Annotated in this window: 52 protein-coding genes, 1 tRNA gene and 1 pseudogene; 14 read left to right on the forward strand and 40 right to left on the reverse strand. The window is 67.3% G+C overall.

Translation table 11 applies throughout. The features are described 5' to 3' along the window. Positions 1-278: 278 nt before the first annotated feature. On the forward strand, positions 279-1,655 hold the full coding sequence (gene tgt, locus KOE53_RS09245) for a tRNA guanosine(34) transglycosylase Tgt (RefSeq protein ID WP_188058261.1): 1,377 nt from the start codon (positions 279-281) through the stop codon (positions 1,653-1,655). On the opposite strand, the gene KOE53_RS09250 is transcribed toward tgt, so the two are convergent. From KOE53_RS09250 to KOE53_RS09270, 5 genes are read right to left on the reverse strand one after another with little or no spacing between them, the layout of a single operon-like run. Then, complete coding sequence (locus KOE53_RS09250) at positions 1,586-2,305, reverse strand: queuosine precursor transporter (RefSeq protein ID WP_188044432.1); 720 nt, start codon at positions 2,303-2,305, stop codon at positions 1,586-1,588. The genes tgt and KOE53_RS09250 overlap by 70 nt on opposite strands. Further along, a complete protein-coding gene (locus tag KOE53_RS09255; protein ID WP_251364281.1) occupies positions 2,286-3,350 on the reverse strand; it encodes an NAD(P)/FAD-dependent oxidoreductase in 1,065 nt (354 codons plus the stop codon). Before KOE53_RS09255 ends, KOE53_RS09250 begins: the two co-directional genes overlap by 20 nt. Before the next feature lie 11 nt (positions 3,351-3,361). Continuing rightward, positions 3,362-4,882, reverse strand: coding sequence for a glutamate--tRNA ligase (gltX, locus tag KOE53_RS09260; protein WP_188044433.1), 1,521 nt, complete (start codon positions 4,880-4,882; stop codon positions 3,362-3,364). An 11-nt stretch (positions 4,883-4,893) separates the two neighbouring features. Further along, positions 4,894-6,204, reverse strand: a complete 1,311-nt coding sequence (locus KOE53_RS09265) for an MFS transporter (protein ID WP_188044718.1) — start codon at positions 6,202-6,204, stop codon at positions 4,894-4,896. Then, positions 6,201-7,163, reverse strand: coding sequence for a LysR family transcriptional regulator (locus KOE53_RS09270; RefSeq protein WP_188044434.1), 963 nt, complete (start codon positions 7,161-7,163; stop codon positions 6,201-6,203). The genes KOE53_RS09265 and KOE53_RS09270 overlap by 4 nt, the downstream gene beginning before the upstream one ends. A gap of 82 nt (positions 7,164-7,245) precedes the next feature. On the opposite strand from KOE53_RS09270, the gene KOE53_RS09275 reads away from it, so the two are divergent. Continuing rightward, positions 7,246-8,298: an aminotransferase class V-fold PLP-dependent enzyme gene (locus KOE53_RS09275; protein ID WP_188058262.1), complete on the forward strand. Its 1,053-nt coding sequence runs from the start codon at positions 7,246-7,248 to the stop codon at positions 8,296-8,298. Positions 8,299-8,368: 70 nt separating this feature from the next. On the opposite strand, the gene rlmN is transcribed toward KOE53_RS09275, so the two are convergent. The 8 genes from rlmN to KOE53_RS09315 form a co-directional block, all read right to left on the reverse strand. Then, complete coding sequence (gene rlmN, locus KOE53_RS09280) at positions 8,369-9,628, reverse strand: dual-specificity RNA methyltransferase RlmN (RefSeq protein WP_188044436.1); 1,260 nt, start codon at positions 9,626-9,628, stop codon at positions 8,369-8,371. Positions 9,629-9,668: 40 nt separating this feature from the next. After that, positions 9,669-10,109, reverse strand: a complete 441-nt coding sequence (locus tag KOE53_RS09285; protein ID WP_370566964.1) for a DUF779 domain-containing protein — start codon at positions 10,107-10,109, stop codon at positions 9,669-9,671. Positions 10,110-10,278: 169 nt separating this feature from the next. Next, positions 10,279-11,298 carry an alcohol dehydrogenase AdhP gene (gene adhP, locus KOE53_RS09290; RefSeq protein WP_370566968.1) on the reverse strand — a complete coding sequence of 340 codons (1,020 nt, stop codon included), beginning with the start codon at positions 11,296-11,298 and terminating at the stop codon, positions 10,279-10,281. A 54-nt stretch (positions 11,299-11,352) separates the two neighbouring features. After that, on the reverse strand, positions 11,353-12,876 hold the full coding sequence (exaC, locus tag KOE53_RS09295; RefSeq protein ID WP_188044439.1) for an acetaldehyde dehydrogenase ExaC: 1,524 nt from the start codon (positions 12,874-12,876) through the stop codon (positions 11,353-11,355). Between the two features lie 113 nt (positions 12,877-12,989). Further along, the gene (locus KOE53_RS09300) at positions 12,990-14,327 is read right to left on the reverse strand and encodes a sigma-54-dependent transcriptional regulator family protein (protein WP_188058265.1); all 1,338 of its coding nucleotides are present in this window, start codon (positions 14,325-14,327) and stop codon (positions 12,990-12,992) included. 300 nt (positions 14,328-14,627) lie between these two features. Next, on the reverse strand, positions 14,628-15,419 hold the full coding sequence (locus KOE53_RS09305; protein WP_188058266.1) for a fumarylacetoacetate hydrolase family protein: 792 nt from the start codon (positions 15,417-15,419) through the stop codon (positions 14,628-14,630). Further along, the gene (locus KOE53_RS09310) at positions 15,416-16,528 is read right to left on the reverse strand and encodes a branched-chain amino acid aminotransferase (RefSeq protein WP_188058267.1); all 1,113 of its coding nucleotides are present in this window, start codon (positions 16,526-16,528) and stop codon (positions 15,416-15,418) included. Before KOE53_RS09310 ends, KOE53_RS09305 begins: the two co-directional genes overlap by 4 nt. 42 nt (positions 16,529-16,570) lie before the next feature. Then, complete coding sequence (locus tag KOE53_RS09315) at positions 16,571-17,620, reverse strand: 3-isopropylmalate dehydrogenase (protein ID WP_188058268.1); 1,050 nt, start codon at positions 17,618-17,620, stop codon at positions 16,571-16,573. Between the two features lie 146 nt (positions 17,621-17,766). Between KOE53_RS09315 and KOE53_RS09320 the strand changes: the two genes are divergently transcribed. The 5 genes from KOE53_RS09320 to KOE53_RS09340 all read left to right on the forward strand — a co-directional run bounded on the left by KOE53_RS09320 (position 17,767) and on the right by KOE53_RS09340 (position 20,514). Then, positions 17,767-18,309, forward strand: a complete 543-nt coding sequence (locus tag KOE53_RS09320; RefSeq protein WP_188058269.1) for a TetR/AcrR family transcriptional regulator — start codon at positions 17,767-17,769, stop codon at positions 18,307-18,309. Between the two features lie 13 nt (positions 18,310-18,322). Then, positions 18,323-18,407: transfer RNA gene (locus KOE53_RS09325), tRNA-Leu, on the forward strand. 100 nt (positions 18,408-18,507) lie between these two features. Continuing rightward, positions 18,508-18,996, forward strand: a complete 489-nt coding sequence (locus tag KOE53_RS09330) for a MarR family winged helix-turn-helix transcriptional regulator (RefSeq protein WP_188058270.1) — start codon at positions 18,508-18,510, stop codon at positions 18,994-18,996. Continuing rightward, positions 18,989-19,753, forward strand: a complete 765-nt coding sequence (locus tag KOE53_RS09335; protein WP_188058271.1) for a HEAT repeat domain-containing protein — start codon at positions 18,989-18,991, stop codon at positions 19,751-19,753. The genes KOE53_RS09330 and KOE53_RS09335 overlap by 8 nt, the downstream gene beginning before the upstream one ends. Positions 19,754-19,884: 131 nt before the next feature. Next, entirely contained in the window at positions 19,885-20,514 is a 630-nt protein-coding gene (locus KOE53_RS09340) for a LysE family translocator (protein WP_188044447.1), read from the forward strand. A gap of 81 nt (positions 20,515-20,595) precedes the next feature. Here the strand turns inward: KOE53_RS09340 and KOE53_RS09345 are convergent, their stop codons facing one another. From KOE53_RS09345 to KOE53_RS09425, 17 genes are all read right to left on the reverse strand, one after another. Further along, positions 20,596-23,595 carry an aminotransferase gene (locus KOE53_RS09345; protein WP_188058272.1) on the reverse strand — a complete coding sequence of 1,000 codons (3,000 nt, stop codon included), beginning with the start codon at positions 23,593-23,595 and terminating at the stop codon, positions 20,596-20,598. Positions 23,596-23,650: 55 nt separating this feature from the next. After that, positions 23,651-24,238, reverse strand: coding sequence for an RdgB/HAM1 family non-canonical purine NTP pyrophosphatase (rdgB, locus tag KOE53_RS09350; protein WP_188058273.1), 588 nt, complete (start codon positions 24,236-24,238; stop codon positions 23,651-23,653). Beyond that, complete coding sequence (gene rph / locus KOE53_RS09355; protein ID WP_188058274.1) at positions 24,238-24,972, reverse strand: ribonuclease PH; 735 nt, start codon at positions 24,970-24,972, stop codon at positions 24,238-24,240. The genes rdgB and rph overlap by 1 nt, the downstream gene beginning before the upstream one ends. 2 nt (positions 24,973-24,974) lie before the next feature. Continuing rightward, positions 24,975-25,820 carry a glutamate racemase gene (gene murI, locus KOE53_RS09360; RefSeq protein ID WP_188044451.1) on the reverse strand — a complete coding sequence of 282 codons (846 nt, stop codon included), beginning with the start codon at positions 25,818-25,820 and terminating at the stop codon, positions 24,975-24,977. Positions 25,821-25,848: 28 nt separating this feature from the next. Continuing rightward, a complete protein-coding gene (gene rnhB / locus KOE53_RS09365) occupies positions 25,849-26,511 on the reverse strand; it encodes a ribonuclease HII (protein WP_188044452.1) in 663 nt (220 codons plus the stop codon). Between the two features lie 9 nt (positions 26,512-26,520). Next, positions 26,521-27,270, reverse strand: a complete 750-nt coding sequence (gene lepB / locus KOE53_RS09370; RefSeq protein ID WP_188058275.1) for a signal peptidase I — start codon at positions 27,268-27,270, stop codon at positions 26,521-26,523. 105 nt (positions 27,271-27,375) lie between these two features. Next, complete coding sequence (gene rplS / locus KOE53_RS09375) at positions 27,376-27,723, reverse strand: 50S ribosomal protein L19 (protein WP_188044454.1); 348 nt, start codon at positions 27,721-27,723, stop codon at positions 27,376-27,378. Between the two features lie 147 nt (positions 27,724-27,870). Beyond that, positions 27,871-28,575 carry a tRNA (guanosine(37)-N1)-methyltransferase TrmD gene (gene trmD / locus KOE53_RS09380; RefSeq protein ID WP_188044455.1) on the reverse strand — a complete coding sequence of 235 codons (705 nt, stop codon included), beginning with the start codon at positions 28,573-28,575 and terminating at the stop codon, positions 27,871-27,873. Beyond that, positions 28,575-29,177, reverse strand: a complete 603-nt coding sequence (rimM, locus tag KOE53_RS09385; protein WP_255499040.1) for a ribosome maturation factor RimM — start codon at positions 29,175-29,177, stop codon at positions 28,575-28,577. Before rimM ends, trmD begins: the two co-directional genes overlap by 1 nt. A gap of 49 nt (positions 29,178-29,226) precedes the next feature. After that, positions 29,227-29,508 carry an RNA-binding protein gene (locus KOE53_RS09390; protein ID WP_188058276.1) on the reverse strand — a complete coding sequence of 94 codons (282 nt, stop codon included), beginning with the start codon at positions 29,506-29,508 and terminating at the stop codon, positions 29,227-29,229. A 4-nt stretch (positions 29,509-29,512) separates the two neighbouring features. Continuing rightward, entirely contained in the window at positions 29,513-29,938 is a 426-nt protein-coding gene (gene rpsP, locus KOE53_RS09395; protein WP_188058277.1) for a 30S ribosomal protein S16, read from the reverse strand. A 144-nt stretch (positions 29,939-30,082) separates the two neighbouring features. Further along, entirely contained in the window at positions 30,083-31,591 is a 1,509-nt protein-coding gene (locus KOE53_RS09400; RefSeq protein ID WP_251364282.1) for an aminopeptidase P family protein, read from the reverse strand. A 45-nt stretch (positions 31,592-31,636) separates the two neighbouring features. Next, complete coding sequence (locus KOE53_RS09405; RefSeq protein WP_188058278.1) at positions 31,637-32,932, reverse strand: alpha/beta fold hydrolase; 1,296 nt, start codon at positions 32,930-32,932, stop codon at positions 31,637-31,639. Then, on the reverse strand, positions 32,929-33,894 hold the full coding sequence (locus KOE53_RS09410; RefSeq protein ID WP_188044460.1) for an ABC transporter permease: 966 nt from the start codon (positions 33,892-33,894) through the stop codon (positions 32,929-32,931). The genes KOE53_RS09405 and KOE53_RS09410 overlap by 4 nt, the downstream gene beginning before the upstream one ends. Continuing rightward, positions 33,891-34,856 (reverse strand): ABC transporter permease, encoded by a 966-nt coding sequence (locus KOE53_RS09415; RefSeq protein ID WP_241095560.1) that lies wholly within the window; start codon positions 34,854-34,856, stop codon positions 33,891-33,893. The genes KOE53_RS09410 and KOE53_RS09415 overlap by 4 nt, the downstream gene beginning before the upstream one ends. Next, complete coding sequence (locus tag KOE53_RS09420; RefSeq protein WP_188058279.1) at positions 34,853-36,679, reverse strand: ABC transporter ATP-binding protein; 1,827 nt, start codon at positions 36,677-36,679, stop codon at positions 34,853-34,855. The genes KOE53_RS09415 and KOE53_RS09420 overlap by 4 nt, the downstream gene beginning before the upstream one ends. A 72-nt stretch (positions 36,680-36,751) precedes the next feature. Continuing rightward, the gene (locus KOE53_RS09425; RefSeq protein WP_188058280.1) at positions 36,752-38,518 is read right to left on the reverse strand and encodes an ABC transporter substrate-binding protein; all 1,767 of its coding nucleotides are present in this window, start codon (positions 38,516-38,518) and stop codon (positions 36,752-36,754) included. Between the two features lie 174 nt (positions 38,519-38,692). Here KOE53_RS09425 and KOE53_RS09430 point away from each other — a divergent pair, with 174 nt between their 5' ends. Next, a complete protein-coding gene (locus KOE53_RS09430) occupies positions 38,693-39,847 on the forward strand; it encodes a glutamate--cysteine ligase (protein WP_188044463.1) in 1,155 nt (384 codons plus the stop codon). Positions 39,848-39,877: 30 nt separating this feature from the next. On the opposite strand, the gene ffh is transcribed toward KOE53_RS09430, so the two are convergent. From ffh to ftsY, 3 genes are read right to left on the reverse strand one after another with little or no spacing between them, the layout of a single operon-like run. After that, entirely contained in the window at positions 39,878-41,431 is a 1,554-nt protein-coding gene (gene ffh / locus KOE53_RS09435; RefSeq protein WP_188058281.1) for a signal recognition particle protein, read from the reverse strand. Between the two features lie 49 nt (positions 41,432-41,480). Continuing rightward, positions 41,481-43,259, reverse strand: a complete 1,779-nt coding sequence (locus KOE53_RS09440; RefSeq protein ID WP_188058282.1) for an alkaline phosphatase family protein — start codon at positions 43,257-43,259, stop codon at positions 41,481-41,483. Then, positions 43,256-44,143 carry a signal recognition particle-docking protein FtsY gene (gene ftsY, locus KOE53_RS09445; protein WP_188058283.1) on the reverse strand — a complete coding sequence of 296 codons (888 nt, stop codon included), beginning with the start codon at positions 44,141-44,143 and terminating at the stop codon, positions 43,256-43,258. The genes KOE53_RS09440 and ftsY overlap by 4 nt, the downstream gene beginning before the upstream one ends. A 97-nt stretch (positions 44,144-44,240) precedes the next feature. Here ftsY and KOE53_RS09450 point away from each other — a divergent pair, with 97 nt between their 5' ends. Then, on the forward strand, positions 44,241-44,633 hold the full coding sequence (locus KOE53_RS09450) for a DUF4260 family protein (protein WP_188044467.1): 393 nt from the start codon (positions 44,241-44,243) through the stop codon (positions 44,631-44,633). Further along, the gene (locus tag KOE53_RS09455; protein ID WP_188058284.1) at positions 44,630-45,163 is read left to right on the forward strand and encodes a TetR/AcrR family transcriptional regulator; all 534 of its coding nucleotides are present in this window, start codon (positions 44,630-44,632) and stop codon (positions 45,161-45,163) included. Before KOE53_RS09450 ends, KOE53_RS09455 begins: the two co-directional genes overlap by 4 nt. Positions 45,164-45,179: 16 nt before the next feature. Here KOE53_RS09455 and smc read toward each other — a convergent pair whose 3' ends face one another. Beyond that, positions 45,180-48,881 (reverse strand): chromosome segregation protein SMC, encoded by a 3,702-nt coding sequence (gene smc, locus KOE53_RS09460; protein ID WP_188058285.1) that lies wholly within the window; start codon positions 48,879-48,881, stop codon positions 45,180-45,182. Between the two features lie 86 nt (positions 48,882-48,967). After that, entirely contained in the window at positions 48,968-49,669 is a 702-nt protein-coding gene (locus KOE53_RS09465; RefSeq protein ID WP_188058286.1) for a hypothetical protein, read from the reverse strand. A 193-nt stretch (positions 49,670-49,862) separates the two neighbouring features. Between KOE53_RS09465 and KOE53_RS09470 the strand changes: the two genes are divergently transcribed. The 3 genes from KOE53_RS09470 to KOE53_RS09480 are packed head-to-tail and all read left to right on the forward strand — an operon-like array spanning position 49,863 to position 52,075. Continuing rightward, a complete protein-coding gene (locus tag KOE53_RS09470) occupies positions 49,863-50,828 on the forward strand; it encodes a DUF4031 domain-containing protein (RefSeq protein WP_188058287.1) in 966 nt (321 codons plus the stop codon). Positions 50,829-50,837: 9 nt separating this feature from the next. Next, complete coding sequence (locus KOE53_RS09475) at positions 50,838-51,083, forward strand: hypothetical protein (protein WP_188044472.1); 246 nt, start codon at positions 50,838-50,840, stop codon at positions 51,081-51,083. After that, the gene (locus tag KOE53_RS09480) at positions 51,080-52,075 is read left to right on the forward strand and encodes an SRPBCC family protein (protein WP_188058288.1); all 996 of its coding nucleotides are present in this window, start codon (positions 51,080-51,082) and stop codon (positions 52,073-52,075) included. The genes KOE53_RS09475 and KOE53_RS09480 overlap by 4 nt, the downstream gene beginning before the upstream one ends. A 31-nt stretch (positions 52,076-52,106) precedes the next feature. On the opposite strand, the gene KOE53_RS09485 is transcribed toward KOE53_RS09480, so the two are convergent. The 4 genes from KOE53_RS09485 to KOE53_RS09500 form a co-directional block, all read right to left on the reverse strand. Continuing rightward, positions 52,107-53,219 carry a hypothetical protein gene (locus KOE53_RS09485; RefSeq protein WP_188058289.1) on the reverse strand — a complete coding sequence of 371 codons (1,113 nt, stop codon included), beginning with the start codon at positions 53,217-53,219 and terminating at the stop codon, positions 52,107-52,109. Next, a complete protein-coding gene (locus KOE53_RS09490; RefSeq protein WP_188058290.1) occupies positions 53,216-53,692 on the reverse strand; it encodes a hypothetical protein in 477 nt (158 codons plus the stop codon). Before KOE53_RS09490 ends, KOE53_RS09485 begins: the two co-directional genes overlap by 4 nt. Before the next feature lie 28 nt (positions 53,693-53,720). Next, complete coding sequence (locus KOE53_RS09495) at positions 53,721-54,155, reverse strand: VOC family protein (RefSeq protein WP_188058291.1); 435 nt, start codon at positions 54,153-54,155, stop codon at positions 53,721-53,723. Positions 54,156-54,277: 122 nt separating this feature from the next. Continuing rightward, positions 54,278-55,873 (reverse strand): isocitrate lyase, encoded by a 1,596-nt coding sequence (locus KOE53_RS09500; RefSeq protein WP_188058292.1) that lies wholly within the window; start codon positions 55,871-55,873, stop codon positions 54,278-54,280. Between the two features lie 221 nt (positions 55,874-56,094). Between KOE53_RS09500 and KOE53_RS09505 the strand changes: the two genes are divergently transcribed. Continuing rightward, complete coding sequence (locus KOE53_RS09505; protein WP_188058293.1) at positions 56,095-56,460, forward strand: hypothetical protein; 366 nt, start codon at positions 56,095-56,097, stop codon at positions 56,458-56,460. 14 nt (positions 56,461-56,474) lie between these two features. On the opposite strand, the pseudogene KOE53_RS09510 reads toward KOE53_RS09505, so the two are convergent. Further along, positions 56,475-56,609 (reverse strand): annotated as a pseudogene (locus tag KOE53_RS09510) (zinc finger domain-containing protein); the annotation flags it as partial. Positions 56,610-57,377 lie beyond the last annotated feature (768 nt).

The following is a 57,377-nucleotide window of genomic DNA, read 5'->3' on the forward strand; positions in this document are numbered from 1 at the left end:
GACCAGCAATTCATTGTCACGTTCGCAACCGGGCCACATTCCGTGTCCCGCACTGCCGTGCTGACAAGGGATAACATTACGTTCGATCCGGCCCGCGGGCAAATCACGCCCCGCCGCCGGGCGTGTCTCCCCGGAAACACGCGGAAGTTACACACCCGAACCGACCCGAGCGGAGCCCGCCTCCGGCCCGAATCGGCCCGAAAACCGGCGAAACAGGCAAAAGGTGCCCGATTCCCGGGCGCGGCGGGGCTTCAGCGTCTGCCTGATTGAATAGACAGGTGACCCAAACGAACGCGGCAACCCCGCACGCAAGCAACGCTCCCCTCTCCCCCCTCCCATCTCCTGCAGACTTCGGCTTCTCGGTCGAGCACGCACAGGGCGCGGGCAGCGCGGTCGGAAGCGATGGGCGCGCGCTCGGCCGCGTGGGCACGATCCGAACCCCTCACGGGGAGATCCAGACCCCGGCCTTTATCCCCGTCGGGACGAAGGCCACCGTAAAGGGGCTGCTCCCCGAAACGGTGACCGAGCTCGGCGGCCAAGCAGTACTGGCCAATGCGTACCACCTGTTCTTGCAGCCCGGCAGCGACATCGTCGACGAGGCCGGCGGGCTCGGCCAGTTCATGCACTGGGACGGACCAACCTTCACCGACTCCGGCGGGTTCCAGGTGATGTCGCTCGGCGTCGGATTCCGGAAGGTCATTTCGATGACCGAGGCCGAGCACACCTCCGGCGACGTCATCGCCCGCAACAAGGATCGCCTGGCGCACGTGAACGAGGACGGCGTCACGTTCAAGTCCTACCTCAACGGCGATGTCCACCACTTCACTCCCGAGGTGTCGATGCAGGTGCAGCACCAGCTGGGTGCGGACATCATCTTTGCCTTTGACGAGTGCACCACTCTCCTCAACACTCGCGACTACCAGGAAGACTCGGTCGAGCGCACTGCCCGCTGGGCCGTTCGATGCCTCGATGAGCATGCACGCCAGACCGAATCGCGGGGGCATCGTCCCTATCAGGCGCTGTTCGGGGTCGTGCAGGGCGCCCAATATGAGGACCTCCGGCGCCAGGCGGCCCGCGGCCTCGCCGAAATGACCGGCGCCGAGGCGGGAAACCAGAGCTTCGACGGCTTCGGCATCGGCGGGGCACTCGAGAAGGCCGAGCTCGGACGCATCGTGAGCTGGGTCTCGGACGAGCTCCCCGAAAACAAGCCGCGCCACCTCCTCGGCATCTCCGAGCCGGACGATCTCTTCGCGGCAATCGCCGCGGGTGCCGACACCTTCGACTGTGTCGCCCCGTCACGCCAGGCCCGCGGCGGCAGCATGTACAGCGCAAATGGCCGGATCAACGCGAAGTCAGCCGGGCAGCGCCGGAAGTTCGCCCCGATTGAAGAGGGCTGCGACTGCTACACGTGCACCCACGTCACCTCGGCATACCTGCACCACCTGTTCAAGGCGAAGGAGATGGTCTCCTCGACCCTCGCGACCATCCACAACGAGCGCTTCATCGTGCGTTTGGTCGACCAGATCCGGGCCAGCATGATTGACGGAACGTTCCGCGAGCTGCGCGAGGACGTGCTCTCGCGGTACTACTCCCCCGACGCGGCGCGCGACATGATCGCCCGCTCGGACTCGCTCGCGGATCCTGCCTCGGCGTAAGCCGCTTCCTTCCGGACGACCCACGGAATCACGCGGGTCGTCACGGGGAGCAGGACGACTTCGGCGAGGCACTTGATCACGTAGCCCAGTGCCACGTAGCCGAAGAAGTCCCAGCCCGTGATGACCCCGAAGAACGCGATCGTGCAGAACACGATGGTGTCGACGAGTTGGCCAAGCATGGTCGAGCTGATGAGGCGGAACCACAGGCCCCGCCCCTCCATGCGATCGCGCAGGCGCACCAGCACCCAGCTGTTGACGAACTGACCGGCCAGGAACCCGCCGAGACTTGCGAGCACAATACGCGGCACGAATCCGAGCACCGATTCGAAGGCCTCTTGCTGCTCCCAGCCGGGAGCGGCAGGAGAGATCTGGGCGAGCCAAATCGTCAGTGAGGCGAGCGCCGACAGGGCAAATGCCGTCAGGATCGCGCGCCTCGCCCCCTTGATCCCGTATACCTCGCTGAGCACGTCGCCGATCACGTAGACCAGCGGAAACAGGAACACTCCGCCGTCGACAATGAGCGGACCGACCGCGATGAGCTTCACCGCGACGATGTTCGAGATCAGCAGCAGCCCCACAAAGACCGCGACGATAATGCCGTACAGACCGCCGGCCGAGGCGACGCGGGGGTTATATGTTGAGGGCGCCACGAATCAGATCCATATTCAGTCGCATCGCCACCTGGGCGCCGCCGCCCGCCGCGATGATGAGTTGTTGCGGGCCGGGCGGCACGATGTCGCCGACGGCGTACACGCCGCGGATTGAGGTCTCGCCGCGGTCATCCACCACGATGAGGCCCCAGCCGTCGCGCGCAATGTCTTGCTCCCCGAGAAACTCGACCGGTGCCTGCCAGCGCGGACGCACGAAGCCGCCGACACGGGGAATCACCGTGCCATCGGCAAGGCGCACCCCGGTCATCTCGGCCTTCTCGCCGACAATGTCGTCGATGGCACGGCGTTCCACCGTGATCCCGATGCGGGCTAGCTGCGCTTCTTGCTCCGGACGGACGGTGTCGGCGCCGTTGGTAAAGACAATGAGATCGGAGCTGAACCGGCTGATCAGCAGGGCGCGCGAGAACACATCGCTTGTCTCGCCGATCAGCGCCAGCGGCTTGTCCGACTTCTCGAAGCCGTCGCACTCGACGCAGCTGTGCAGTGCCGTGCCGTAGTAGGCACGAATCATGGGAAGCGCGGGGAGCTGCTCGGTGAGCCCGGCGGTAATGAGCACGCGCCGGGCGACGTACTCGACGTCCGCCGCGCCGCGGATCCCGCTGCCGCGCACGCGGAAGCCGATGCCGTCGGGGAACCCGACCGCGTGCGCCTCCGCCTCGGTGAGCGGGGTAACCTCACGCACGATCGCGGGGGCGAAAATCGCCGAGGGGTATGCCTCGAACTCCTCGCGCCCGAGGCGGCGCAGCTCGAGGGGCGGCGCGCCGTCCCGCGTCAGAAAGCCGTGCGACTGCAGGGTCGCGGAGTGCCGCGGCCGGTTGCTGTCAATGATCGCGATGCGGCGATTCGCGCGCACGAGGTTGATGCCCGCGGAGAGCCCGGCCGGGCCGCCGCCAATGATGGCGACGCCGATCGGCGCGACCGCGGAGGTCGACTCGGCGCCCGAGTCGAAATCACTCGGGTCGACGGGAGACTGCGCCGCGCGCGGTGAGGCCTGCGCGGCAGTCGTCGAGTCTGGCATCGTCATGTCACTCATCGCTATTCGGCGAGGCGCCCGTCAAGGCGGCGCAGGCGTGCAAGGGTCTCGCTCTGACCGAGCAGTTCGAACGACTCGAAGAGCGGCGGCGAGACGCGGCGTCCCGAGGCGGCGACGCGCAGCGGCCCAAAGGCGACGCGGGGCTTGAGGCCGAGACCGTCGATGAGGGCAGCCTGCAGCGCCGCCTGAATCTGCTCGGTGTTCCAGTCGGTGTCGGACAGAGCCGAGAGCGCCTCGATTCCTGCGGCCAGGACTGTGCGGGCGTCCGCGGGCAGCGATTTCATCGCGTCCTCGGCATACTCAAGCTCGTCGGTCGGGGTGAAGAGGAACGCGAGCATGCCGACGACGTCGCTCAGCACCGTAACGCGGCTTTGCACGAGCGGCACCGCCTGACGGATGAGCTCGAGCTGCTCGGCGCTCGGCTCGGCAGGGATGACTGACTCTGCAGCGAGGTAGGGCAGGATCCGCTCGCCGAAGTCCGCCTCCGAGAGCAGTCGAATGTGGTCGGCGTTGATCGAGTCGGCCTTCTTCTGGTCGAAACGTGCCGGGTTCGGGTTTACGTCCTTCACATCGAAGGCCGCGATCAGCTCGTCAGTCGAGAAGACGTCGCGGTCGGGCGCGAGCGACCAGCCAAGCAGCGAGAGGTAGTTGATGAGCCCCTCGGGAATGAACCCGCGGTTCTTGTGGTGCAGCAGGTTCGACTCGGGGTCGCGCTTGGAGAGCTTCTTGTTGCCCTCGCCCATGACGTAGGGCAGGTGACCGAACAGCGGAATTTCCTTGGCCACACCAATCGCAACGAGGGCGTGGTACAGCGCCACCTGGCGAGGCGTAGAGGACAGGAGGTCCTCGCCGCGCAGCACGTGGGTAATGCCCATCAGTGCGTCGTCGACCGGGTTTACCAGCGTGTAGAGCGGCGCGCCGTTCGGGCGCACGACGACGAAGTCGATGGTCGATCCTGCGGGGAACGAGATGTCCCCGCGCACGAGGTCAGTAAAGGAGAGATCGACCTCGGGTACCCGGAAGCGGAGCGCGGGCGAGCGGCCCTCGGCGCGGTACGCCGCGCGCTGCTCGTCCGTCAGGTCGCGATCGAGGTTGTCGTAGCCGAGCTGCTTCGCACGGCCGTTCGCCTCGTTGCGCGCGTCGATCTCCTCCGACGTCGAGAAGCTCTCGTACAGGTAGCCGGCCTCGCGCAGTCGCTCGATGACCCCCTGGTAGATCTCACCGCGCTGCGACTGACGGTACGGTCCGTGCTCGCCGCCAGCGTCGATGCCCTCGTCCCAGTTCAGACCAAGCCAGCGCATCGAGTCGATGATCTGGCCGTAGCTCTCCTCGCTATCGCGCGCGGCATCGGTGTCCTCGATGCGGAACACGAAGGTGCCACCCGTGTGCCGGGCATACGCCCAGTTGAACAGCGCGGTGCGCACCATGCCGACGTGCGGCGTGCCCGTCGGTGACGGGCAGAAGCGGACGCGAACATCGGCTCCGGTGGCGGACGAGAACTGGGGCGTGGCTACGTGTGACATTACGAGCAAGTCTACCGGCGGAACGCGAGGCTCACGGAGACCACCAGCAGTGTCGCGATGAACACCCCGGCGAGCGCCGAGAGCAGCGGGAATCCGCCGAACGCGAAGACCAGGCCAGACAGGGCACCGGCCGCGGCACCGGCCGCACTCATGATGCTGTCGGACTGGCCCTGTCGACGCGGGCGATCGCGCGCGGGAGTCACCTCGGTGAGCAGTGCAGAGCCGGCAACCGTGGCCGCGCTCCAACCGATGCCGAGCATGACGAGCGACGCCTGCACCAGCGCGTGCGAGTCCCCGGCGACCGCGGTGCCGACTGCGGACGCGGCGAGCAACACTCCGCCCAGGATCATGACCGGGGCGTTCCCGATCCGACCCGCAAGGATCCCGAAAACGGGCGACAGCGCGTACATGCCGGCGATGTGGAGGCTGATGGTGAAGCCCACGATCGACGGGTCGCCGCCGTGCATCATGAGGTGCAGCGGCGTCATGGCCATGAGCGAGACCATGACCGCGTGCGCCGCCGAGACGCCCACGATGACGAGGCGCTGGCGCCAGCGGGCGGATCCTGCGGCTTCCGACTCGGCCGCGGCCGCTTCCGCCGCCGTTTCACCCTCGAGTGGGACTCGGATCGGCGCGGTGACGACCGTCGGCAGCGCACGCGCGGTGAGCAGCGGGTCGGGTCGAAGCCCGAACCAGACGATCGCGGCGGCCGCGAGCTGGGCGGCGACGGTGAACGCGAAGATACCGGTGAGCGGGGGCAGATGCAGCAGCGTGCCGACCCACTCCCCCGGGCCGATGAGGTTTGGCCCCGCCACGGCACCGATGGTGATCGCCCAGACGACGAGCGAAAGGTCGCGCGCCCGGCGACCAGGCACCGCAAGATCGGTCGCGGCAAACCGGGACTGGAGCTGCGCAGCGCCCGCGACTCCGAGAATCGCGAGGCCCGGAATCAGGAGCCAGCCCGCGCCGATCACGGCCGAAAAGACGACCAGGAGTGCGCCGAGCACGGCGATGAAGTTGCCGAGCGCCAGCGCGAGCCGACGACCCTTGCGGGCGGCGAGGCGAGCAAGTGGAATGCCGGCGAGCGCGACCCCCACGCCATTCATGGTCGAGGCCAGGCCCGAGATCGCGTCGTTCCCGGTCACGGAAGCGATCAGGAGCGCCCCGACCGAGACCGAGGCCCCGATGCCGAGCCCGCCGAGCACGGTCGCGGCGGCAAGGACGAGGACCGTGCGGCGCTGGAGCGCGGGCTGGTCGAACGCCGCGGGCCGCGCCGCGCCAGCGTCGGAAGCTCGTGGCGCGCGTGCGTGCACCGCGGTCATCGCTGCGTCGCTGGGCGCGCGGGGGTCAGACCCCATGAGCTGCCGTCGATCTCGCCGAGCAGGCGCTTCGCGAGGCGCACCGAGGGGCTCTCATTCGCGGTATCGACGGAGACGAGGCCGATGGTGCGGAAGCGGGGCTTCGAAAACGGAAGCGCACGGGTGCCCGGGGGCAGGGTGCGCGCAGCAGCAAGGCCAAGGCCGGGTACGAGGGCGACGGCGCCGCCGGCCCCCACCATCGCCATCATTGCCGGCACGTTGTCGGTTTCCTGGATGATGTCGGGCTCGAAGCCGCTTTCGCGGGCGACCGCCATGAGGTGTCCGCGGCACTTGGCGCAGCCCGCGATCCAGTGGTCTGCGTCGAAGTCCGCGAGGTCGAGGCTCTCGGCCCCGCCGCTGCGCTCGTCGGTCACCACGAGCTTGAGCTCTTCCCGCCACAGCGGGGTAAACACGCACGCAGACGGCAGCGGCTCGCCCGCGAAGTCGAAGACGAGCGCGCAGTCGACCTCGCCGTCCCGCAGCATCGAGATCGCCTCGGGCGGCTCGGCCTCGCGGTACTGGAAGGTCACTTCGGGCGCTTCGGCGGTGAGACGCGCCATCATGGTCGGCACGATCGTGGCCGAAGCGGACGGGAAGCCGACGAGGCGCAGCACGCCGCCGCGGTCACCGCGCAGGTCCTCGATCGCGGCAATCGCGGCGTCGATCTCGGCAACGACGGTGCGGCCGTGCTCGGCCAGGATCCTGCCGGCCGGGGTCAACCGGATGCCGCGGCCCTGCCGCTCGATCAGCGGTACCGCGAGCCGGGACTCGACGCGTTTGAGGCGCTGGCTGACCGCCGGCTGGCTGAGGCCCAGCTGCGCGGCAGCGGCGGTGAGGGATCCGGTCGAGGCGAGCGCGTGCAGGATGCGCAGCTCGGTCGAATCGATCGATCCCAGGGGGTCAGGGGTGCGGGCGGTGCTCATGCATCCCACTATAAGCGAACCGTAGGCAAAAGATAAGAATCATTCTCTTTAGTTATGCGTCGCGGGTTCCTAGCCTGGAGATATGACTCGCGCCTTCGCTCTTCCCGCCGCACACGCCGACGCGTTCCTTGCGGGCCCCGGCTATCTCGCCGCCTGCACGACCGGCCTGCCCATTCGGGCGACGGTCGACGCCGTGACCGCTTCCCTCGCACAGTGGGCCGCCGGCGAGCTCGATCTCAACGCTGCGGCGGCGCAGGTCGAGCGGAGCCGAGCACTCTTCGCCGACCTCGTGGGCGTCACGCCGGAGCAGGTGAGCGTTGGATCGCAGGTCTCATCGCTGGCCGCGATCGTCGCAGCCTCGCTCCCCCCGGGCGCTCGCGTGCTCGCGGCCGCCGACGACTTCGCCTCACTCACCCACCCGTTCGAGCAGCAGGCGCACCGCGGCGTGCGCGTGACCTACGTCCCCGTCGCTCAGCTCGCGGACGCGGTCGAGGCGGACACCGACGTCGTGGTCTTTTCGCTCGTGCAGTCGGCGACCGGTGAGATCGCTGATGGCGCCGCGATCGCCGAGGCCGCCCGCCGGGTCGGCGCGCGCACCGTCGTCGACACCACCCAGGCCGCGGGCTGGCTGCCCCACGATGCGAGCCGGTTCGACGTCACCCTCTGCCACGCGTACAAGTGGCTGCTCAGCCCCCGCGGCACGGCATTCATGACGGTGCTCGACCCGTCCTGGCTCGTGCCCATCGCGGCCGGCTGGTGTTCGGCCGACGACGTGTGGGGTTCGTGCTACGCGGGCCACACGCCGCTGTCCGAAAGCGCGAAGCGCTTCGACGTTTCGCCCGCCTGGCAGGCTTGGGCCGGCACCGTGCCCGCGCTCGAGTTCGTCTCGTCGCTCGACCTCGAGGCCGTGCGCGCGCACAACGTCGGTCTCGCGAACGCCCTCGCCGCGGGCCTCGGCCTACCCGAGACGAACTCCGCGATCGTGGCCTGGGCTGACGCGGACGGAAGCGCCCTCGCGAAACTCCAGGCAGCCGGCATCACGGCGTCGGGACGCGCGGGCCGCGCCCGCGTCGCGTTCCACGTCTGGAACTCGCTCGATGACGTCAAGCTGGCCCTCACGGCGATCCGGGGCTAAACACGCAGGATCCCGCCTACCCGCACCGGCGCGAAGCGGGTGGGGCGGCGGGATCCTGAACGAACGCTCGCTACTCGGCGGCCGCGAGCTGACCGCAGGCGCCGTCGATCTCCTTGCCGCGGGTGTCGCGGAGCGTCGTCGGAATGCCGTTCGCGATCAAGCGATTGATGAAGGTGCGCGTCACGTCGGGCTCGGAGGAGGTCCAGATCGAGCCGGGCGTCGGGTTCAGCGGGATCGGGTTGACGTGGACCCAGCCCGTGCCGCGCGCGTTGAGCTTCTCGGCGAGCAACTCGGCTCGCCACGCGTGATCGTTCATGTCCTTGATCAGCGCGTACTCGATGCTGACGCGGCGACCGGTCTTGTCGAAGTAGGCGCGCGCGGCGTCGAGCACCTCGTCGACCTTCCACTTGCTGTTCACCGGGATGAGCTCGTCACGCAGCTGATCGTCGGGGGCGTGCAGCGAGAGCGCGAATGTCACCGGGATGCTCTCGTCGGCGAGCTTGCGAATGGCCGGGGCGAGCCCGACCGTCGAAACGGTGATACCGCGGGCGCTCATACCGAGACCCTCGGGGGCGGGGGCGACCATGCGGTGCACGGCATTCATGACGCGCTTGTAGTTCGCGAGCGGCTCGCCCATGCCCATGAACACGACGTTGTTGACGCGCTCGGGCTCGGCACCCTTCGGGCGGCTCTTGCCGCCGCGCAGGCCACCCTCGAGAATGACCCGGTTCGCCTGCACGATCTGGTCGAGAATCTCGGCCGACGACATGTTACGGGTCAGCCCCGCCTGGCCGGTGGCGCAGAACGGGCAGTTCATCCCGCAACCGCACTGGCTCGACACGCAGAGCGTGATGCGGCCGGGGTAGCGCATGAGCACCGACTCGACGAGCGCGCCGTCGAAGAGACGCCACAAGAACTTGATCGTGTCGCCCTTGTCGGTCTCGAGCCGCTTCACCTCGGTGAGCAGCGGCGGGAAGAACTCCTCGACGATCTCCGCCGCGCGGTCCTTCGGAAGGTCCGTCATCTTCGCAGCGTCAGTGGTGCCGTGCACGAAGTAGTGGTTCGAGAGCTGCTTGGCGCGGAATCCCGGCAGGCCGAGCGCCTTCATCTTCTCGGTACGCTCGTCCATCGACAGGTCGGCGAGGTGCGTCGCCGGCTGCTTGACGCGCGGGGAGGCGAACTGCAGCGTCGGACGACCGTCAGCGCCGGTCTGCTGCTTCCAGCCTTCGGCGCGCGGGCGCACCTGACGGACCGGCGCGGTGCGGGGCTTGGTCTTCGTGTACTTTGCCTCGCCCGGGGCCTGGTCATGGTTGAGCTTTGTGGGATCCATCGCGTCTATTGTCGCATCTCCTCCCTGAGATTCGAACGGGTCACAACAGACGTGAGCGAATGAGGAACCGCTTGCCCTCCGGAGCCTCGAGCGAGAAACCGCTCCCGCGGCCCGGGACCGTGTCGACGGTGAGGTGGGTGTGGGCCCAGACGCCAAATTGCTCGCGCGACATCCAGAAGGGGATTTCCCGCGCGACGGGGGACGGGGTCCCCGCCCCAGCTTCGGTCGGAAGCGGCGGAAGCGGCGGAAGCGGCGGAAGCGGCGGAAGCTCGAGTGTGCCCAGCAGTACGTCCTGGCCGCCTGTGCGGAACTCCCCTGCCTGGTAGCACATGGGCGCGCTGCCGTCGCAGCAGCCGCCGGACTGGTGAAACATCAGTGGCCCGTGCTGCGCCCACAGTTGCTCGATGAGCGCGAGCGCCGCGGGGGTGAACGAGAGACGACTCACGTTCTCCCCCGCGACCTCGGGCCGCGCCGCCACCACACCGGAAATCTCGAGAGAATCAGCTGGACCGGTTACGGGCGGTGAGTTACTACCGACCGCGCATGCGTCGCCCAACTCTGTTGCTGTCTCGGCGTACCCTTCAGTACCGCCCAGTTCATGCACCATGTCTCGACCCCATTTCTCAGTGTGCTGACGTGTGGCCTACGCGTCACCCTTCGGCGAGGCGCAACACCACCCGTCCGTCGATCTTGCCGGCCCGCATCTCGTCGAGCACCGCGTTGACCTCTTCAAGCGGGCGCTCCGTCACGGTCGGGTGAATGAGCCCGCGAGCGTAGAAGTCGAGAGCCTCGATCATGTCCTGACGAGTACCCACGATCGATCCGCGAATGGTGAGCCCCTTGAGCACAATGTCGAAGATCGGCGCCGGGAAGTCCCCGGGCGGCAGGCCATTGAACACGATCGTTCCACCGCGCCTGGTCATCCCTATTGCCTGCCCGAACGCCGACGGATGCACTGCAGTGACGAGCACGCCGTGTGTGCCACCCGTCTCGCGCTGAATCGCTGCCACCGGGTCTTCGTTCAACGCGTTCACCGTAACCTCGGCCCCGCACTTACGGGCGAGCGCCAACTTGTCATCGGCAATATCGACGGCCGCCACCCGCATGCCCATTGCGACGGCGTACTGCACCGCGATGTGGCCGAGCCCACCAATACCCGAAATCACAACCCACTGGCCGGGCAACACGTTGCTCACTTTGAGCCCCTTGTACACAGTGACACCCGCGCAGAGCACGGGCGCCACCTCGACCGGGTCTGATCCTGCCGGGACGACAGCTGCGTAGGCAGCGTCGATGAGCATGTATTCGGCGAACGAGCCATCGACTGAGTAGCCGCCGTTCTGCTGCTGTTCGCAGAGCGTCTCCCATCCGGTACGGCAGTACTCGCAGTGCCCACACGCCGACCAAAGCCAGGCGTTGCCTACGAGATCTCCGACCGCGAGGTTGGTAACCCCCTCGCCGAGTTCCTCGACGATACCGACGCCCTCATGGCCCGGAATGAAGGGTGGCGACGGCTTCACCGGCCAATCACCCTCGACCGCGTGCAGGTCAGTATGGCAAACGCCGGTGGTAAGGACGCGCACGAGCGCCTGGCCGAGGCCCGGCGTCGGCGTCGGCTGTGCACCCACCTCGAGCGGCTGCCCGAAGGCAGGAACCGATGCAGCGCGCATGGTGTCAAATGTAGTCATGTGTGCTTTCGCTCCTTGAAATTTCAGGTTCACGGCTTAGAAGAAGCCGTCGGCGGTTTCTTTGTAGCTGACGAGCAAGTTCTTCGTCTGCTGGTAGTGGTCGAGCATCATCAGGTGGTTTTCTCGCCCAATACCGCTCGACTTGTACCCACCGAACGCCGCGTGCGCGGGGTACGCGTGGTAGTTATTCACCCAGACGCGGCCCGCTTGGATCGCACGCCCGGCACGATAGGCAGTGTTTCCGTTGCGGCTCCACACGCCGGCGCCCAGACCGTACAGCGTGTCGTTGGCGATCTTGATCCCGTCGTCGAAATCGCGGAACGTCGTCGCCGCGACCACGGGGCCGAAGATCTCCTCCTGGAAGATCCGCATCGAGTTGTCGCCACGGAAGATGGTCGGCTGAATGTAGAAGCCGCCCGAGAACTCGCCGCCGAGGTCGGCGACCTCGCCGCCGGTGAGCACCTGCGCGCCCTCTTGCCGGCCGATGTCGAGGTAGGAACGGATTTTCTCGAACTGGTCGTTCGACGCCTGCGCCCCCATCATCGTGTTCGTGTCGAGCGGGTTGCCGCGCACGATCAGTTCGGTCCGCTCGACGACCGCGTCGAGGAAGTCCCCCGCAATCGACTCTTGGATGAGCGCACGGGACGGGCACGTGCAGACCTCGCCCTGGTTGAGGGCGAACATCGTGAAGCCCTCCTTCGCCTTATCGAAGTAGGCGTCGTCCGCCTGCATGACGTCCTCGAAGAAGAGGTTCGGGCTCTTGCCGCCGAGCTCGAGCGTCACCGGAATGATGTTCTCGGACGCGTACTGCATGATCAGGCGGCCGGTCGTAGTCTCGCCCGTGAACGCGATCTTGCGAATGCGGGGGCTCGAGGCGAGCGGCTTGCCCGCCTCGGCGCCGAAACCGTTGACGATGTTCACGACGCCGGCCGGCAGCAGGTCGCCGATGAGTTCGAACAGCACCAGGATCGAGGTCGGCGTCTGCTCCGCCGGCTTCAGCACGATTGCGTTGCCTGCGGCGAGCGCCGGGGCGAGCTTCCAGACCGCCATCAGAATGGGGAAGTTCCAGGGGATGATCTGCCCGACGACGCCGAGCGGCTCGTGAAAGTGATAGGCGGTGAGGTCCTCACCGATCTGCGAGAGGCCGCCCTCTTGGGCGCGGATGGCGCCGGCGAAGTAGCGGAAGTGGTCGATCGCGAGCGGGATGTCCGCATTCAGCGTCTCGCGTACGGCCTTGCCGTTGTCCCACGTCTCGGCGACGGAGAGCATCTCGAGGTTTGCCTCCATGCGGTCGGCGATCTTGTTGAGCACGACCGCGCGCTCGGCCGGACTCGTCTTGCCCCAGCCTGGGGCTGCGGCGTGCGCGGCGTCGAGGGCCGCGTCAATGTCTTCGGCGGTGCCGCGGGCGACCTCGCAGAACGCCTTTCCCGTCACCGGCGTCGTGTTCTCGAAGTACTGTCCCTTGACGGGGGCGACCCACTGCCCGCCGATGTAGTGCTCGTAGCGGCTCTTGAACTGGACAAGCGAGTCCGGCTGGCCGGGTGCTGCGTATACAACCATGGTCATCTCCTTTGACGACGATTCGTGAACTCCGCCGCCCGCGAGCGGGGCGTTGGTAGTTCCCGACGTTAGCCCTCCCAAGGTTGCGTCGACGTTGCAACCTCGAGAACCGCCTATCCGAGGGCGAGCAGTTGGGTGACCACTCTCGCTCGTTTCGGGGAACGCTGCGGCAGCACCTGCAGCAGCGTCTCCCAGACTTCCGCATCGTCGGTGGCCCAGCGCAGCGCGTACTCGTAGAGTGGATCGGCTGCCGCGGACTGCAGCATCGACTCGCGCAGCGCCGCGTCCACCCGTCCCCGCAGCTCGAGCGCGACCGGGGCGTCCGAGCCGGGAAGCACCGGGCCTTCATAAGCAGCGAGCGCGAGCCGGTGCGCGCCGCGCCCGAGCGCGTCGAGCGTCTGCTGCGCGTCGATGCGCAGTGGCTGGGTCAAGCGGTACGGCCTCGACTCCAGCTCAAGCGGAATGGCCCGGGCGCTCAGCCACTTGCGCAGCCGCGCGATCTCGGCACGCAGCGTTTGCTCGGTCCCGCCCTCGCCATACACCTGCTCGACGAGCACCGCCCCGCTCACTCCGCCGGGCGCCACCGCGAGCGCCAGCAAGATCTCGGCATGCCTGCCGGCGAGCTCGTGCACCGTTCCCGTGCTCTCCAAGATCGCAGGATCCCTCCCGAGTGCCACCAGCCGAGCGCCGGGCCGGCGGGCGGGCGATGCCTGGCGTCTTGCGCCGGCCCCACGCTCACGCGCCATCTGCGAGCGAAACGCCTCAAGTTTGAGCTCAGCCTCGACCGCGGCGATTGTCGCCTCCATCAGGGGAAGCAGATGGGGAGCTGCCACTTCGTCACCCCCGGTGACGTCGATGACACCGATGATGGATCCGCTGATGGGGTCGTGCACCGGGGCTGCGGTGCAGCTCCACTCGTGGACGAAACGGTTGTAGTGCTCGGCGCCGAGCACCTGAATGGCGTGGTCGAGCATGATCGCGCTTCCTGGCGCGCTCGTGCCGACGCTCTCTTCTGACCAGTCCATGCCGGGCAGGAAACCCATGTCTTCGGCCTGAGCACGCATCTGATGGTCTCCGTCCACCCACAGCAGGCGCCCGGCCGCGTCTCCGATTGCGACGAGGAAGCCCGACTCCTTCGCCTCGTCCAGGAGCAGCCGGTGCACCACGGGAAGCGCGAGCCCGATCGGATGGATGCGCTGCAGCTCGCGCAGTTCGTCGCCGCTGAGCACCTGCCGGTCAGGAGCATGATGAGGGTCGATCGTGCGAGTGCGGGAACGTAGCCAGGACGCGAACACCTCCGGGCGCATCGCAGTCTGCGCGGCGAATCGTTTCGCGAGCTCAGGCTCGATCGCGATCTCGCGTTCATCGAGGAAGCGTTCATGTGCGCGTTCGAGCTGCCGCCTACGCTCCCGAACAGACTCGCCGCTGCGCAGCGCCCGCCAACTGCTCACGACTACGCCCTCCTCGCGCGAGGGGGCCCCAACTACTCAAGAGGCTCCACACTGATCCACCGGTGCGTTCACCCTACCCGCGTTCCGTGTGCGAACACGAGGGGCAGATTCCCCCGACCGGGGACTTTCGCAAGGCGTCCGGGTAATCGGGGCCATCGGCCGCGCACCCGCCGTTGCACGTAACGGAGTGATCTCACGTAACGGAGCCCCAGTTGGCGCGTGAGCGCTCCGTTACGTGTGAAAGCGACGCGAAGTAGTCGCGTTGATCGGGTGGCCGCTGGTCGCCAGTCACCGGCCGCCCTAGCGGACGGTGTTGCGCAGCGTGCCGATGCCGTCGATCTCTACCTCGACGACGTCGCCCGAGACGAGGGGTCCGACGCCCGCGGGCGTGCCCGTCAAGATGACGTCCCCAGGCAGCAGCGTGAACGCCTGCGAGGCGTGCGCCACGATCTTCGCGATCGAGTGCATGAGCTGAGCGGTCGAGCCCGATTGGCGCACCTCGCCGTTCACGCGGGTCTGCACCCGGGCATCCGTCAGATCAAGATCGGTCTCGATCCAGGGGCCCAGCGGGCAGAACGTGTCGAAGCCCTTGGCCCTGGCCCACTGGCCGTCGGCGTACTGCAGGTCGCGGGCGGTCACGTCATTCGCGCAGGTGAAGCCGTACACGACCTCGAGCGCACGCCCCTCGGGAACCTCCTTGGCGAGCACGCCGATGACGACGGCGAGTTCCCCCTCGTGCTCGACCTGCTGCGAGATCGACGGGATCACGATCTCGTCGCCGGGCCCGACCACCGAGGTGTTCGGCTTCAGAAAGAGCAGCGGGTCGGCCGGCGCGTCGCCGGCGAGGCCACGATCCTGCATCTCGGCGACGTGATCGGCGTAGTTCTTGCCGACACAGACGACCTTCGAGCGCGGGATCACGGGGGCTAGCAATTGCACCGCGTCGAGCGCGAAGCGGCGCCCCGTGGTGTCATAGCCCGACACCATCGGGTCACCCTTCAGCTCGACGAGCTCGACGCCAGCACCGGATTCGGCCTGGTCGAGCACGCCGAAGGCGATCGCGTCGCCGGCGCGGAACCGTGCAACCTTCACGACACGGCCGCCTTCGCGGGGACAATCTCGCGCACCCAGCTGTGCGGGTCGGCGACGCGGCCGGTCTGAATTCCGGTGAGCTCATCGCGCAGCGACATCGTGAGCGGCCCCGGGGCGTTCTCGCCGAAGTTGACGTCGAGGCCGTCGGCCCCGAGCAGTCGACCGATGGGGGTGATCACCGCGGCGGTGCCGCAGGCGAACGCCTCGGTAATCGTGCCGTCGGCAACGCCGGCCTGCCACTCGCTCACGGTGACCGCGCGCTCCTCCACCGCGAGGCCGCGGTCCTTCGCGAGCTGAATCAGGCTGTCGCGGGTGATGCCGTGCAGGATGTTCCCGTTCAGCGCGGGGGTCACCAGGCTGTCGCCGTTCTTCACGAGGAACAGGTTCATCCCGCCGAGCTCTTCGATCGTGTCCTCGGTCGAAGAATCAAGGAAGAGCACCTGCGCGCAGCCGTTTGCGGCGGCTTCTTCCTGCGGAAGCAAGGAGGACGCGTAGTTTCCGCCACACTTTGCCTCACCGGTGCCGCCGTGGCCCGCGCGAGACGAACCCTTCGCCAGCCAGATAGACACCGGCTTGACGCCCTGCGCGAAGTACGGGCCTGCGGGGCTCGCGATCACCATGAAACGCGCCCGGTGTGCCGCGCGCACCCCCAGGAAGCTCTCGTCGGCAATCATGAATGGGCGCAAGTACAGGCTCGCTTCGGCTCCCTCGGCCACCCAGTCGGCGTCGGTCGACACCAGCTCGTCGATCGCGCTCACGAAGAGTTCGACGGGGAGCTCTGGCAACGCCAGGCGTCGCGCCGAGGCGTTGAGGCGGGCCGCGTTCGCCTCAACGCGGAACGCCGACACCGAGCCGTCCGCGCGGCGGTAGGCCTTCAGTCCTTCGAAGATCTCTTGGCCGTAGTGCAGCACCGACGCCGCGGGGTCCAGCTGGATCGGACCGTACGGCAGCAGCTCGGGCTGCTCCCAGCCGCCCTCCTTCGTCCAGACAATCGACACCATGTGGTCGGTGAAATGGTTGCCGAAGCCGGGGTTCGCGAGAATCGCCTCGCGCTCGGCGGCGGGCAGTGGCGTTGCCGAGGTGCGACGGAATTCGATGGTGTTCGTCATTGACGGTTCCTGTTCAACGTGCGGGAGAAGTGTGAGTGAGCGCTAGATGCGGGCGGCGATGGCCGCGCCGATCTCGCTGGTCGAGCGGGCGGCCGGTCCGCGAGCCGCAAGGTCCGATCGGACCGCGGCACGGATTCGTTCTGCCTGCTCGGGGAGTTCGAGGTGTTCGAGCATGATTGCCGCGGAGAGGATTGCCGCGGTCGGGTCGGCCTTCTGCTGCCCCGCGATGTCGGGAGCAGAACCGTGCACCGGTTCAAACATGCTGGGGAATGCGCCCGACGGGTTGATGTTTCCCGAGGCCGCAAGCCCAATGCCGCCGCCGATAGCGCCGGCCAAATCAGTGAGGATGTCGCCAAACAGATTATCAGTGACGATCACGTCGAAGCGGGCAGGATCCTGCACCATCAGGATCGTCGCCGCGTCAACATGCAGGTAGTCGACCGCGATCTCGGGGTACTCGGACGCGACCTCGCCGACGATTCGCTGCCAGGTGGCGCCCGCGTGCACCAGCACGTTGGTCTTGTGTACCCAGGTGAGCTTGCGGCGCGGGCGGTTCATGGCCGTCTCGAAGGCGAAGCGGACGATGCGCTCGACACCGAACGCAGTGTTGACCGACACCTCGGTCGCCACCTCGTGCGGCGTGCCGGCGCGCAGGCGTCCGCCGTTGCCGACGTACGGGCCCTCGGTGCCTTCGCGCACAACGACAAAGTCAATGTTGCCCGGGTTCGCGAGCGTCGACGTGACGCCCGGGAACAGCGTGCAGGGGCGCACGTTCGCATAGTGATCGAAGTCGAACCGAAGCTTCAGTAGCAGGCCGCGCTCGATGTTCGCCTCGCGCAGGCGCGGGTCGCCCGGGACACCGCCGACCGCGCCGAAGAGGATCGCATCATGTGTGGCGATCGCCGCTTGCTCGTCTTCCGGCAGGGTCTCCCCCGTGGCCAGGAAGCGCTCGGCGCCGAGCTTGAACTCGGTGCGCTCGAGCACGACGTCGCCGCCTGCGAGCACGGCGTCGAGCACCCGGTTCGCCTCAGCGACGACCTCGGGGCCGATCCCATCGCCGGGAAGGACTGCAAGCTTGATGGTTCGCGACACGCGGGCTCCTCGTCAGGATCGGCGAGGGCGCCGATCATTGTCGGTGTGCTGGCCGCAGTGGACGGCCGCACGCTCAGCCTACTCCCGCGACGACTCACCCTTCGCCGTCTGGACGGTGCATCCCTGGGATCGCTACCATGCTGAGTATGGCCCAGCCCTCACCTTCCGCTCGCGAGCGGATCCTTGACTCGTACATCGAGCTCCTCATCTCTGAGGGCGAGCGCGCCGCCACGCTCGATGCGGTTGCGCGCACCGCCGAAGTTTCGAAGGGCGGGCTGCTCTACCACTTCAAGAACAAGGACGCCCTCGTCGAGAGCCTGATCGAGCGCCTGGAAGAAGAAGTCGAGGCGGACATCGCCCGGCTGCACGCCCATCCGGAAGACAGCATCGGGTACTTTCTGCGCACCTCGGTCAACATGGGCACGCCCTACGACCGCGCGATTCTCGCCACACTGCGTATCGCCCAAGAGAACCAGCAGGCCCGGGACGCGTTGAACCGCATGCACGACCACTGGCGCGGGGCGCTCTCGCGCACGATCCCCGACCCGGCCGTCGTCGACGTGGTGATCTTCGTGTCAGACGGGATCTACTCAGCGTCCGCGCTCGATGGCACGGTGGCGCACAGCGTCCAAGAGACCATCGACGTCGTCAAGCGGCTCGTGGCGAGCCCGGCACCGCAAATCCCCTAAACTGGGACTACTCGCGGGAGTGGTGGAATTGGTAGACACGCAGGATTTAGGATCCTGTGCTTTCGAGCGTGAGGGTTCAAGTCCCTTCTCCCGCACCACAGCGAAGGCCCCTGAATTCAGCCGAACACTCGGCTGAGCCGGGGGCCTTTCTGGTTCACCTCCCCTAATTTCACTAGCCGCCTAGTAACATGGGGGCTTATGAAGAACGTAGTAGGAATCAAGCAGGAGTTACTGCTCTCTCGCATCGGCGAGGACGCAACAGCGAGGTGGGTCATGGCGCTGCTCACCACCGCCCGAAGAATCGACGCGGCTTGTGCCGAGCTCCTCACTCAGCACGACCTCTCGGAGGGCCGACTCGCCGCGCTCCTCGCGATCTCGGCGGAACCGGGCCTCACACCGCGGGCGCTATCCGATCGCCTCGAGGTCACCTCGGCAACCGTGACGGGGCTCCTGGACCGGCTCGACCGCGACGCCTTGATCTCACGCCGTCCCCACTCGACCGACCGCCGCACCCACACCCTGGCGACGACTGCCAAGGCCGAAGCTCTCCTGTCGACCCTGGCGCCCATCTACCGCGACTGGCTTCACACCCTCGGCGCCGGGGTCGGCCCGTCCGAGCGAGACTCCGCGGCACGCGTCTTCGCGTCCGTCCAGCACAACCTCCACGCGGGGTCGCGAAATGAGTGAGCGCGGGGCGCGCAGCCGCGCCGACATCAACCCTGCGCACCTGACTGCACTCCACGCGGGCACGGCGGCGTCGCGCACCCTGACCGAGGCGCTCGCGATCGACCACACCGTACTCCTGCGAAACGCGATTCCTCACGCAGACGACGAGCTTCTCCGGGTCGTTGCTGGGGCACAGGCACTCGGCATCCTCAAACGAATGACGACGATCGGGGCGGCACTCGCCGAACGAACCGATGCGATCGACATCGAGCAACTCTCCCACCATCCCTCCGACACCGTGCGCGGCTGGGCATGCTTCCAAATCGCAGCCAGACAGGCGCCCGACCCCGTCTCGCTGCTCGAACAACTTCGCGGGTTCGCCGACGACGAGCATTTTGCCGTCCGCGAATGGGTGTGGATGGCGGCGCGCCCCGCCCTCGTCGCGGATCTCGCCACGAGCATCGACGCGCTCACCGGCTGGACCGCCGACCCCTCGGCGAACATGCGGCGCTTCGCCAGCGAGGCACTGCGGCCGCGGGGCGTCTGGGCGTCCCATATCGCCGCGCTCAAAGAGCACCCGAGCCAGGGAGAGCCGATCCTCGAGCCGCTTCGCTCCGATCCGTCGCGCTACGTCCAGGACTCCGTGGCGAACTGGATCAACGACGCCGCAAAAACGCGCCCGGACTGGGCCCTTGGCCTGTGCGCGCGGTGGCGCGCGGAAAGCAGTACCCCAGAGACGGTGCGCATCACGGGCCGAGCGCTCCGGTCGATCACCTAGCCCTGCGAACCGCTCCACCCAGATTCGCCCTGGTGCGCGGTATGTGCTGGAGGGCAAGCGAGGAAAGGGCGCCGCGAGATACGAGATAATCGAGGTATGAGTGTGATCCACGACCCGGAGGCGCGGGCCACGTGACTTCCGCCGCCTGGGCCGCCCTCGTCCTCACCTGGGTCGCCGCCATCACGATGCCCGGCCCCGACACGTTCCTGTTGTTACGCCTGGGCGTCCGCGACCGCCGGGCCGCGGTGCTCGCCGCACTCGGCATCATGGGCGGCAACTTCGCCTGGATCGCGATCTCAGTGCTCGGGGTCACCGCGCTGATCGGCGCCGTGCCGTGGCTGCTCCCCGCCCTCCAGATCGGTGGCAGCGCCGTGCTCGTATGGCTTGGCGTGCAAAGCATCCGCGCCGGGGTGCGCGGCTTGCGCACCCGCGGCGAGGCCACGCTCGGCGGCGAGATTCGGCGCCCGTTCCTGCTTGGGCTCACGACGAATCTCGCGAACCCCAAGGCGCTCATCTTCTTCGCGGCCCTGTTCACGCAGGTGCTGCCGGCCGACGCGAGCTGGGCCGAGCGCGGGGCGATCGTCGCCGTTCTCGTCGCGATCGGCATCGCGTGGTTCGTCGGGTTCGCCCTCGCGACGTCGTCCAGGGCGTTCCAGCGGTGGTTTCGCCGCGCGTCGGCATGGATCGATATCGCAGCCGGCGTCGTGTTCGTGCTGGTCGCCGTGGCGATCCTGACGGAACTCGCGCTGCAACTGCGCTGACGCGCGCCACAATGCACCCCGCCGGCAGGGTGCAAGACCGATTTACCCTGCCGGCGGGGTGCATTTTCGCAGAAGCGACGCCTACCAGCCCGTCGTGAGCACCTCGTCGAGGGCCGCCACGAAACGATCAGCGCTCTCGGCGCTGAGGCAGAGCGGCGGCTTCACCTTGAGCACGTTCGAGCGCTCCGAGGTCGTCAGCACGATGAGCCCCAGCTCACGCAGCCGCTCGCAGATCGCGGCCGCCTCGGCCGTGGCGGGCTCAAGCGTCTCGCGGTCACGCACCAACTCAACGCCGAGGTACAGCCCCTCGCCGTGGATCGGGCCGACGATGTCGTGGCGGTCAGCGAGCGCCACGAGGGCACTGCGCAGCCGCTCCCCCACGACGCGCGCGTTCTCCTGCAAGCCCTCGTCGCGCATCGCGTCGAGCACCGCGATGCCGACCCGGCAGCTCAGGGGGTTCCCGCCGGCCGACGAGAAGAACGCGCCCTGCGAGGCCAGCGCGTCGGCGACCTTCTTCGACGTGATGACTCCGCCGATCGGGAAGCCGTTGCCCATCGGCTTGGCGATCGTGATGATGTCGGGCACGACGCCCGACTGTTCGAAGCCCCAGAAGCTCGTGCCCATGCGGCCAAAGCCGACCTGCACCTCGTCGGCGATGCACAGGCCGCCCGCGGCACGCACCCGCGCGTAGGCGTCGGCGAGATAGCCCTCGGGCAGCAGCACACCGCCCGCGTTGCCGAGCACCGACTCGCAGATGAACGCGGCGACGTCGCGACCCTCCGCCGACAACGCCGCGAGGTCGACCCCGAGATCGGCAGCGTACTGCGCCCCGGTATCGAGACCTCGGTAGGTCCCGCGGAACCGGTTGGGGACGTCCGCGACGTGCACCCAATCGGGCCGCGTCTCGAGCGCGTAGGGGTTGTCATAGGCCGAGGTCGTCACCGCATCGGAGGCCATGGTCCAGCCGTGGTACGCCTCGCGCAGCGACACGACGGTCTTGCGCCCGGTCGCCGCCTGCGCAAGCCTGAGCGCGAGGTCAACGGCCTCGGAGCCGCTGTTCACGAGCAGCACCGTGTCAAGCCCCGAGCCCTCCGGCAGCATCTCGAGCAGTCGTTCGCTGTACTCGGCGAGCTCGCGATAGAGGAAGCGGGAGTTGGTGTTCAGGATGCGAATCTGCCTGTTTGCCGCGTCCGCGACACCCGGGTGGCCGTGGCCGAGCCCCGTGACGTTGTTCACGAGGTCGATGTACGACCGCCCCGTCGTGTCAACGAGGTGGTGCTTCCAGCCGCGCTCAATCTGCATCGGGTGCTCGTAGTAGCGCTCCTGCGCGGACGCGAAGATTCCCTCGCGCCGCGCCAGCTCGTCCGCGGCTTCGTCGCGCTGAGCGAGCGAGGCAAGGCCCAGGATCGCGGCGGCATCGGGAGCGAACCGGCGCCAGGCCGTGGCGCGCTCGGGAGCGACAAAATGACCCTCGAGCTCGGGGGCGTCAGAGCGGCGCAGTCCGACGAACAGCGTGTGCGCGGCATCTGCCTCGAGCTTGCCAAGCTGATCGCCGGCCGCGAGTTCCTGCCCGGCCCGCGCCGACGGGGTGATCCCCGCGACGACGAGCTGCCAGCCGCCCTCGGTCAGGATTCTGACCTCAGATTCGCTGCCCGGCACCCCGAGCCCTGGCAGGATCCGCCCCGAGACGGGCGCCGTGACCACGAGCTCGGCGTCGGCGAGCAGTCGAATCTCGGTATCGAGCGGGAAGGTCTCAGCCGCATCCGGCGAGTCGAGCTGCGTCCGGGTCAGCCGGTACACGCCGGCCGGGAACACCGCCGCGGCGACGCCCTCGCCCGAGAAACCTTGGCTGACGAGTGCCTCGACGGCGAGCGAGTCCTCGGCCTCGTCTTCAAGCCAGAAACCGCCTTCGAGTAGCTCGGACTCGACGCCCGGGTCGAGCGCCATGACCTCGCCGACCAGTCCGGGCAGCAGGCTCGCGAGCGCGCCCTCCCGGGCCGCCGCTGACGGCGCGGGCAGTGCGACCAGGCGCAGCCCGTCCTCGTGCGGGATGCCCTGCATGCCGACAGCGGCGACGACCTGCTCGGCCATCTCGGCGAGCGGCAGCAGCGTCGCCGCGTCGAAGATGCGCTGCTCCCCCGCGATGCGCTCGCGGGCGTAGTCATTGTCGCCGTCGATCTCAAGCTGGCGCCACCCGCTCGCAACCAACAGTGCGGCGCGGAGCACGACCAGGGGCCAGACCGCGCGCGCCTCTGCGGCAGAGAGCGGCGCGACGCGGTGGAAGGCCCGCACGGTGTCGAGCACTCGGAGCGGGCGATTCGGCTCGTGGTGCAGCATCGAGGCAGCAGTCACCGCAAGCTCAGCAACGCGCCAGCCGAGGGCGAGGTCGCCCAGATCGAGCACGGTGTGGGGGTGCAGGCGGCCATCGTCGCCGGGCAGCGCGGTGACGTTGTCATCGGTGAGGTCACCGTGAATGGCTTGGACCGGAAGTGACGCCGAGACGAGGCCGAGCGCTTCGTCCGCGTCTTCCGCGGCGGAGACCACTCGGGTGCGCAGCGCGACGTCACCGATCGAACGAGCGAGCGCCCGTGCCTCGGTCGACGCGACCCGCATGTCCCACATGTGCGCGCGGTCGAGGCCGGGGTGCGAGAGTGACGCGAGGGCGTTCGCAGACGCCCCAGCCAGCTCGCCGAATTCGGCGAGCACCACGGGCGCGAGATATCCGGCGTCGACGAGCGACGTCCCGGCGGCGAATTCGGAGCGACGAGCGGCGAAGCCATTCCAGCGCTGCGTCAGGTTCCCGTCGAGACCGGGCAGGATCGCGGGCACCACTACGCCCGCTGAACGGTACGCCTCGAGGGCCGCGTGCTGGCCGTCGCGCGCAGCGTCCGCAAACACTGGGTTGTCGATGCGCAGCACACTGCGCGTGCCGTTCTCCTCCAGGAGCACGAAGTTCCGATCCTGATTGCTGCCCAGCTCGCTCGCCGTGACCGTCAGGCCGTAGCACTCGAGCGCGATGCGCTCGGCGTCTTGCACGCTGACCTCGGGGCGGGTCAGGCCACCGTTCTCCTGCGTCGTCATCTTCACTCCTCTTCGTTGCCGTGCTGCATGTGGGCGACGGGGCCGCCCCTCGCGGTTATTCGCCGAGCGCCGCGAGCGACGGGGCGAGCGCGGTGAACGCGCGCGTGCGGTGCGAGACCGCGTCCTTCTCCGCAGCGGTCATTTCCGCCGCCGAACGGGTCTCCCCGTCAGGCCGGAAGATCGGGTCATAGCCAAAACCGCCGCCGCCCGAGGGACTGCCCAGGATCGAGCCTGGCCACTGCTCGACGAAGACCGTCTCGTCGCCCGCCGGGGTCACGAGCGCTGCCGCGCACATGAACGACGCCGCGCGGTGCGGCTCGGCGATATCGCTGAGCTGCCACAGCAGCAGCTCCAGGTTCGCCTGGTCGCTGCGCGCAGGGCCGCCCCAGCGTGCCGAGAAGATTCCGGGGCTGCCACCGAGGATGTCGACGGAGACTCCCGAGTCGTCGGCGATCGCCGGCAGTCCCGTGTGCAGCGCCGCCGCGCGCGCCTTGAGGAGCGCGTTCTCGGCAAAGCTCGTTCCGGTCTCGCGCGGCTCGGGCCCGTCATAGCCGACGAGCTCCAGACCGGGCACGAGCGGTCCCACGATGCGGGTCAGCTCGGTGAGCTTGTGCGCGTTGTGGCTCGCAAGCACGACGCGCATTAGGCGCCCAGCGCCAGGCGCTGAATGTCTCGCAGCTCGTTCGTGCTCACGAGCGCGAGGTCGAGCAGTGAGTCAAGCTCGGCACGTTTGAACGGCTTGCCCTCGGCCGTGCCCTGGACCTCAATGAAGTCGCCCGAACCCGTGACGACGACGTTCATATCGGTGCCGGCGCGGACGTCCTCGACATACGCGAGGTCGCTCAACGGCACGCCGTCGACGATGCCCACCGAGACCGCAGCCACGCTGTCGGTCAACGGGGTCGACTTCTTCGCGACGAAGCCCTGAGCGCGGCCCCACTCGATCGCGTCGACGAGAGCGACGTACGCGCCCGTGATAGACGCCGTCCGGGTGCCGCCATCGGCCTGCAGCACGTCGCAGTCAATGACGATCGTGTTCTCGCCCAGCGCGCGCATGTCGACGACAGCGCGGAGGCTGCGGCCGATCAGGCGCGAGATCTCGTGCGTGCGGCCGCCGATCTTGCCGCGGACCGACTCGCGGTCCATGCGGGAGTTCGTGCTGCGCGGCAGCATCGAGTACTCGGCCGTGACCCATCCCTTGCCCTTGCCCGCGAGCCAACGCGGCACGCCGTTCGTGAACGACGCGGTGCAGAGCACGCGCGTGTTCCCGAAGGAGATGAGGGCGCTGCCCTCGGCCTGGCTGCTCCAGCCGCGCTCGATGGTGACGGGGCGCAGTTGCCCGGCAGTGCGTCCGTCGGCCCGTACGAGATCCGTCATGGTCATTCTCCGTTTCGTTGCACCGGGACGACCCCGGTCTGCAGATGGTCAACCGCGTCGATGCCGATGCCGAGCATGCGGCGGGCAAGTTCGCGGAAAGCTCCAGGGTCGTTCCCGGTGGCCTCGTAGCGCAGCACGGGCTCGTTGCCGGCCTCGCGCAACATATCCCGCTCGGAGAGCAGGGTGTACAGCTCGTTCGCCGTCTCGATGTCGCTCGAAACGAGCGCCACGTCCGGCCCGACCACCTGGCGGATCGCGCCGCGCAGGAACGGGTAGTGGGTACAGCCGAGCACGAGCGTGTCGATCTGTTGGTCGATGAGTGGCTGCAGGTACTCGGCGGCGATCCGGTGCACCTCGGGCCCCGCGGTAATGCCGGCCTCGACGAGCTCGACGAAGCGGGGGCACGCCTGGGTCGAAAGGGTGATCTCGGGGCGGATGCTGAAGAGGTCGTCATAGACGCGGGAGTTGATGGTGCCCACGGTGCCGATGAGGCCAACGCGGCCGTTCCGCGTGAGACTCACCGCGCTGCGCACCGCGGGCTTGATCACTTCGAGCACAGGAATGTCGTAGCGCTCGTGCGCATCGCGCAACACCGCAGCGGAGGCCGTGTTGCAGGCGATGACAAGCGCCTTCACGCCCTGGTCCACCAGGTCGTCGAGGATCGCGAGCGAGAGGCGACGCACCTCCGCGATGGGCCTCGGCCCATACGGGGTGTGTGCGGTGTCGCCGACATAGGTGATCGACTCGGACGGCAGCTGGTCACGGATCGCGCGGGCAACCGTCAACCCGCCCACTCCGGAGTCGAAAATGCCGATGGGTGCGTCGTTCGCGATAGCCGGCTTACTCACCAGTCAAGCCTATCGCGCGGCCCACGCCCTACTTGATCCAGCTCGCCCGGTGCATCTCGGTAATTCCGTGCTCGGCGATCCCCGCGTAGTGCGCGGCGGCGCCGTAGCCCTTGTTCGACTGCCAGGCATAGTGCGGGTGCGTTTCGTGCGCGTCGCGCATGACCGCGTCGCGCTCGACCTTCGCGCGCACCGAGGCACCCGCGACGCTCGCGCATCGGCGGTCGGCGCCGACCATGGTCTCGATCGTCAACGGCGACTGCAGCACGGGCGTCAGCCAGTCGTGCGAGCCATCCAGCAGGATCAGGGCGCGATTCACGGCGACTCCCTGCTGGTGCAGCTTGAGGAGCGCCCGCCGAGCGGCCTCGCCGAGCATGGCCGTGATGCCACGCTCGTCGATCTCCTCGGCACTGCCGAAGCCGACGGCTCCCGGGCCCCACTCACGGATGAGCGGCGCGAGGGCGTCACGCCGCGGCTCGCTCAGCAGCTTCGAGTCACGAAGCCCCTCGGGAAAACTCTCGGTGCCCGCGAACACGACCTGCACGCCGACGGCAACGGGGCCCGCGATCGCGCCGCGTCCCACTTCGTCGATGCCGATGACCATGGGGGCACCGGCTGCAAAGCGCAGACGTTCAAGTTCGAGGGTCGGGTCCTTGGCAGGATCCTGTTTCAGCGGGCGAAGCGTCGCGGCCATGCGCGCCGCCTACTCGCCGGAGAAGTCGGTGGTGGCGGGATTGCCGGCCCCGACCGCGGCGGGCTGGTCGACCCCCACGAACGTATCGGGGTAGTTCCCAAGCCACGAGAAGCGGCTGAGCGGCCAGTTCAGGAGGAAGGCGCGGCCGACAACTTCTTCCTTGAGCACGAAGCCCTTCCCCGGCTGATCCTGGTTGTAGCGCGAGTCCTTGCTGGCGTAACGGTTGTCGCCCATCACCCAGTACGAGTCCTCGGGCACAGTCACGTCGAATGCGAGATCCGAGACGCGGGTTTCCCCGGGTGGAAGCAGGACGTACGGCTCGACGATCGGCACGCCGTTCACCGTGACTCGTCCGCCCGCGTCACAGCACGCGACGCGGTCGCCGGGCAGGCCGATCACCCGCTTGATCACATACTCGTCCGAGGGCGACGCGGCGAGGCCGAGTTCCTGCAGCACCCACTGCACGCCGGTTGCGGGGACGATGGGCTTGGCATTCAACCATCCGCCCGGATCACGAAAGACGACAACGTCGCCGCGCTGCACCGGCACCACGTCCGGGACGAGCTGGTTTACCAGGATCCGGTCGTTGATCTGCAGCGTGTTCATCATCGAACCGGACGGGATGTAGAAGGCACGCATGAAGAACGTCTTCACGACGAACGAGACCGTGAACGCGATGACCAGGATGATGATCAAATCGCGCAGGAACCCGACAAGCCCTCCGCGGCGGCGCTTTCCAGTGGCGGCTGCCTCAGTCATGCATGCTCCTCATATCCTCGACGCTCGGCGTGACGCACACACCCATATAAAACAGTACGGGTCCCCGGCCGAAAGGCAGCGGGGACCCGTCTGGGAAGGTCTGGATTAGCGGTCGCGCTTTTCCTTGATCTTCGCCTTCTTGCCCTGAAGAGCGCGGAGGTAGTACAGCTTCGCGCGGCGAACGTCACCGCGGGTGACGATCTCGATCTTCTCGATCGCCGGGGTGTGTACGGGGAACATACGCTCCACGCCCACCTGGAAGCTGACCTTGCGAACGGTGAAGGTCTCGCGGACGCCCTCGCCCTGACGAGCGATCACAACACCCTGGAACACCTGGACACGCGAGCGGCTGCCCTCAACGATGTTGACGTGCACCTTGACGGTGTCGCCAGCGCGGAAGGCGGGGATGTCGCTCTTGAGCGACGCGGCATCGACGTGGTCGAGCTTCTGCATGATGTTCTCTCTCTGCACCCGCCGTAAGTCGGGATACGGATTGCTTAAGGAAAAGGATGAATGGTGCCAGCGGTATGTGCGGAACCCTCACGGCAGCGTCGCACCGTGGCACAAGGGTCAATTATGCCACACGCGCGGTCAAATAGTTCACTCGGGGGGAAGCAAGTCGGGTCGCACGCGGCGCGTGCGCTCAATTTGCTGCTCTCGACGCCACTTGGCGACCGCCGCGTGGTTGCCACCCAGGAGCACCGGGGGCACCTCGCGGCCTCGCCAGGAGGCCGGCTTGGTGTAGCTCGGGTACTCGAGCAGACCATCCTCGTGCGACTCTTCGACCAGGCTCTCGGGGTTGCCGACGACACCGGGAAGCAGCCGGCCAATGGCTTCGACCATCGCCAACACCGCGACCTCACCACCGTTCAGCACGTAGTCGCCGAGGCTGACGAGCCGCACGCGGCCGCGCGACTCGAACTCGTCGAAGACCCGCTGGTCGATGCCCTCGAATCGGCCGCAGCCAAAGACGAGGTGCTTCTCCTCCGCGAGCTCGCGGGCCATCTGCTGCGTGAAGACCTCGCCTGCGGGCGACGGGAAGATGATCAGCGGCGCGTCCGGGCCGTGGCCCAGCTGGTCCCCCACGAGCCCATCGAGCATCTCGCCCCATGGCTCGGGCCGCATCACCATGCCGGCGCCACCCCCGGCGGGGGTGTCATCTACGCTGCGGTGCTTGTCGTGGGTGGCGTCGCGAAGGTCGTGCACACCGACCTCAAGGAGCCCCTTGTTCCGGGCCTTCCCCAGCAGGGAAAGCTCAAGAGCCGCGAAGTAGTCGGGGAAGATCGAAACGATATCGATCCGCATCAGACCGCTTCCTCCTCCGATGCCGAAGCGTCGGGGGTCGTTTCCGCGTCCGGCGACTCCACCGAAACTGCGTCGGCGGGTTCTTCCGGAAGCTCCTCGAAGAGGCCGGCAGGCGGCGTCACCGTCACAATGCCCGCCTCGAGGTCGACCGAGGGCACGATGGCCTCGACGAACGGAACAAGGATGAGGCCTGCGGGGGTCTTGATCGACAGGAGGTCCTGGGCGGGCATGTGCTGCACTTCGGCAACCGTTCCCACCTTGACTCCGTCGCGACGCACCTCAAGGCCAACCAACTGGTGGTCGTACCAAGCATTCTCTTCGTGACCGGCATCGACTGCGGCTTCGTCAATCCACAGGATCGCCTTCACGATGCTCTCGGCGGCGTTCCGATCGGGCACCTCGTCGAAGAACCCGACGGGTGAACCATTGAACCAGCGCAGCTCACGAATGGTGACCTTCTGGCCGAACCACTCGGAATCCTGGGGTACCTGGAGCGCAAACGTCGCTCCGGGGAAGAAGCGAAGCTCGGGGTTGTCCGTAAACATCTCGAGCTTCAGGCCACCTTTGAGGCCGTGCGGCTTCGTCATGCGTCCGACGCGCAGACTCCCCGCACCCTGATCGGGGCGGGGAGTCTGCGCGCGGGAACCGGACTCACTCAACGGGAGCCTCGGGTGCTGCAGCGTGAGCGTCATCGGTATCGATGACGTCAACGCGAATGCGGCGACCGACGGCAAGCGCGCCGACCACCGTGCGCAGGGACTGCGCGGTGCGGCCTCCGCGACCGATCACGCGACCGAGGTCCTCGGGGTGCACACGCACCTCCAGCACCTCAGCGCGCTGCGAATCGCGCGACGCGACACGTACCTCTTCCGGGTGATCGACGATCCCCTTGACGAGATGCGCGAGCGCCGGAGCAAGCTCGGGGGCCGACAAGGGCCTAGGCCTCCGAAGCCTCGGCCTCGGTGGCCTCCACTGCGGGAGCCTCCGTGGCCTCCGCGACGGGAGCAGCCTTTGCAGCCTTGGGCTTCAGGACGGGCTTCTTCTTCGCGTCAATCTCGAAGACCGGCTTGGGCTCAACGGGGAGCACCATCGACTCGGTGTTGCCCTCGCCCGTGAACTTGCCCCAGTCGCCCGTGAGCTTCAGGATCGCGGCGACCTGCTCGGTCGGCTGAGCGCCGACACTGAGCCAGTACTGCGCACGGTCCGACTTGACCTCGATGAACGAGGGCTGCTCGGTCGGGTGGTACTTGCCGATTTCCTCGATGACGCGGCCGTCGCGCTTGGTGCGCGAGTCAGCAACGACGATGCGGTAGTAGGGGGCGCGGATCTTGCCGAGCCGCTTCAGGCGAATCTTGACTGCCATGATTGCTCCAAAATGTTGGATCGAAAACCGCGGCGGGATATCCCCACGCGAAGCTTGGGAGCGCTTGCGCTCACCTGACTATTCTTCCACGGGAATGCCCTAATTGCAATTTTTGTCAGGACCAGGGCTTTTGCACCCCATTCCCTACTTTCCTGCGGTCGAACGCATCCACGCTTCGATCCCGGCGGCGTCAATCGGCAGCGCATCGGAGATCACATCATGCCCCGATTCGGTCACGATGAGGTCGTCCTCGAGGCGCACGCCGATTCCGCGCAGCTCGGGAGGCACTGTCTCATCCCACGCGTGGAAGTACAGTCCCGGCTCGACGGTGAGCGCCATACCGGTCTGCAGCGTGCCGCCCAGGTACGTCTCGTATCGCGACGAGTCGCAGTCGTGTACGTCGAGGCCCAGGTGGTGGCCGACACCGCAGACGATGTACCGGCGATGGTGCTGGCCGTGCTCCGACAGCGCCTCGTCGACCGAGACGGGCAGCATGCCCCAGTCCGACAGCCCCTCGGCGAGCACCTCCATGCACGCGGCGTGGAAGTCCGCCCACAGCCGGCCCGGCTGCACTGCGGCAAGGCCTGCCCGGTGTGAGCGCTCGACGAGATCGTGCACCTGGCGCTGCGCAGCCGAGAAGGTTCCGCCAGCGGGAATCGTGCGCGTCACGTCGGCGGTGTAGCCGCTACGCAGCTCCACCCCCATGTCAAGAAGCAAGAGTTCGTCGGGGCGCACCTCTCCGTCGGCGCGCACCCAGTGCAGGATCGGGGCGTGCGCCCCAGCGCCGACAATCGTGGTGTAGCCCGGGGCCTGGCCGACGGTGCGCGCGTGACGGTCAAACGTCCCCTGGAGCCACCGCTCGCCCCCGCGCTCGATCGCCTGCGGAATCTCGCGACGCACGGCGGCAAAGCCGTCGATAGTGTCGAGATTCGCCTGGCGCAGCTGCGCGATCTCCCACGCATCTTTGATCTGCCGCAGCTCCGAAAGCACCCGCGCCAGCAGCGGGGAACGCACCTTGCCCTCGAGCGCGCGCCCTGAGCCGCGCGCTACCACGACCGCCCCTGCGATGAGGACGTCGTCCGGAAGGCGGAGGTCCGGGAGCTCAGCCACGGGCCGCACGTCGAGCCCGAGCGCGGCGGCCACCTCTACCGTCCCGGCGAGGGGCCCGACCCAGAGCTCGCCGTGATTTGCGTCTGCGTGGAACGACGGGTTTCCGGGACGCGCGGGCGGGGTGATGTACAGCGTGGCGTCGTGTCCGCCGGCCACTGGCCGCATGACGAGCACCGCGTCCTCAACACCGTGACCGACGAGCCAGAGGAAGTCGCTATCGGCGCGGAACTCGAAGTAGTTGTCGTTCACGCGCAGCTGAGAACGCCCCGCGGTGACCACGAGCGTCTGCCCCGGCAGCTCGGCGGACAGCCGCGCGCGATGCGCCGCCGCCGCCGCCACCGCTCCCGCTTCGACGGTGAGCTCTCGCGATGCCTCGCCCCAGCCCTCCGACATCCACGAGGTGAATCCGGGGGTCTCGGTGAGCAGCGGCATACGGGGGTCGCGCCTGGTCGAGCGGGAGTTCGGCATGCCCGACTCCCAGTCAACGACACGCACGCGCGCGCCGAGTGCCTCATGGGCGTCTGTGTGACCGTGCTGGGCCATGATGTGTTCCTCTCAACGTGGAGTTGCCGGTTGTGCCGGCGCCGTTCAGTGTCGTTCGTTGGTGGTGCCGCCGAGGCGCGCCTCGAGCGCCGAGAAGAGTCGCTCGGCGACGTCCCCAAGCCGCAGCCCGTCGTGCTCGTGCTCGTTGGTCACCCACGCGTGCAGTCCGCGCACGCGGGCGGCGGTCTCGAGCGAGAGCGGCGCGTCCACGTACATGTCGTCGAAATAGACGGCGGCCTCAACGGGGACCTCGTTTGCCGCGAGCACGTCGAGATTGTATGTCTCGATCGCTTGGTAATGAGTGGCGAGGTGCTGCACGGCGGACTCGAGGCCGCGGAGCGCACCGATCTCGGCGAACATCCACGGGAACACGGTCTCGCCGGTGAACAGCAGCGGCCGTGCTGACTCGGCGAATTCGGGGCGCGCATCGCGTTCGCGTTGGGCTGCCCAGTTGCTCGGCCCCGGCCCGTAGATCGCCTCCTGGAGCGCGATGAACAGCGGGTTGGTTGCAAACCCGGTGTTCGCTTCCACCTCCGCGAGGAACGTGTCGCTCAGCCGCGTCTCGGCTTCGTCGCTGAAGGCCTCGTCGAAGATCCAGTGCACCCGGTCGAAGCCGGGCTTCATGCCAAAGTCGAAGCCGAGCGTCTGCAGGCGGCGAACCGTGAGCCGGTCGCCTCCCGGCAGCCGCACCTCCTCGCGTTCAAGCAGATCGGCCACGCGCGTGATCCGCTCGACGAGGTGCGGGTGCCGCTCGCGGAAGAGTCGGTTCTTCTCGGCGATGCGGGGGAACGTGCGCGCGTACACGACCTCGGGGTCGGGCTCGATGCTCGGCAGTCCCCCGGTGATCGCCGACGCAATGACGGACTCCGGGAAGTGCGAGAGGTACTGCAACGTCAGGAACCCGCCGTAGCTCTGCCCGAGGGTCCACCACTGGCGGCCCGGGAAGTGTTCCTCGCGCAGCGCCTCGAAATCCCGCACGATCGAGTCAGCGCGGTGCAGCGCCAGTAGCTTCGCCCCGGCCTCGGCGTCAAGCGCGTCGAAGTCCCCCGCGCCGAGCGGCGTCGAGCGACCGGTCCCCCGCTGGTCGGGCAGGATCACCCGGAAGCGGCGCACCGCATCGCCGACCCAGCCCTCGCGTTCGAGCGGCCGCGGCGACTTCCCGCCGGGGCCTCCCTGCAAAAACACCAGCAGCGGCAGGTCGGCCTCGCGGTTCGCCGCGTCGACGACCTCGCGTGCGAACACCCGGATCGTTGCTCCAGCGGGCTCGTTCCAGTCCAAGGGGACCTTCACCCAGAGGTCGCGTGCGACCAGTCGCTCACCGATCGGATACCAATTCGTCACTTGCGGGCCGTCCTTACTCTCGAATCGAGCATCGCATACAGCAGGTCAACAATGAGATTCGAGAGCACGACGAACAGTCCGCCGAGCAACACGATCGCGATCACCACGGGTCGATCCTGCATCGCGACGCTCGTCACCGCCAGCGAGCCTACGCCCTGCAGCCCGAACACTTGCTCGATAACGATGACACCGCCGAGCAACATGCCGATGTCGATACCGAGCTGGGTCACGAGGGGTGGCATCGCGCTGCGGAACGCGTGCACATAAACGACACGACGCTCGGTGAGGCCCTTGGCTCGGGCGGTACGGATGTAGTCCTGTCCGAGCACATCGAGCATCTGCCCGCGCGTCAGGCGGGCATAGACCGCCGCGATGACCATGGCCAGCGTCAGCCAGGGCAGCACGAGGTGCCAGATCCACTGCGCCGGGTTCTCCGTGAACGGCACATAGCCGGACGGCGGGAACAGCGTCACGCCCATCTTCGTCGGGAGGAAATACAGCGCGTACAGCGCAATCATGCCGAGCACGAAGGTCGGAAAGCTAATTCCGACGATGGCGAACGTCTGACCGAGGCGATCCCGCACGCTGCCGGGGCGCTTGGCCGAGGCGATCCCGATCGGGATACCGATCGCGAGCCAGAGCACCACCGCGCCGAACACGAGCGACATGGTTACGGGAATGCGCCGCACGAGCAGGTCGCCCACCGGGAGGTTGGATCGGTACGAGAATCCGAGATCGCCCTGGAGAAGGTTGCCGAGGAACATCAGGTACTGCTGCAGCATGGGCTTGTCCAGGCCGAGGCTCACCCTGATCTGCTGCATGAGCTCCTCGGTCGCCTTGTCGCCCGCGATGATGCGCGCGGGGTCAGAAGGCGAGACGTAGAACAGGATGAATACGAAGATGCTGAGCAGGAAGAGCACCAGCGCGCCGAAGGCGACGCGGGAGAGGAAGTAGCGGATCATGCCTTGTTCCCCTTCGAGGAGGTCGGGTCAAGTGCGTCGCGAAGCCCGTCGCCGAGCAGGTTGAACGCGAGGGTCAGCGCCAGGAGCGCGAGTCCGGGGACGAGCACCATCCAGGGCGCGACCATGTACATCGAGCCGTTTGCAGCGTCGGCGAGCATGTTGCCCCAGCTGGGCGTTGGCGGGACGACACCCAGGCCCAGGAACGACAGCGTCGCTTCAAACACGACCGCGGCGGGGATGCCGAGCGTGGTGTACACGATGATCGGCACCACCAGGTTCGGGAGCACGTCGCGCAGCATCATCGACCAGCGCGACTCGCCGAGCGACCGGGCGGCCTCGATGTACTCTCGCTCGCGAATCGCGAGCACCTGGCCGCGAATGACCCGGGCGAGCCCGGCCCAACTGAAGAACACAATCACGACGATCGAGAGCCCGAGACTCGGACCCAGCACCGCGACGAGCGCGATCGCGACCAGCAGGAACGGGACGCTCATCACGAGGTCAACGATCCGGCTCAGCACGGTGTCCACCCAGCCCCCGAAGAAGCCCGCCGTGGCCCCGACGATCACGCCGATCGCCGAGGCGACCAACGAGGCGATAACGCCGACGAGGAGCGATACCTGCGCGCCATACGCGAGCCGCACAAACACGTCGCGCCCGAGCTGATCGGTCCCGAGCAAGAACTCCCCGTTTGGCGCGACCGGGATACCGGCCTCGGAGAGCCCCGTCTCCCGGAATTGTTCGGTCGGGCCGTGCCCCGTCCACTGCGCAATGAGCGGCGCGCCGATGGCGAAGAGGACGATGAGGACGATCACTGCCGCGGAGATCACGCTTGCGGGGTCGCGCACGAGCCGGGCGAAGGTGAGCTGCCACGAGCTCTTGGCCTGGATGTCCGCCGCCTTCTGCGCGGCGTAGCCGGGCGTGACAATCAGCTTGGTGTCTTTCGAGAACACGGTATTCACAGTGCACTCCCTTCGGCGGACAGCAGGACCCGTTCGCGCACAATTTTCAGGATCTCGGGAGGGGCGGCAGACAAGAGCCGCTTGGTGAACGCCTCCTGCGGGTTGCCGGAAACGGTCGCCGCGTCGCCCAGCTCGATGATCTTGCCCCCGTCCATCACGGCAATGCGGTCGCAGACGTGGCGCACCACCGCCAGGTCATGCGAGATGAAGAGATACGTGAGGCCGAGCTCGCGCTGCAGCTCGTCGAGCAGGTTGAGCACCTGCGCCTGAATCGACACATCGAGCGCGGACACCGGCTCGTCGAGGATGACGAGCTCGGGGTTGAGCGCGATCGCGCGGGCGATGCCGATGCGTTGGCGCTGGCCGCCCGAGAACTGGGACGGGAACCGGTTGTAGTGCTCGGGGTTCAACCCGACCAACTCCATCAGCTCCTGCACCCGGGCGAGGCGTTCAGCCCCGCGGGCGACGCGGTGAATCCGGAACGGATCGCCGATGATGGAACCCACGCGACGCTTCGGGTTCAGCGAGCCAAAGGGATCCTGGAAGACGACCTGCACCTTGCGGCGCATCTGGCGCCACTCGGCATCGCTGAGGCCGGCGATGTCCTGTTCGTCGAAGCGAATCGTCCCGGCGCTCGGAGGAATGAGGCCGGCGATGGCGCGGGCGAGCGTCGTCTTGCCGCACCCGCTCTCGCCCACCAGACCCAGTGTTTCGCCGCGGCGCACCTCGAGCGAGATATCGCTGAGTACCGTCTTGTCTTCGCCGCGCCGCTGCGGGAACGTCACCGAGAGGTGTTCCACCTCGACGATGGTGTTGCCCGGGGTGGCCACGATCTCCGCTTCCGAGAACTCCGGGGCGGCCGGCTCGGTCGGAGGGGTCGTGAGCCAGCAGAGCGACTCGGTGCCGTCGCTGTACTTCTGCAGCGGCGGTGCCTCGCCACAGATGTCCATCGCGTTCGGGCAGCGATCGCGGAACACGCAGCCGGCCGGTGGCCTGAGCAGGCTCGGTGGCCGGCCCGCGATCGGGATGAGGGGGGTGCCGGGCGCACGGTTGAAGGACGACGAGCGCAGGAGCCCGGCGGTGTACGGGTGTGCCGGGTTTCCCAGCACGTTCTCGCTGGCCCCGATCTCGAGCTTCCGCCCGCCATACATCACCATCACGCGATCGGCAACGCGGGACAGGATCCCGAGGTCGTGGCTAATCATGACGACAGTGGCGCCCAGGTCTTCGCGCATCTCGCCGAGGAGGTCAAGGATCTGGGCCTGCACGGTCGAGTCGAGTGCGGTGGTCGGCTCGTCGGCGATGATCATGGCCGGGCCGAGGGACAGGCTCATCGCGATCATGACGCGCTGACGCATGCCGCCCGAGAACTGGTGCGGGTACGAGTCGAACCTGGCGGCGGCGTCGGGAATGCGCACCTTCTCCAGCAGTTCGATGGCGCGCGCCTTCGCGGCCTGCTTGGTCACACGCTCGTGGGCGCGAATCTGCTCGACGATCTGCCAGCCGATCGTGTACTGCGGGTGCAGGCTCGAGAGCGGATCCTGGAAGATCATGCTGATGTCACGGCCGCGCTTTTGCCGCAGGGCCTCGCTCGAGAGCGAGAGCAGGTCTTCGCCCTGGAACAGGACCTGACCGGAGCTCTGCGCCGAGGGGATCAACCCCATCACCGACTGCACAAGCACGGACTTGCCCGACCCCGATTCGCCAACGATGCCGAAGAATTCGCCCTCCTGGACCGAGAACGAGACGTCTTGCACGGCGTGTACCGCGCCGTCTTCCGTCGGAATGTCGATGACGAGATGACGCACGTCAAGAATTGCCAATGGGTACTCCCAATTTGTGATGGTGTGGCTGGCGCGGCAACCTTCGCTGCCGCGCCAGCCCGTCGGGGTGAGTTACTGCTTCAGCCAGACGTTTGCCCAGTCTCCGTTCTGAGCGAGTCCATAGATCTCGAAGTTCTGCACGCGGTCCGAGTGGTAGTTCGCCTTCTTCCGGGCCACGATGCTGACGATCGGCGAGTCGGCCATCACGGTCTGATCGACCTGGTGCCAGAGCTTGCCGGCCTCCTCGGGTGTCTCGGCGGCCAGCGCCTGGGCCGCGAGCTCGTTCGCTTCATCGTTGTTGTAGTCGACGTAGTTGTACGACTGCGGGGTGCCGTTGAAGGTGAACTGCGGCTGGAACACGCTGCGCGCGGCCCCGCCCACCCAGTCCGGCGACCAGCCCACGAGCGCCACGTCCCACGCACCGCTCGATGCGTTCTCAGGGTTCGTCATGAAGTTGGCGTAGTAGTCGGTCGGCGGAACCGGGAAGAGCTCGACTGTAATGCCGGCCTCCTCGAGGCTTGCCTGCACGGTCTGCGCGATGTCCGGCTGGGTGCCGACGTTGCGGTACGGCAGCTTCAGCGTCAGATTCTCGACGCCGGCGGCCTTGAGCATGGCCTTCGCCTTCTCCGGATCAGCCTTGCCACCGTTGTCGCCGAATGGAGCGTACTCTTCGTACCCGTTAATGCCGGGGCCAAAGATGCCGTTCGTGACAGTCGCGATGTCCGAGCCACCCATCACCTGAACGACGGCCGGCTTGTCGATGGCGTACTGCAGCGCTTCGCGCACCTCGAGTTTTTGCAGGGCACCGCCATTGTTGCCCGTCTTCGTGTTGATCCAGAGGAACTGATCGATGCCGCCGTTTTCCAGCGTGGTGAACTTCTCGTCGTTTGCGGCCTTGAGCTGCTGGATGTTCGCCGGGCTGGGGCTGAGATCGAAGAGCATGTCGGCGGATCCTGCCTGGAGCTGCTGCATTGCCGCGTCGCCCTCGACACCCATCGTCATCTCGATCGTGTCGACGTACGCCTTGCGGAGGTCGTCGCTCTTCGGGTCCCAAGATTCGTTCCGCACGAACTCCCATTTGACATCGGGGGTGTACGAACCGACCGTGTAGGGGCCGGACGCGATGAAGTTGTCGCGGTACTCGGGGGAATCGGGGAGGTAGTCGAGCACCTCCACCGGTGCGGGGTTTGCCGTGGGGAGGCTCAGCATTGACGTGAAGTCAGATGCCGGCTCGACGAGGCGGAAGATAACAGTCTGCTCATCGGGCGTCTCGATGCCCGAGATGTCATTCTCATCGATGTACGCCTTCATCGCGGCGGCCTCGGGAGCGACTGCGGCGAACCCGTCGCAGTACTCGGTCATGCCCTCGATGAGGTTGATGAAGTATCCGCCGAGCGCGGCCCCGATGTGGGGGTTGCAAATGCGCTCGATGCCGCGGGCGACGTCCTCGGCCACGATCGGGCGGGATCCGTCCGGGGCGTCCCAGGTGGCGCCATCGCGCAGCGTGATCTCGTAGGTCAGCCCGTCATCGGTCGGGACCGGAACCTCGGTCGCGAGGTCTCCCACGAGCTGAGTGCGCGCATCGACGTCGTTCGACGATTCGTAGCTCAGGATCGAGCGCGACAGTGAGCGCACGACGCTGTTCACGGGAACGTAGGCGGTCAGCTGCGGGTCAAGTCGATCGACGTCGCCGTTCGATAGGACCTTGAGCGTGCCGCCAGCTTGGGCGTCGCCGTCGGCCGTGTCACCACCGCCCCCGCCGCCACTCGCACAGCCACTGAGGACCAGCATCGCGGCGGCGCCGAGCGCCGCGGTTGAGAGGAGTGTTTTCCGAGCCATGAGTCACCTTTGAGTCATTGATCCAGTTCGCTCTGCCGTGTTTCCGGGCAGCGGGTGCTCCGCGCACCACCAGTGCCATTGTACATGTCAAAGGGCACTTTGGGAGGAACTTTTCGCCCACGTGCCCTCCCCAGCCGGCACTAGGCTGGCATCGACCGACCGAAAGGTGCCCGCATGGCCGTCGAATTCGCCGCATCGCCCCGCTCGACGCTGGGCATCGAGTGGGAACTCGCCCTCGTCAGCCAGCAGGATCACAGCCTCGCGAGCATCGCACCCGCCCTGTTGAGCGAAATCAACGCGCCCGGCGCCGATGCCCAGATGCCCCACGTCACCCGCGAACTCCTCGAGAACACCATCGAGCTCGTGACCGCGCCGCACCAGCGCGTCGGCGAGGCCGTCGACGAACTGCGCATCATGGCCCAGCGAGTTCAGGACGCTGCCGAGACACACGGAGCGTGCGTCGTCGGTGCCGGAAGCCACCCCTTCGGACGCTGGGTCGACGAACGCGTCACGCCGAGCGAGCGCTACGAGCGGTTCATCGACCGCACCCAGTGGTGGGGTCGCAACATGCTCATTTGGGGCGTACACGTGCACCTGGGGATCGACCGCGTCGAGCGCGTCATCCCCCTGATGCACGCGCTGCTCGCCCGTCTCCCCCACCTGCTGGCACTCTCGACCTCCAGTCCCTTCTGGGGCGGCGAGGCGACCGGGTACGCGTCCAACCGCACGCTCATGTTTCAGCAGCTGCCGACCGCGGGTCTGCCGTGGGACCTCGATGACTGGGGCCATTTCGAAGAGGTCGTCGAGGACCTGACCCGCACGGGCGTCATCGACGACGTGAGCGAGGCGCGCTGGGATGTCCGGCCATCGCCGCGCTGGGGCACACTCGAGTTCCGCGGCTTCGACGGGGTGTCGTCGCTCAACGAGGTCGCCGCTCTGGCCGCGCTCACTCAGTGCCTGGTGGAAGACGGCCAGCGCCGGCTTGACCGGGGCGAATCACTTGTTCGGCTACAGCCCTGGTACGTCCGCGAGAACAAGTGGCGGGCAGCCCGCTACGGGCTCGACGCGCGAGTGATTGTCGATCGGGAGGGCACGCAGGTGCCCCTCCGCGAGGACATCGAGCGATTGATCGCCGAGCTCGCCCCGGTCGCCGAGTCGCTCGGCTGCAGCGCGGAGCTCGCCCAGGTGGGCGCCATCCTGACGTCGGGTTCAAGTGCCGAGCGTCAGCTGAAGACGGCGCAGGGCTTCGCCGACCCGACCGGCGCTGAGGCCCTCGGGGCTGTGGTGCACGGCCTCGCGGACGCTTTCCGCGCCGGGATCGCCCGCTAGCGGGCGGATCCTGCGCGGAGCCGGGCCTGCCTAGCGCCCGCCGCCCAGCATCTGCTGGATCTTGGCGAGGTCCGCCTCGGACGGGGACGTCTGGCCCGCGCCGCCACCCAAGCCGAAGCCGGTGCCCGCGGGAGCTGCGGCTGCGGCAGTGACTTCCTGCGCACGCTTGGCGGGATTGCCCGAACGCTTCGAGCCCTTGCCCTTGGCCTGCTGCTTCTTCTTGCCGCCATGGCCGCCCATGCCGGGAATCGGTCCCATGCCGGGGATCTGCGGCACGCCGCCCTTGGCGACCGTCTTCATCATCTTTGCGGCCTGCTCGAAGCGCGCGACAAGCTGGTTCACATCGGTGACCGTCATGCCCGAGCCCTTTGCGATGCGCAGGCGGCGCGAGCCGTTGAGCAGCTTCGGGTTCTGGCGCTCGGCCTTCGTCATGGACTGAATGATGGCCTCGGTACGCAGGATCTCGCGCTCGTCAAAGCCCTCGATCTGCTCGCGCATCTTGCCCATGCCCGGCAGCATGCCCATCATCTTCTTGATGGATCCGGCCCCCCGCAGTTGCTGCAGCTGGCCCAGGAAGTCCTCGAGCGTGAACTGATCGCTCGCAATCTTCGCGGCGACCTTCTTCGCCTCCTCCTCGTCGAAGGCGCCTTGCGCCTGCTCGATGAGGGTAAGAATGTCGCCGAGATCGAGGATGCGGCTCGCCATGCGGTCCGGGTGGAAGGGCTCGAAGTCGTCGAGTCCCTCACCCGTCGAGGCGAACAGGATCGGGCGGCCCGTGAGGCTCCGGATCGAGAGCGCCGCTCCGCCGCGGGCGTCGCCGTCAAGCTTGGTGAGGACGACACCGGTGAAGTCGACGCCCTCCTGGAAGGCGCGCGCCGTGGCGACCGCGTCCTGGCCGATCATGGCGTCGATGACGAAGAGCACCTCGTCGGGGTCGATCGCCTTGCGGATGTTGCTCGCCTGCTGCATGAGCTCGGCGTCGACGCCGAGGCGGCCGGCCGTATCGACGATCACGAAGTCGTGCAGCTTGGTCTTCGCCTCGGCGACGCCCGCCTTCGCGACCTTCACCGGGTCGCCCACGCCGTTGCCGGGCTCGGGTGCGTAGATCGCGACGCCGGCCTGCTCGGCCACGACGCCGAGCTGAGTGACGGCATTCGGGCGCTGGAGGTCACAAGCGACGAGCAGCGGCGTGTGGCCCTGCCCCTTCAGCCACTTCGCGAGCTTGCCGGCGAGGGTCGTCTTACCCGCGCCCTGGAGGCCGGCGAGCATGATGACAGTGGGGCCGGTCTTGGCGTACTGCAATCGTCGCTGTTCGCCGCCGAGAATCGCGATCAATTCCTCATTGACGATCTGGACGACCTGCTGCGCCGGGTTCAGCGCCTGGTTGACCTCGTCGCCGAGAGCACGTTCGCGCACGCGCCCAGTGAAGTCCTTGACGACCTCGAGGGCAACGTCTGCTTCGAGCAGGGCGCGTCGAATCTCACGAACAGTGCCGTCGATGTCGGACGCCGACAGCTTGCCCTTCGTGCGAAGGTTCTTGAAGGTGTCGGCGAGCCGAGCGGACAGATTTCCGAAAGTAGCCATAGCGGGCCTAGTCTAGCCGCCACGGCCGCACGATCGCTCCCCCCACGCGCTACTTTGCGGCGACCCCGAAGAGTCCGTCGCCGTACTTGGTCAGGATCTTGTAGGCGTCGCCGAACGTCCGCGGCGGGTTTCGCCGTTCCTCCGCCGTGCCGAAGCGCTCGATCAGCAGCCCGATCAGCCCGTTCGCAGGCGGGCTCAACTCGCGGCCGTGGTCGGACTTGCCCGGGTGCTCGGCCATGTCCGGGTTCGGCGGCACGAACGCCGGCGAGGGGTTTGGCCAGTCAGCGATGTGCCTGGGCACCTTGCGGTTAAACGCGCCGCGCAGTGTCCGCGCCCCGGCGTCGCGCGCGGTGAGCGGCTCGAGACCGAAGCGTTCGCTCAGCGTCGCCGAGAGCGAGCCGTGATGCATCTCCTTCGAGAACACGCTGCCGCGCTCGGTGTGCGCCGACACGATGATCGCGGGCACGCGACACCCAAGCCGATCGAAGGTAAAGCCCATCTCGCCGGGCAAGAGCTCTGCGGGCGGCGTCGCCGCGGGCGGAGGTACGTGGTCGTATGTCCCGCCGTGCTCGTCGAACGTGATGAGCAACGCGGTGTTCAGGTAGTTCGAGCCGTGCTCAGAGGTCGAGTTTCGCAGCGCTGAGTAAATCTCGTGGATCAGCGCGTCGCCCGCGCGCACGTCGGACACGGCCCCGTTGAAGACTTCCTGACCCGCGACCTCGCCCTCACGCACCCGTCCGACCGGCGGGTGGAAGTCGTTGTGGTTGTAAATCATGCGGGGTTCCACGAAGGCATAGTCGGGCATCGTGCCGTTGCGCATGTCCTCATGAAACTCGCTCATCGTCGCGAAACGATTCGTCTTCCAGTACTTCTCGAGCACGGGCGCGTGCAGCACTCCGGTAAACGAGACGAGCTGCAGCTCGTCGAAGTAGATGCGCCAGCTGAGGCCCGCCTCCTCCAGCCGGTTGAACACCGTCGGCGCCGGAGCTGCGTTCAACCACTTCTGGTACCCGCCGTTGTGCTTGTTCGTCACAAACCCGTGCGAGGTCGACGCGTGGAAGAAGCTCCGGTTGCAGAAGGTCTGGCTCGGCACCGCGCAGTGCCAGTGGTCGTAGACGCCGAACTCGCGCGCCAACGTCGAGACCACCGGCAGCATCTCGGGGGTGAACGATCCCATAATCTGATCGCGCTCGTGCGTCTCGGGCGCGCGACCCTTGATGCGTTTGAAGTCGGTCTCGTAATCGAGCACGAAGCCCGACATGCTCGCCCGTTCGCCCGGCCCCGGCGCGTTGAACGGCTCGATCATGTCCTCGATCTCGCGCCCAATATTGTGCTCGTTGAGCTCGCCAAACAACTGCGTATTCACGTGCGGGTATTCCTCGCCAGGATCCGGTTCCGGGCGGCCCATGATGTGGTCGGTGGCCCCCGAGTACGGGTGCGCCGGCACGCGGGTGCCGTCTCGCGCAACGTTGGCGTAGTCGCCGAAGGCGAGACCTTCGAACTTGCCACCCGGCGGCGGCGTCTCAGGCGAGTAAAGGTATCCCAGGATGTTGTCGAACGAGCGATTCTCGCCCATGACCACGATGAGATGGTCGAACCCGGGGGTCTTGCGGGGCTTGGGCGCAGAAAATTCTTGCGGAATATAGGGGGCGCCCGCTTCCGGCTTCGCTGCAAGGAACCCGGCGGTGATGCCTGCAGCGCCACCGGCTGCGAGCCCGGCGGCGACGAGACCGCCACCCTTCAGGAAGCTCCGTCGACTCGGCGGGGCTTCCTGAACCTCGGGAGCGACCTCGCTGTCGACCCCGTCGGAGTTCTCCTCGGCACTCATTCCGAGCCGCCCACCAGTTGCTGTGCGAAGACGTGCGGGGTGAAGCCGGTGAGGTCGTTGATTCCCTCGCCCTGCCCGATGAGTTTGATGGGGAGGCCGGTGCGCTGCTGGACCGCAAGCACGAAGCCGCCCTTGGCCGAGCCGTCGAGCTTGGTCAAAACGAGACCCGTCACGCCCGCGTGCTCAATAAATGCCTCCGCCTGCGCGAGCCCGTTCTGGCCGGTGGTTGCGTCGAGCACGAGCAGCACCTCCGAGATGGGCGCGAGCTTCTCGATGACGCGGCGCACCTTGGTGAGCTCGTCCATCAGGCCACCCTTCGTCTGTAGCCGCCCGGCGGTGTCGATGATCGCGATCTCATACCCGCCTTCCTGCGCCCGCTGCACCGTCTGGAACGCCACCGAGGCAGGATCCTGCCCGGCCTGCTGGGGCCGCACGAGATCGACGCCCGCGCGCTCCGTCCAGGTCGCGAGCTGCTCGACCGCCGCCGCGCGGAAGGTGTCGGCGGCCCCGACGATGACCTTGCGATCGAACGTCGTGAGGTACTTGGCGAACTTGCCGATCGTGGTGGTCTTTCCGACGCCATTGACGCCGACCACCAGCACGACGGCGGGGCGCTCGGTGAGCTTGAGGGTCGGGTCGAAGGCCGAGAGGCGTTCTTCGAGGTTCTCGCGCAGCATGCGGCGCAGCTCGCGCGCGTCGGTCACGCGGTGGCGATCGACGTCAGCGCGCAGCTGGTCAATGATCGACTCGGAGATGTCGGGGCCGAAGTCGGCGGTAATGAGCGCCGTCTCGAGATCCTCCCAGGTGTCTTCGGTGATCTCTTCGCTCGCGTTGAAGAGCCGCTTGAACGCGCCGCCCAGGGACCAAGAACTCGACTGTGCCATGCGCCCAGTCTACGAGTCAGCGGGCGCGAGCAGGCTGCAGGGGGTCATCAGCCGGCAAGACTTGCACCTCACCTCTTTGGCTAATAGTGTTAGCCGCATGAACCTCGCTCGATTTCTCTGGCTAATCCCCTCGAGCCTGCTCCTTGCAGCGCTCATCTTCCTGTGCATCCGCGCTGGATGGCCCGCAGCTACTGTCGCGATCGTCTTCGCGATCCTGCCCGACCTCACCCTCATTGGCGCCTTTGCCGGCGGCGGGCGGCTCAAGCCCGAGCGAGTTCGGGCCTACAACCTGGCGCACTCCCCCGGACCGCCTCTCGTCCTGTTCGCAATCTCACTTGTCCTGCTGTTCATCGGCGGTTTCTGGCCGCTGGCCGTTCTGGCATCAGCCTGGCTGTTGCACATCTCAGTCGACCGGGTCGCAGGCTACGGCCTGCGTGAGCCAGACGGCACCATTCGACCGGTCGGTGTACCGCGCGCCGCAGTCCGATGAGCGCACGCCGCGAGGAACTGCTCGACCTCGCCGAGAGCTTGCTCGAGACTGAAGGGCTCGAAGGGTTTGGGATCGGCGCACTTGCCCGAGCAGCGAGCATCAAGCCGCCGAGCCTGTACAAACATTTTTCGAGCGCGCAAGATATCGAGCACGCCCTCATTTCTCGGGGCTTCCTGGAACTATCGGTGCGGTTGCATGGCGCAACTCCAGCAGGATCCGGCAGCCTCGCCAGCCCCACCACACATTTCGACGCGTTTGCCAGCGCCTACCGCTCGTTCGCGCGTGAACGCCCCCAGCGATATCGCCTCATGACCGAGCGGCCGCTCGTTCGCGCCGCCCTGGTGCCAGGCGCCGAGCAGGCAGCGATGTCCGAGCTGCTCGCCTTCTTTGGCGAGACCGAAGATTCGCACGATCGCTCTCGTGCCGCCTGGGCGGCCGCGCACGGCATGGTGAGCCTTGAGCTCTCGGGTCGTTTCCCGCCCGGGGCCGACCTCGATGCCGCATGGCGGGTGATCGGTCGCGCCTTCTGAGCAGGGCAGTGCCGAACTAGATGTTGACAGATTCCCGTTCGGCGTCTGCCGCGCGCACGCCCCCAGTTTCACCTGCGGAGTCCCGCCCGATGCGCTGGCCGACCACCGCGGAGATGCCGTCCTGTCGCATGGAGACGCCGTACAGCGCGTCAGCAATCTCCATCGTGCGCTTCTGGTGCGTGATGATGATGAGCTGCGAATGCTCGCGCAGCGTCGCAAACACCTCGAGCAGCCGGCCGAGGTTTGCGTCGTCGAGCGCCGCTTCAACCTCGTCCATGATGTAAAACGGGCTGGGGCGGGCCTGGAAGATCGCGATGAGCCAGGCGACCGCGGCGAGCGAGCGTTCGCCGCCCGAGAGAAGCGACAGCCGCTCGACCTTCTTGCCCGCCGGCCGTACGGTCATTTCGATGCCGGTCGAGAGCATGTGCTCGGGGTCCGTGAGGGCGATTTCACCCGATCCGCCGGGGAAGAGCACCGGGAAGACCTCTGCGAATGCCGCTTTGGTGTCGGCAAATGCGGCCGCGAAGATGCCCTCCATCTTGTGATCGAGCTCGTCAATGATCTTCATGAGGTCGGCGCGAGTGCGCGCCAGGTCGGTGAGCTGCTCGGAGAGGAACTTGTGCCGCTGCTCGAGCGCCGCGAACTCCTCGAGCGCGAGCGGGTTGATGCGGCCGAGCTCGGCGAGACGACGCTCGGCCTTCACGAGGCGGCGCTCCTGTTCGGCGCGCACGTACGGCACAGACTCGACCACAGCGGTCGCCTGCTCCGGGCTGCTCACAGGATCCGGGAAGCCGTCGTCCTCGCCGCCGCCGGCGGCTTCGCCCGCCGCACGGTCCGCGCCAGCCACGTCGGCGATCGGCGGGGTCACCGGCACGGGCTGATCCGGGCCGTACTCGGCCAGCAGCACGTCCTCCACAAGGCCCAGCTCGTTGCCCGCGCGCTCCAAGAGAGAGGACAGGCCGAGCTTGCGCTCGTAGCTCTTGAGCTCAGCGCCGTGAGCGCGCTCGGTGAGGGCGCGCAGCCGCTCGCGCAGCTCAGCGTCCTCCGAGCGCAGCAGCGTGAGCTCCTGGCTGTGCTTCGCTCGTTCCTGCTCGGCGGCGAGCTGATTCATCCGTGCCTCGTTCAACGAACGGTCGCAGGCGTCGATCAGGTCGGGTAGCGCGGCCGCGACGTGCTCGGCGCGTGCCACCTGACGCGCACGCAGCACGGCACGCCGCGCGGCCTCCTCCGCCGCAAGTCGCTCGGCAGCGAGCTGGGCCGTGAGCGCCTTCGTGCGCTCACCCGCGGCGCGCACTCGTTCGCGCATCGTCTCGAGCTGGAGACGCAGCTCCACCTCCTCGGCACGTCGGCGGTCGAGTTCACTCACCAGCTCGCTCCGCTCACCGACGTCCAGCATGGGGCGCGGCTGCGCCTCGACGGACGCGAAGGCGTGCGCGGCGCGCTCTGCGGCCTCGGCCGACTCGGCCTCAGATCCGGCCACCGCGGTGAGCGCCTGCTGCACGCGCTCGGCCTCGGAGCGAGCCGATTCGGCACGCACGGTCAGCTTGTTGCGCTGCTGGGAGATGGAGGCTGCGCGCGCGTCGGCCTCGCGCAACCGGGCGAACGCCGTCGCCGCGTCAACCTTGGCCCGCGAGGCGGCGTCGCGGGCGAGCTCGAGCTCGGCGGTCGCGTCAGTGATCTCGCGGTCGACGGCCGCGCGGCGCTCTTCTGCCAACGTGCGGTCCGCGTTGAGTTCAATGCGTGAGGGGGCGAGACCAGAGCCTCCGGTCAGCGTGTATTCGGTAAGCACCTCGCCATCGCGGGTGACGATCGTGTACGCGGCGCCCCACGCCGTGCGCAGTACTTGCGCGGCAGTACGCGCGCTGTCAAGGCTGTCGGCAATATATGTGCGGGCGAGTACGCCGAGCACCCCGTCGGGGGCGCGCACGACGTCGAGCGCGTGCACCGCGCCCGGGACACTCGGGGCGTCGTCGGGCTTGATCGCGGCTGCGCCACTGGCAACCGAACTCTGCGCAACTACAATGTCGACCCGTCCGAGGTCGCCCGCCCGGGCGGCCTCGAGGGCGTCGCCCGCGGCGTCGTGTTCGTCGGCCAGCAACGCCTCGGCGAGTGTGCCGAGCGCCGCGCCCACGGCGGCCTCGTAGCCGTCGTCAACTCGCACATGGTCAGCGACTCGGCCGCGAATACCGCGGGTGGCATCGGCGAGCAGCTGTCCGGTGGCATCGCGCTGGTCGAGCGCACTCGCGAGCGCGCTGATCCGGGCGTCGAGGCCGGACCGCTCGCGTTCAAGGGTGTGCAGGCGGTCGCGCAGCTCGTCGCGGGCGACCTCGGCGGCGGCCTGGCGATCCTGCGCCTCTTGGTAGCTCGCGTCGAGCCCGGCCTCGGGCAGCGCGTCGGCGTCGGACTCGGCCTCGAGCGCATCCTCAAACTGCGAAAGCGCCGCCGCGGCCTCGGCCGCGCGGGTCTCGGCCTGGGCTACCGCCTGCTCCCGACGTCGCACCTCCGCGGCGAGCACGTCGTGCTTCTGCGCCGCCGCGGTCGCCTGACCGCGCAGCTTCGAGAGCTCAAGGTCGTGCTTCGAGACGAGGGCCGACTGGGCAGCGATGTGTTCGTCGAGCGCGTCGAGCGCGTTTTTGGCCTGCTGCGTGCGCACGCCGGCGGCAGTCCATCCCGCCTTGGCGGCGGGAACCAATGCGGCGAGCGCCGCAGCTTCCTCGGCCGCCTCGTCCACTGAGGACTGGCTGAGCCGGTGGGTTTGCTCCGGCGCCTCGGCCTGGGTTGCCAGGAAAGTCAGTCGCTGGTTCGCCTGCGAGGCGAGGCCGCGCAGGCGCGAGCGGGAGGCCTCGAGGGCAAGCGTCACCCTGCGGGCGCCGTCGAGCTCGTCGCCTTGCTGATCCTGCTCAATGCGTTGGATGCGCAGCTGCCGCTGCTCGAGCTGCTCCTGCAGCACGATGCGCTCGGAGTGCCGCTCGGAGTCCCCCTTGGAGAGGTCGTCGAGCTCTCGACGCAGCAGCGCGATGTCGTCGGCGAGGATGCGGGCCTTCGCGTCCCGCGCCTCGGCCGCGATGCCCTGCGCCGCGCGCGCCACCTCGGCCTGGCGCCCGAGCGGCTTCAGCTGGCGGCGAATCTCGCCCGCGAGGTCCGAGAGCCTGGTGAGGTTTGTCTCCATCGCCTCGAGTTTGCGGAGCGTCTTCTCCTTGCGGCGACGGTGCTTCAAGATGCCCGCGGCCTCCTCGATGAAGCCCCGACGGTCCTCGGGCGTCGCACGCAGCACCGCGTCGAGCTGCCCCTGACCGACAATGACGTGCATCTCTCGGCCGAGGCCAGAATCGCTGAGGAGCTCCTGCACGTCGAGCAGCCGACAGCCCTCGCCGTTGATCGCGTACTCGGAGGAGCCGTTGCGAAACAGCGTGCGGCTGATCGTTACCTCGCTGTACTCGATCGGCAGCGCGCCGTCCGAGTTATCAATCGTGAGTTTTACCTCGGCGCGGCCAAGCGGTCCGCGCGTCGAGGTGCCGGCAAAGATGACGTCTTCCATCTTTCCGCCGCGCAGGGTCTTCGCCCCCTGCTCGCCCATCACCCAGGCGAGGGCGTCAACGACGTTGGACTTTCCTGAACCGTTCGGGCCGACGACGGCGGTGACCCCGGGCTCGAAGCGGAAGGTGGTGGCCTGGGCAAACGACTTGAACCCCTTGAGGGTCAGGCTCTTCAAATGCACCGGGCCCCCTTTCGTCGTCCGCCGGGCTGGGACAACGCTACCCTGCGCCCCGCGGATCGGCGCGATTCCACGCCGTCTGGTGTGCGCTACCCCGGGACGCCAATCTCGTACGGCTCGGCACCGTTGCAGGGGACCTCCCACGTCTTGCCGTCGGCGTCGTGCCGCCAGCACTTCGACTCTGGGCTGCAAGGCACCGGCACCGGCTCGACACCCTGCGGGTGGTCGAAGACTCCCGTGCCCAGTAAGACCGTCATCGCGATGAACAGCAGGATCGCGGCTGCGCAGATCGACCAGCACACTTTCGCGCCGCGAGGCGTCGCGCCCCACATCGCGAATGGGTACGCGACGGCGCAGGCAAGGAACACGGGAGGGGCAAGGAACACCAGGAAGGCGTAGCCCCAGTCCGCCTCGTCTCCGGCGCCGAGCAGCCGCTGTACCCACACGGAGCCGATGATCCCTGCTCCCAGCGCGAGGGCATTGACAACCCCAAATGCGAGCCCTTGGGCCACCGGGAGATACCCGCTCAGCCGCCTGCTCAGCAACAGCGCGAGCACGCCGCCGAGCGTCGGGGTAACGAGCAGCGTCATCCAGCCAAACACCGCGCGCGGCTGCACCGGCCCCGAGCCGAGCGACAACGCCGTCAGGATGAGCAGGCCCAGTGCCGTCGCGGTGAGCAGCGCGACGTACACCCGCCAAGCCATGCCCCAGGGCGAGAGCGCATCCCAGGCGCGAGGTGAAGTGCCCCCGAGATCGCCCGCACCCCCGAGCGCAGTCCGGTCGTCAGCCACCTTTTGCGTCCCCCATGCGGCCACCGTAGCCGCGCGCCTGTTCGCGTAGCCCCGCCGACCCGGCACAAATGGCTCGTTCCCGTGCCTTGATCGAGCCATTTGCGACGGGTCGGCACGGCGAGCGGGCGGGATCCTGCCGCGCACGGAAGCGCAGCCCGGAGGGTTTCGAAAGGGGAGCGCGTATCGTGTGCAAATGGCCATCTACATCGACCCACCGCTGTGGCCGGCGCACGGCACCATCTGGAGCCACCTTGTCTCTGACGCGAGCTACGCCGAGTTGCACCGGTTCGCGGCGGCGCTCGGTCTCCCCCGGCGCAGCTTCGATCTCGACCACTACGACGTGCCCGCATCGATCTACGATCGTGCCGTCGCGTCGGGTGCGAGGGCGGTCAGCAGCCGAGACGTCGTGCATGTGTTGCGCGACTCGGGCCTGCGCGTGAAACACGTCGCCCGGGCGACCGCTCGGCCAGGGGCCCGGCTGACCTATTTGCGGGAGGAATGGGCCGCGCTGCTTCCCGCTCTCGGGCCCGATGCCCCCGTCGGCGAATCGGAACGGTGGCAGGGACTCGGCGCTGAACTCATCGAGCGTTGGAACGAGCCGCACCGCAGCTACCACGACCTCCGCCATCTCGAAGAGGTGCTGCTCGCGCTCGACCACTTGCGCACCCGGGGCGAGCCGATCACGCCGATCACTCTGCTCGCTGCGTGGTTTCACGACGCCGTCTATTCGGGCGTCGGCGACCAGGACGAGGCCGAGTCCGCCCGGTTCGCCGGGGACGCTCTCGAACGGTTCGGGCTCCCGGTGGGTGCCGTCGTCCCGGTGCGCGAGCTGATCATCGCCACACTCCCCGGGGCGGGTCCGGCCGAGACTCCCCCCGCAGCGGTGCATCTCTTGGACGCCGACCTGTCCATCTTCGCCTCCCCCGCCGCACGCTACGCGGAGTACACGTCGTCGGTTCGAGCCGAGTACGCGCACGTCGCGAGCGAGGATTTCCGGCTGGGCCGCGCGCGGATCCTGCGCAGTTATCTCGACCGCCCCTTTGTGTACCGCTCGCCACCGGCACAGGCGATGTGGGAGGCGCGGGCCCGCGCGAACCTCACCCGGGAGGTCGGCGAGCTCGAGCAACCCAGGTTGACAAGCCAGGAGCTGTCAACGTAGGTTGACGGCATGGAATCACTCGACATCGCGACAGTCGCCGCCGACACCTCCGACCCGCGCGCCGGCCTGCGCGCGATCGCCTCGCTGCGAGCGCTGACCGAGCGCCTCGAACTCGCCCAGGTCGAGGCCGGCCTCAGCGCGGGCATGAACTGGCAAGGCATCGCGGAAGCGTTGGGGGTGTCACGGCAGGCGGCGCACAAGAAGTTCGCCCGGAAGGTGAACCCGTCCATCGCCGCCGGCGGGCGGGCACGGTGAGCGGGTTCGCCGCCGCGGCGGCCACCTCACACTCGCTCTCGCTCGCGGCCATGGAAGAGGCCTCCCGCCTCGGCCAGCGCACCGCCCGCGTCGAGCACCTTTTCCTCGCGCTGGTCGTGAACGAGCAGCTCGCGGGCCAAGTACTGCGTGGGCTGGGCATCTCCCTCGACTCCGCACGGCAGGCGGTGCAGGATCAGGACGCCGCACAGCTCGCCTCGATCGGGGTATCGATTGAGGCGCCGCCTGCCCCGGGCCGGATCGTGTTCCACGAGACCGGCGGCTACGAATGGGATGCCCCGTCGATCGAGATCCTGCGCCGCGCCTCCGCCGGCACGCAGCAGGGCGACGCCGGCGCGGTGCTGCGCGCTCTACTCGACGAGCCCAGCGGGCTCGTCGAGTCGGTGTTGCACCGACTCGGCGTCGGGTCCGAGTTCGTCCGAGCGCGACTCGCCGAGGCCGAGCGCATCCCGCCAGCCCCGGCGATCCGCCGCCGCCGCGGGAGCCTCTCGGGCACCAGCGAGACCTTCGTTCCGGCGCCGATCGAGAAGGTCTGGGAGCTGGTGTCCGACCCGGAGCGGCTTCCCGAGTGGGACCTGAGCATCGGCCGGGTGGAGGCCGAAGCGACGGGGCACGCACCGAAGACCGGAGACCACTTTCTCGCGCTCGCCCGCACAGAACGACCGGATGGCAGACCCCTGCGCACGTCGAAACAGTACCGGCGCCAACTCGTAGCACTCGTCGAACAGGAACGGCCCTCGCGTATCGTCTGGCGTTTCAGCTATCCCGACGCGGTGCGGGCAAACACCCGGGTGGTCACCATCGCGCTAGAGCCCGCTGCCGGCGGCGCCCACTTGCGCCTCGAGCTGCAGTGGGTGCGCAATCCCGAGCGCCAAATATCACTCCTCGGCTGGCTGCTACGACCACTTGCCCGCTTCTCCATCTGGATGCAGCTGTCGCAGCTCGGAAGCAGCATGAGTCGGGTCTTTCGCTGACGCCCGCGTAGCGCGATCTCGCCGTGAATCATCAGCGGTCGAGAAACCAGCCCAGCACGTGCGGGAACAGGAGCATGAGCCCGACCATGCCCACAAACACGGCCGTCGCCCACACCGTAGAACGCCGCTTCAGCCGGGTGCCCGCGGCCGCGACCTGCGAGCGGGGGCGCGCCGCACGCGGGTCCGAGTACGTGTCGGCCTCGTGGCCGAGTTCCTCCCCGAACAGCTCCGAGAAGTAGAGCATCGCAGTGTACTCGGCGCGGTCAGATGCCCGCCGGAATCGCCGCGACGCGACAATCAGCCGATCGTCAACGATCTCCACGTCCCATCGCCTCCCGTGGTCGATGAGGCACGCCATGACGTCCGGGGTGAGCAGCTCGAGCGCGTCCCGCTCGTACCCGCTCGGCACGTACACCGAGAAGTAGCGGTCGAAGTCACCCTCGAGTGACAGGCGCTGGGTTCCCGGCAGCATCTGTCGAAGGCTTCCGTTTCCGCGGGCATCGATCATAAGGTGCGGCAAACGGCGCGGCAGGGCCAACTCCATGTAGCGAAACCCGTTGCGCGGCCCCTTCGGGTCATTCTTGCCCCCGCTATAGCTGGCGATTGCAATCTGTAGCGGCGGGATCCTGCTGTTCGCGCTCTCCCACAGCGCGAAGCCCGCGCGGAACAGCGACGGGTTTGCCGGGCCAGCCTCGACCAGGCGGGCGGGACGCGGCGGCGCGGGAGTTCGCCCCTCCGCGAGCAGGATCCCGATGCGTTCGGGGGCGAACCCGAACCGGGAGTACCTGAGGTCGCGTTCCTTTGCGAAGCGCGCGATCGCGATGCCGCGCCGAGCGTCGCCCGGAAGCGAGAGCAAGATGAAGGCCCAGATCCAGAGCCCGATCGAGAGCCACAGGAGCACGACGGTGAGGAACCCGTGAATCCCGCTCAACCAGCTCGGTAGCTGGATTACGACCGGGAACTCAAACGACAGGCTGGTGAAGAAGAGTGTCGAGGCGACGGCGGGAACAAGCAGCGCGGCGCCCTGCGCGGCCGAGCGAAAGACCTTTGGATCGGCGGCTCGAACCTCGGCCCAACTTACTGACCTAGGCCACTCTCGACGAAATTGTGCGAGCCTGTCATCGAGGCCCTCGTGTCCATTCACCGCGACAGGTTAGCAGGGCGACCTTCTCCCGCGGGCGGAGCCTCTGCGTCCGGCCGCTTCCGAGAGCGAATCAGCTTGGCGACGTACACGATCGCGTAGAGGGCGGCTGTCACCCCGATTCCCACGATCAGCGCGTTGACGGCGAGCATCAGCCAGTCGTAGTTCGTCGCGATCGGGTCGTCCCACGCGCGCACGAAATTGAAGTCGATCGTTGTGGGGAACGAGGACGGCTGGTAGCGCGAAAGGTCTTGCGTGACCCAGTTGAACGGCCAGCCAAACCCGGCCTGCATGAGGTCGCGAGGCGTCTCGATCGTCACGCGATCGGCGATCAGCAGATAGTACGTCGCTGCGAGCGACAGGGGCAGTAGGCACAGGTACATGCGGAGCACGCCGCCGACGGAGTGCATCTTCCACCCCTGCCTCGGCGCACGAGTGTCCGGAGGGGATCCTGTCGGTTTGAACTCTGCGCTCACGCTACGAGCCTAGTTCGTACCGCCGACGTCAACCCTTCAGCGCCTGGGCGAGCATCACGATGATCCCGCTTGGGCCGCGGAGATAGGTCAGCTTGTACTCGTCCAGGTAGGTGGCCACGTCGCGAAGCGGGTAGCAGCCGTGTTTCGCGGCGATCTCGAGCGCTTCGTCGATGTCATCGACGGAGAACGCCACCCGGTGCATGCCGATGTCGTTCGGCTGCGTCGGCGCCGTTTCGATCGCTTCGGGGTGGAGGTACTCGAAGAGTTCGATGACTCCGTGTCCGTCGGGCGTCTGAAGCATCGCGATCTTGGCGTGATTGCCGTCGAGGCCGACGGCAACGTCAGCCCAGTCGCCACTGACCGTGTCGCGGCCGACAAGGGTCAGGCCGAGGTCGGTGAAGAAGGCGATGGTCGCATTGATATCGCGAACCGCAATTCCCACGTTCTCGAGTTTGATAGCCATGCGCCGACGCTACCAAGCGGGTCGTGCCGGTGCCAGAAGAATGCACCCCGCCAGCGCAGACGTTCAGGAACGCACAACGGGGGTCCGGCCGCAGCCGAACCCCCGTGCATTTCAGTCGAACGCTAGTTGAACTGGTTCATCGTGTTGTCCTTGCCGCCAGCCTTGAGGGCTGCGTCACCGGCGAAGTACTCCTTGTGGTTGTCACCGATGTCGCTGCCGGCCATGTTCTGGTGCTTCACCGTCGCAATACCCTGGCGGATCTCCTGGCGCTGCACGTCGCGAACGTAGGTGAGCATTCCCTCGTCACCGAAGTAGCCCTTGGCCAGGTTGTCGGTCGACAGCGCGGCCGTGTGGTAGGTCGGCAGAGTGATGAGGTGGTGGAAGATGCCGGCTCGCGCCGCGCCCTCTTTCTGGAACGTGCGGATCTTCTCGTCGGCGAGCTGCGCGAGCTCGGTGCCGTCGTAGTCCACGCTCATCAGCTTGTCGCGGTCGTACGACGAGACGTCGGCGCCCTGCTCGGCGAGCAGGTCGTAAGCCTGCTGGCGGAAGCTCAGCGTCCAGTTGAACGAGGGGCTGTTGTTGTAGACGAGCTTCGCGTTCGGGATGACCTCGCGGATGCGGTCAACCATGCCGGCGATCTGCTCGACGTGCGGCTTCTCGGTCTCGATCCAGAGCAGGTCGGCGCCGTTCTGCAGTGACGTGATGCTGTCGAGCACGCAACGGTCCTCGCCGGTACCTGCGCGGAACTGGAACAGGTTGCTGGCGAGGCGCTTCGGGCGCAGCAGCTTGCCGTCGCGCTTGATGACGACATCGCCATTGCCGAGCTCCGCCTCCGAGATCTCCTCGACGTCGAGGAACGAGTTGTACTGGTCGCCCAGATCGCCCGGGGTGTGGCTCACGGCGATCTTCTGGGTGAGGCCCGCACCGAGCGAGTCGGTGCGAGTCACGATCACGCCGTTGTCGATGCCGAGCTCAAGGAACGCGTAGCGGATGGCGTTGATCTTCGCGATGAAGTCCTCGTGCGGAACGGTGACCTTGCCATCCTGGTGACCGCACTGCTTCTCGTCCGAAACCTGGTTCTCGACCTGCAGTGCGCAGGCGCCGGCCTCGATCATCTTCTTCGCGAGGAGGTAGGTCGCCTCGGGGTTGCCGAAGCCGGCATCGATGTCGGCGATGATCGGCACGACGTGCGTCTCGAAGTTGTCGATCTGCGACTGGATGAACTCGACCGCGGTCTCGTCACCGGCGCGCCGGGCCTCGTCGAGCTGAGTGAAGAGCAGGTCAAGCTCGCGCGCGTCAGCCTGGCGCAGGAAGGTGTAGAGCTCTTCGATCAGTGCCGGCACCGAGGTCTTCTCGTGCATCGACTGATCGGGCAGCGGGCCGAACTCCGAGCGGAGGGCAGCGACCATCCAGCCCGAGAGGTAGAGGTAACGCTTGTTCGTGGTCTTGAGGTGCTTCTTGATCGAGATCATCTTCTGCTGACCGATGAAGCCGTGCCAGACACCGAGCGACTGCGTGTAGACCGAGGAGTCGGCGTCGTACTCGACCATGTCGCGACGCATGATGTCGGCGGTGTACTGAGCGATCTCGAGGCCCGTCTTGAAACGGTTCTGCGCGCGCATGCGGGCGACGTGCTCGGGGTTGATGCGGTCCCAGCTCGAGCCGTGCTCTGCCTTGAGCGCCTCTACGGCCTCGATGTCGTTCTGGAATGCAGTCATGATGACTCCTTGCTGGGCGGTGGTGACCGGGTCACTCACGCGTTGACTTGATTGCTTAGTTCTCACTCTGCACCCGTCACAAGCGCCCACCTCAACAAATCGATAGAGAATATTGGCCGTATTTCCACTTTTTAGCAGAACAGGATCCTGGCCGGGGTTGGTGGCACCGAAACCGGAGAAGCAGACGCCGGCCCACTCAGCGACCTGCCTACGATGTATCCATGGACGCAGCCGAAGTTCTCTCGCGCTTGATGCTCGCAATTGACGAGCGCCGCTGGTCCGACCTTGGGCAGTACCTGCACCCAGGTTTCGTGTGCCGGTACGTGCACACCGGGGACTCTTTCAACTGGGCGGAGTGGATCGCGCTCAACGAAAGCTACCCCGGTTTCGACCACCTCCGAGTGCAGGACCTCGTGGGTGGCGATGACGCGGCGGCGTGTCGATCTCACGTCACTGGCACCGGCGAGAATGGGCTGAATCACTTCGAGTGCGCGACGTTCGTCCGGCTGACAGACGGGCTCGTCGAAACGATGACCGAGGTGTGGACTGATGTGGCGCAGTCCGCGCCGGGCGGCGCACGACCGTAGGTCCAGAAGTTCCGCTATCGACGTCGCTGACACCGAGGGCAAAAGTGGCTTGACCGCCCACCAAACGGCACCCGCTTGATCGGGTCACCGCAGCGGGGACACGGCTCTCCCCCGCGTCCGTACGCGTTCAGCGAATGCGCGAAGTACCCCCATGACCGCAGTAAGACACATTGCCTGTCCAACCTCGGCGGCTCCAGACGAACATAGTCCTCAAAACCCCAGGTCATGCGCCACTTTGAGATTCCTGGAGCCTCGTGGGCTTTGGGGCTTTGCATGTCGGGCGAAGGGCGCTGAGAGGCAACGAGGGGGCTTGGCGGGCACGAAACGCACCCTTTGGGTGTCCAAGCGACGCCCCAGCGTCCAAGCAATATCCGGCAACATCAATGTAGGTAGGAAATCCGCGCAATCATGCGGCGAAAGCCGAAAAAGGTCGGGCCGCTGGAAACAGGCTGTCCAACCGTCATCGATGAGCCACACGTATCTATCCGGCCAAAAACCTGACGTTTAGCGCGGTGAGGGATGCGAGCTATTTTGTCGGTCGCGCGCATCGAGGCCCTGAACACGGATCAGGTAATCAGCGACGTGGGCGGGCCGCTGATCTTCGAACGGTAGGGCCCCTGAAGCACTTCATCAACGAGCCCAAAATAAAAGCGGGACTCGCGCAAAGCGATCCCGCTGTTTACATGAAACTTCTTTTGCCTCCGCTGCGACGAAACCTGAGAGTGCTCACTTACCACGCCTAAGCGTGCTTGGATATTTCCCGTTGGAGTCGGCCACATGTTACTGATGCGCAAAGCGCACTCAGCTCCTCTAACTGGTTAGAACGGTCAACACTTATGAAGTTACTCGGTCACGATATCATAGATTACCAAACACTAGCGGTGAGACAACCGCCTGTCGATGCCCGAGCAATGCTC

It is taken from the genome of Leucobacter sp. CX87 (assembly GCF_018682295.1).
In the GTDB taxonomy this organism is placed as follows: domain Bacteria; phylum Actinomycetota; class Actinomycetes; order Actinomycetales; family Microbacteriaceae; genus Cx-87.

Excerpts from the sequence above, each read along its gene's own strand:
- KOE53_RS09400 (WP_251364282.1), bottom strand. The coding sequence starts at position 31,591 with ATGGCCCAGCACGGTCACACAGACGCCCATGAGGCACTCGGCGCGCGC.
- gltX (WP_188044433.1), bottom strand. The coding sequence starts at position 4,882 with ATGTCACACGTAGCCACGCCCCAGTTCTCGTCCGCCACCGGAGCCGAT.
- KOE53_RS09440 (WP_188058282.1), bottom strand. The coding sequence starts at position 43,259 with ATGAGTGCCGAGGAGAACTCCGACGGGGTCGACAGCGAGGTCGCTCCC.
- rpsP (WP_188058277.1), bottom strand. The coding sequence starts at position 29,938 with ATGGCAGTCAAGATTCGCCTGAAGCGGCTCGGCAAGATCCGCGCCCCC.
- rph (WP_188058274.1), bottom strand. The coding sequence starts at position 24,972 with ATGACGGATCTCGTACGGGCCGACGGACGCACTGCCGGGCAACTGCGC.
- exaC (WP_188044439.1), bottom strand. The coding sequence starts at position 12,876 with ATGGTTGTATACGCAGCACCCGGCCAGCCGGACTCGCTTGTCCAGTTC.
- ftsY (WP_188058283.1), bottom strand. The coding sequence starts at position 44,143 with ATGGCACAGTCGAGTTCTTGGTCCCTGGGCGGCGCGTTCAAGCGGCTC.
- KOE53_RS09310 (WP_188058267.1), bottom strand. The coding sequence starts at position 16,528 with ATGACGAACACCATCGAATTCCGTCGCACCTCGGCAACGCCACTGCCC.
- rdgB (WP_188058273.1), bottom strand. The coding sequence starts at position 24,238 with ATGCGCGTCGTGCTTGCGAGCCACAACGCGCACAAGCTCACCGAGCTG.
- KOE53_RS09265 (WP_188044718.1), bottom strand. The coding sequence starts at position 6,204 with ATGACCGCGGTGCACGCACGCGCGCCACGAGCTTCCGACGCTGGCGCG.
- KOE53_RS09410 (WP_188044460.1), bottom strand. The coding sequence starts at position 33,894 with ATGATCCGCTACTTCCTCTCCCGCGTCGCCTTCGGCGCGCTGGTGCTC.
- rnhB (WP_188044452.1), bottom strand. The coding sequence starts at position 26,511 with ATGGCCGCGACGCTTCGCCCGCTGAAACAGGATCCTGCCAAGGACCCG.
- KOE53_RS09425 (WP_188058280.1), bottom strand. The coding sequence starts at position 38,518 with ATGGCTCGGAAAACACTCCTCTCAACCGCGGCGCTCGGCGCCGCCGCG.
- KOE53_RS09470 (WP_188058287.1), top strand. The coding sequence starts at position 49,863 with ATGGCCATCTACATCGACCCACCGCTGTGGCCGGCGCACGGCACCATC.
- KOE53_RS09450 (WP_188044467.1), top strand. The coding sequence starts at position 44,241 with ATGAACCTCGCTCGATTTCTCTGGCTAATCCCCTCGAGCCTGCTCCTT.
- lepB (WP_188058275.1), bottom strand. The coding sequence starts at position 27,270 with ATGACTGAGGCAGCCGCCACTGGAAAGCGCCGCCGCGGAGGGCTTGTC.
- KOE53_RS09500 (WP_188058292.1), bottom strand. The coding sequence starts at position 55,873 with ATGACTGCATTCCAGAACGACATCGAGGCCGTAGAGGCGCTCAAGGCA.
- adhP (WP_370566968.1), bottom strand. The coding sequence starts at position 11,298 with ATGCGCGCTGCATCGGTTCCTGCCTTCGGGCAGCCGCTCGAGGTGGGT.
- ffh (WP_188058281.1), bottom strand. The coding sequence starts at position 41,431 with ATGGCTACTTTCGGAAATCTGTCCGCTCGGCTCGCCGACACCTTCAAG.
- KOE53_RS09270 (WP_188044434.1), bottom strand. The coding sequence starts at position 7,163 with ATGAGCACCGCCCGCACCCCTGACCCCCTGGGATCGATCGATTCGACC.
- KOE53_RS09495 (WP_188058291.1), bottom strand. The coding sequence starts at position 54,155 with ATGGCTATCAAACTCGAGAACGTGGGAATTGCGGTTCGCGATATCAAT.
- KOE53_RS09255 (WP_251364281.1), bottom strand. The coding sequence starts at position 3,350 with ATGACGATGCCAGACTCGACGACTGCCGCGCAGGCCTCACCGCGCGCG.
- KOE53_RS09455 (WP_188058284.1), top strand. The coding sequence starts at position 44,630 with ATGAGCGCACGCCGCGAGGAACTGCTCGACCTCGCCGAGAGCTTGCTC.
- KOE53_RS09330 (WP_188058270.1), top strand. The coding sequence starts at position 18,508 with ATGAAGAACGTAGTAGGAATCAAGCAGGAGTTACTGCTCTCTCGCATC.
- rplS (WP_188044454.1), bottom strand. The coding sequence starts at position 27,723 with ATGCAGAAGCTCGACCACGTCGATGCCGCGTCGCTCAAGAGCGACATC.
- KOE53_RS09505 (WP_188058293.1), top strand. The coding sequence starts at position 56,095 with ATGGACGCAGCCGAAGTTCTCTCGCGCTTGATGCTCGCAATTGACGAG.
- KOE53_RS09320 (WP_188058269.1), top strand. The coding sequence starts at position 17,767 with ATGGCCCAGCCCTCACCTTCCGCTCGCGAGCGGATCCTTGACTCGTAC.
- KOE53_RS09335 (WP_188058271.1), top strand. The coding sequence starts at position 18,989 with ATGAGTGAGCGCGGGGCGCGCAGCCGCGCCGACATCAACCCTGCGCAC.
- KOE53_RS09275 (WP_188058262.1), top strand. The coding sequence starts at position 7,246 with ATGACTCGCGCCTTCGCTCTTCCCGCCGCACACGCCGACGCGTTCCTT.
- KOE53_RS09430 (WP_188044463.1), top strand. The coding sequence starts at position 38,693 with ATGGCCGTCGAATTCGCCGCATCGCCCCGCTCGACGCTGGGCATCGAG.
- trmD (WP_188044455.1), bottom strand. The coding sequence starts at position 28,575 with ATGCGGATCGATATCGTTTCGATCTTCCCCGACTACTTCGCGGCTCTT.
- KOE53_RS09475 (WP_188044472.1), top strand. The coding sequence starts at position 50,838 with ATGGAATCACTCGACATCGCGACAGTCGCCGCCGACACCTCCGACCCG.
- rlmN (WP_188044436.1), bottom strand. The coding sequence starts at position 9,628 with ATGGATCCCACAAAGCTCAACCATGACCAGGCCCCGGGCGAGGCAAAG.
- KOE53_RS09345 (WP_188058272.1), bottom strand. The coding sequence starts at position 23,595 with ATGACGACGCAGGAGAACGGTGGCCTGACCCGCCCCGAGGTCAGCGTG.